General features: G+C 71.4%; 56 protein-coding genes (1 of these 56 cut by a window edge). 32 read left to right on the top strand and 24 right to left on the bottom strand.

Features of this window, described 5'->3' with window-relative positions; genetic code table 11:
* The 3 genes from ACFWRO_RS28850 to ACFWRO_RS28840 all read right to left on the bottom strand — a co-directional run.
* Positions 1-1,351: the 5' portion of a catalase gene (locus ACFWRO_RS28850; protein WP_384514962.1), read on the bottom strand. 107 nt of this gene lie to the left of the window's left edge; the window shows 1,351 of its 1,458 coding nt (coding positions 1-1,351); the start codon lies at positions 1,349-1,351; the stop codon falls past the left edge of the window.
* 188 nt (positions 1,352-1,539) lie between these two features.
* Positions 1,540-2,430, bottom strand: a complete 891-nt coding sequence (locus tag ACFWRO_RS28845) for a 2-hydroxy-3-oxopropionate reductase (protein ID WP_384514959.1) — start codon at positions 2,428-2,430, stop codon at positions 1,540-1,542.
* A 38-nt stretch (positions 2,431-2,468) separates the two neighbouring features.
* Positions 2,469-3,320: a TIM barrel protein gene (locus ACFWRO_RS28840; protein ID WP_384514956.1), complete on the bottom strand. Its 852-nt coding sequence runs from the start codon at positions 3,318-3,320 to the stop codon at positions 2,469-2,471.
* Between the two features lie 140 nt (positions 3,321-3,460).
* On the opposite strand from ACFWRO_RS28840, the gene ACFWRO_RS28835 reads away from it, so the two are divergent.
* The 9 genes from ACFWRO_RS28835 (at position 3,461) to ACFWRO_RS28795 (ending at position 11,598) form a co-directional block, all read left to right on the top strand.
* Complete coding sequence (locus tag ACFWRO_RS28835; protein WP_384515014.1) at positions 3,461-3,709, top strand: hypothetical protein; 249 nt, start codon at positions 3,461-3,463, stop codon at positions 3,707-3,709.
* A gap of 44 nt (positions 3,710-3,753) precedes the next feature.
* On the top strand, positions 3,754-4,092 hold the full coding sequence (locus tag ACFWRO_RS28830) for a helix-turn-helix domain-containing protein (protein WP_384515013.1): 339 nt from the start codon (positions 3,754-3,756) through the stop codon (positions 4,090-4,092).
* 156 nt (positions 4,093-4,248) lie between these two features.
* A complete protein-coding gene (gene uraD / locus ACFWRO_RS28825) occupies positions 4,249-4,770 on the top strand; it encodes a 2-oxo-4-hydroxy-4-carboxy-5-ureidoimidazoline decarboxylase (protein WP_384514953.1) in 522 nt (173 codons plus the stop codon).
* Positions 4,767-5,156 (top strand): hydroxyisourate hydrolase, encoded by a 390-nt coding sequence (gene uraH / locus ACFWRO_RS28820; protein ID WP_384514949.1) that lies wholly within the window; start codon positions 4,767-4,769, stop codon positions 5,154-5,156. Before uraD ends, uraH begins: the two co-directional genes overlap by 4 nt.
* A 5-nt stretch (positions 5,157-5,161) precedes the next feature.
* A complete protein-coding gene (pucL, locus tag ACFWRO_RS28815; RefSeq protein ID WP_384514946.1) occupies positions 5,162-6,085 on the top strand; it encodes a factor-independent urate hydroxylase in 924 nt (307 codons plus the stop codon).
* 70 nt (positions 6,086-6,155) lie between these two features.
* Positions 6,156-7,562 (top strand): nucleobase:cation symporter-2 family protein, encoded by a 1,407-nt coding sequence (locus ACFWRO_RS28810; protein WP_384514943.1) that lies wholly within the window; start codon positions 6,156-6,158, stop codon positions 7,560-7,562.
* 48 nt (positions 7,563-7,610) lie between these two features.
* A complete protein-coding gene (locus tag ACFWRO_RS28805) occupies positions 7,611-9,002 on the top strand; it encodes an 8-oxoguanine deaminase (RefSeq protein ID WP_384514941.1) in 1,392 nt (463 codons plus the stop codon).
* A 356-nt stretch (positions 9,003-9,358) separates the two neighbouring features.
* Positions 9,359-10,807, top strand: coding sequence for a nucleobase:cation symporter-2 family protein (locus ACFWRO_RS28800; protein WP_384514938.1), 1,449 nt, complete (start codon positions 9,359-9,361; stop codon positions 10,805-10,807).
* A gap of 68 nt (positions 10,808-10,875) precedes the next feature.
* Complete coding sequence (locus ACFWRO_RS28795) at positions 10,876-11,598, top strand: aspartate/glutamate racemase family protein (RefSeq protein ID WP_384514935.1); 723 nt, start codon at positions 10,876-10,878, stop codon at positions 11,596-11,598.
* Here ACFWRO_RS28795 and ACFWRO_RS28790 read toward each other — a convergent pair.
* Both ACFWRO_RS28790 and ACFWRO_RS28785 read right to left on the bottom strand, forming a co-directional pair.
* Positions 11,571-12,428, bottom strand: coding sequence for a chitosanase (locus ACFWRO_RS28790; RefSeq protein WP_384514932.1), 858 nt, complete (start codon positions 12,426-12,428; stop codon positions 11,571-11,573). The genes ACFWRO_RS28795 and ACFWRO_RS28790 overlap by 28 nt on opposite strands.
* Positions 12,429-12,534: 106 nt before the next feature.
* On the bottom strand, positions 12,535-13,149 hold the full coding sequence (locus ACFWRO_RS28785) for a hypothetical protein (protein ID WP_384514930.1): 615 nt from the start codon (positions 13,147-13,149) through the stop codon (positions 12,535-12,537).
* A 133-nt stretch (positions 13,150-13,282) separates the two neighbouring features.
* On the opposite strand from ACFWRO_RS28785, the gene ACFWRO_RS28780 reads away from it, so the two are divergent.
* A complete protein-coding gene (locus tag ACFWRO_RS28780; protein ID WP_384514927.1) occupies positions 13,283-14,242 on the top strand; it encodes a fibronectin type III domain-containing protein in 960 nt (319 codons plus the stop codon).
* A 51-nt stretch (positions 14,243-14,293) separates the two neighbouring features.
* Positions 14,294-16,180, top strand: coding sequence for a hypothetical protein (locus ACFWRO_RS28775; protein WP_384514924.1), 1,887 nt, complete (start codon positions 14,294-14,296; stop codon positions 16,178-16,180).
* Between the two features lie 25 nt (positions 16,181-16,205).
* Here the strand turns inward: ACFWRO_RS28775 and ACFWRO_RS28770 are convergent, their stop codons facing one another.
* From ACFWRO_RS28770 to ACFWRO_RS28760, 3 genes are all read right to left on the bottom strand, one after another.
* Positions 16,206-17,360, bottom strand: a complete 1,155-nt coding sequence (locus ACFWRO_RS28770) for a GDSL-type esterase/lipase family protein (RefSeq protein WP_384514921.1) — start codon at positions 17,358-17,360, stop codon at positions 16,206-16,208.
* Positions 17,361-17,624: 264 nt separating this feature from the next.
* Positions 17,625-19,247: a malate synthase A gene (gene aceB, locus ACFWRO_RS28765; protein WP_384514918.1), complete on the bottom strand. Its 1,623-nt coding sequence runs from the start codon at positions 19,245-19,247 to the stop codon at positions 17,625-17,627.
* Positions 19,248-19,494: 247 nt separating this feature from the next.
* Complete coding sequence (locus ACFWRO_RS28760; protein ID WP_384514915.1) at positions 19,495-20,109, bottom strand: NTP transferase domain-containing protein; 615 nt, start codon at positions 20,107-20,109, stop codon at positions 19,495-19,497.
* A 169-nt stretch (positions 20,110-20,278) separates the two neighbouring features.
* Here ACFWRO_RS28760 and ACFWRO_RS28755 point away from each other — a divergent pair, with 169 nt between their 5' ends.
* On the top strand, positions 20,279-20,593 hold the full coding sequence (locus ACFWRO_RS28755; RefSeq protein ID WP_384514912.1) for a DUF5955 family protein: 315 nt from the start codon (positions 20,279-20,281) through the stop codon (positions 20,591-20,593).
* Between the two features lie 105 nt (positions 20,594-20,698).
* Complete coding sequence (locus ACFWRO_RS28750) at positions 20,699-21,451, top strand: class I SAM-dependent DNA methyltransferase (RefSeq protein ID WP_384514909.1); 753 nt, start codon at positions 20,699-20,701, stop codon at positions 21,449-21,451.
* A 17-nt stretch (positions 21,452-21,468) separates the two neighbouring features.
* Here ACFWRO_RS28750 and ACFWRO_RS28745 read toward each other — a convergent pair whose 3' ends face one another.
* Positions 21,469-22,101: a response regulator gene (locus ACFWRO_RS28745; protein WP_384514906.1), complete on the bottom strand. Its 633-nt coding sequence runs from the start codon at positions 22,099-22,101 to the stop codon at positions 21,469-21,471.
* Positions 22,098-23,267, bottom strand: coding sequence for a sensor histidine kinase (locus tag ACFWRO_RS28740; RefSeq protein ID WP_384514903.1), 1,170 nt, complete (start codon positions 23,265-23,267; stop codon positions 22,098-22,100). Before ACFWRO_RS28740 ends, ACFWRO_RS28745 begins: the two co-directional genes overlap by 4 nt.
* 112 nt (positions 23,268-23,379) lie before the next feature.
* Between ACFWRO_RS28740 and ACFWRO_RS28735 the strand changes: the two genes are divergently transcribed.
* Both ACFWRO_RS28735 and ACFWRO_RS28730 read left to right on the top strand, forming a co-directional pair.
* Complete coding sequence (locus ACFWRO_RS28735) at positions 23,380-24,465, top strand: ABC transporter permease (protein WP_384514900.1); 1,086 nt, start codon at positions 23,380-23,382, stop codon at positions 24,463-24,465.
* Positions 24,462-25,145, top strand: coding sequence for an ABC transporter ATP-binding protein (locus ACFWRO_RS28730; protein WP_384514897.1), 684 nt, complete (start codon positions 24,462-24,464; stop codon positions 25,143-25,145). Before ACFWRO_RS28735 ends, ACFWRO_RS28730 begins: the two co-directional genes overlap by 4 nt.
* 82 nt (positions 25,146-25,227) lie before the next feature.
* Here the strand turns inward: ACFWRO_RS28730 and ACFWRO_RS28725 are convergent, their stop codons facing one another.
* Positions 25,228-26,037 (bottom strand): IclR family transcriptional regulator, encoded by an 810-nt coding sequence (locus ACFWRO_RS28725; RefSeq protein ID WP_384514894.1) that lies wholly within the window; start codon positions 26,035-26,037, stop codon positions 25,228-25,230.
* Positions 26,038-26,373: 336 nt separating this feature from the next.
* Between ACFWRO_RS28725 and allB the strand changes: the two genes are divergently transcribed.
* Together allB and alc are read left to right on the top strand one after the other, a co-directional pair.
* Positions 26,374-27,708 carry an allantoinase AllB gene (gene allB / locus ACFWRO_RS28720; protein ID WP_384514891.1) on the top strand — a complete coding sequence of 445 codons (1,335 nt, stop codon included), beginning with the start codon at positions 26,374-26,376 and terminating at the stop codon, positions 27,706-27,708.
* A 3-nt stretch (positions 27,709-27,711) separates the two neighbouring features.
* Positions 27,712-28,827 (top strand): allantoicase, encoded by a 1,116-nt coding sequence (alc, locus tag ACFWRO_RS28715; RefSeq protein ID WP_384514888.1) that lies wholly within the window; start codon positions 27,712-27,714, stop codon positions 28,825-28,827.
* A 111-nt stretch (positions 28,828-28,938) separates the two neighbouring features.
* On the opposite strand, the gene ACFWRO_RS28710 is transcribed toward alc, so the two are convergent.
* Positions 28,939-29,679, bottom strand: coding sequence for an SDR family NAD(P)-dependent oxidoreductase (locus ACFWRO_RS28710; RefSeq protein WP_384515012.1), 741 nt, complete (start codon positions 29,677-29,679; stop codon positions 28,939-28,941).
* Between the two features lie 241 nt (positions 29,680-29,920).
* Here ACFWRO_RS28710 and ACFWRO_RS28705 point away from each other — a divergent pair, with 241 nt between their 5' ends.
* The 3 genes from ACFWRO_RS28705 (at position 29,921) to ACFWRO_RS28695 (ending at position 32,004) form a co-directional block, all read left to right on the top strand.
* Positions 29,921-30,532: a dihydrofolate reductase family protein gene (locus ACFWRO_RS28705; RefSeq protein WP_384514885.1), complete on the top strand. Its 612-nt coding sequence runs from the start codon at positions 29,921-29,923 to the stop codon at positions 30,530-30,532.
* Between the two features lie 159 nt (positions 30,533-30,691).
* Entirely contained in the window at positions 30,692-31,618 is a 927-nt protein-coding gene (locus tag ACFWRO_RS28700) for a DMT family transporter (RefSeq protein ID WP_384515011.1), read from the top strand.
* Between the two features lie 11 nt (positions 31,619-31,629).
* Positions 31,630-32,004, top strand: a complete 375-nt coding sequence (locus ACFWRO_RS28695) for a hypothetical protein (RefSeq protein WP_384514883.1) — start codon at positions 31,630-31,632, stop codon at positions 32,002-32,004.
* A gap of 3 nt (positions 32,005-32,007) precedes the next feature.
* Here the strand turns inward: ACFWRO_RS28695 and ACFWRO_RS28690 are convergent, their stop codons facing one another.
* From ACFWRO_RS28690 to ACFWRO_RS28680, 3 genes are all read right to left on the bottom strand, one after another.
* Complete coding sequence (locus ACFWRO_RS28690) at positions 32,008-32,844, bottom strand: hypothetical protein (protein ID WP_384514880.1); 837 nt, start codon at positions 32,842-32,844, stop codon at positions 32,008-32,010.
* A 79-nt stretch (positions 32,845-32,923) separates the two neighbouring features.
* Positions 32,924-33,613, bottom strand: coding sequence for a hypothetical protein (locus ACFWRO_RS28685; protein ID WP_384514878.1), 690 nt, complete (start codon positions 33,611-33,613; stop codon positions 32,924-32,926).
* Positions 33,614-33,743: 130 nt separating this feature from the next.
* Positions 33,744-33,962 (bottom strand): hypothetical protein, encoded by a 219-nt coding sequence (locus tag ACFWRO_RS28680; protein WP_384514875.1) that lies wholly within the window; start codon positions 33,960-33,962, stop codon positions 33,744-33,746.
* A 146-nt stretch (positions 33,963-34,108) separates the two neighbouring features.
* On the opposite strand from ACFWRO_RS28680, the gene ACFWRO_RS28675 reads away from it, so the two are divergent.
* The 3 genes from ACFWRO_RS28675 (at position 34,109) to ACFWRO_RS28665 (ending at position 37,361) form a co-directional block, all read left to right on the top strand.
* Positions 34,109-35,326 carry a sensor histidine kinase gene (locus ACFWRO_RS28675; RefSeq protein WP_384514872.1) on the top strand — a complete coding sequence of 406 codons (1,218 nt, stop codon included), beginning with the start codon at positions 34,109-34,111 and terminating at the stop codon, positions 35,324-35,326.
* On the top strand, positions 35,323-35,991 hold the full coding sequence (locus tag ACFWRO_RS28670; RefSeq protein ID WP_384514869.1) for a response regulator: 669 nt from the start codon (positions 35,323-35,325) through the stop codon (positions 35,989-35,991). The genes ACFWRO_RS28675 and ACFWRO_RS28670 overlap by 4 nt, the downstream gene beginning before the upstream one ends.
* Positions 35,992-36,176: 185 nt before the next feature.
* The gene (locus ACFWRO_RS28665; protein ID WP_384514866.1) at positions 36,177-37,361 is read left to right on the top strand and encodes a cytochrome P450; all 1,185 of its coding nucleotides are present in this window, start codon (positions 36,177-36,179) and stop codon (positions 37,359-37,361) included.
* 59 nt (positions 37,362-37,420) lie between these two features.
* On the opposite strand, the gene ACFWRO_RS28660 is transcribed toward ACFWRO_RS28665, so the two are convergent.
* Positions 37,421-38,425, bottom strand: a complete 1,005-nt coding sequence (locus ACFWRO_RS28660) for a Gfo/Idh/MocA family oxidoreductase (RefSeq protein ID WP_384514863.1) — start codon at positions 38,423-38,425, stop codon at positions 37,421-37,423.
* A gap of 143 nt (positions 38,426-38,568) precedes the next feature.
* On the opposite strand from ACFWRO_RS28660, the gene ACFWRO_RS28655 reads away from it, so the two are divergent.
* The 6 genes from ACFWRO_RS28655 to ACFWRO_RS28630 all read left to right on the top strand — a co-directional run bounded on the left by ACFWRO_RS28655 (position 38,569) and on the right by ACFWRO_RS28630 (position 44,145).
* Positions 38,569-39,288 (top strand): GntR family transcriptional regulator, encoded by a 720-nt coding sequence (locus tag ACFWRO_RS28655; protein WP_384515009.1) that lies wholly within the window; start codon positions 38,569-38,571, stop codon positions 39,286-39,288.
* Between the two features lie 117 nt (positions 39,289-39,405).
* Positions 39,406-40,425: a sugar ABC transporter substrate-binding protein gene (locus ACFWRO_RS28650; RefSeq protein ID WP_384514861.1), complete on the top strand. Its 1,020-nt coding sequence runs from the start codon at positions 39,406-39,408 to the stop codon at positions 40,423-40,425.
* A complete protein-coding gene (locus tag ACFWRO_RS28645; protein WP_384514858.1) occupies positions 40,422-41,477 on the top strand; it encodes an ABC transporter permease in 1,056 nt (351 codons plus the stop codon). The genes ACFWRO_RS28650 and ACFWRO_RS28645 overlap by 4 nt, the downstream gene beginning before the upstream one ends.
* Entirely contained in the window at positions 41,474-42,280 is an 807-nt protein-coding gene (locus ACFWRO_RS28640; protein ID WP_384514855.1) for an ATP-binding cassette domain-containing protein, read from the top strand. The genes ACFWRO_RS28645 and ACFWRO_RS28640 overlap by 4 nt, the downstream gene beginning before the upstream one ends.
* Before the next feature lie 114 nt (positions 42,281-42,394).
* A complete protein-coding gene (locus ACFWRO_RS28635; protein WP_384514852.1) occupies positions 42,395-43,573 on the top strand; it encodes an ROK family glucokinase in 1,179 nt (392 codons plus the stop codon).
* Entirely contained in the window at positions 43,570-44,145 is a 576-nt protein-coding gene (locus ACFWRO_RS28630) for a hypothetical protein (RefSeq protein ID WP_384514849.1), read from the top strand. Before ACFWRO_RS28635 ends, ACFWRO_RS28630 begins: the two co-directional genes overlap by 4 nt.
* Before the next feature lie 22 nt (positions 44,146-44,167).
* On the opposite strand, the gene ACFWRO_RS28625 is transcribed toward ACFWRO_RS28630, so the two are convergent.
* Positions 44,168-45,715, bottom strand: coding sequence for an MFS transporter (locus ACFWRO_RS28625; RefSeq protein ID WP_384514846.1), 1,548 nt, complete (start codon positions 45,713-45,715; stop codon positions 44,168-44,170).
* 186 nt (positions 45,716-45,901) lie between these two features.
* Here ACFWRO_RS28625 and ACFWRO_RS28620 point away from each other — a divergent pair, with 186 nt between their 5' ends.
* A complete protein-coding gene (locus ACFWRO_RS28620; RefSeq protein ID WP_384514844.1) occupies positions 45,902-46,966 on the top strand; it encodes a nitrous oxide reductase family maturation protein NosD in 1,065 nt (354 codons plus the stop codon).
* Positions 46,967-47,019: 53 nt separating this feature from the next.
* Positions 47,020-48,048: a methyltransferase gene (locus tag ACFWRO_RS28615; RefSeq protein WP_384514841.1), complete on the top strand. Its 1,029-nt coding sequence runs from the start codon at positions 47,020-47,022 to the stop codon at positions 48,046-48,048.
* Positions 48,049-48,136: 88 nt separating this feature from the next.
* On the opposite strand, the gene ACFWRO_RS28610 is transcribed toward ACFWRO_RS28615, so the two are convergent.
* The 7 genes from ACFWRO_RS28610 to ACFWRO_RS28580 form a co-directional block, all read right to left on the bottom strand.
* Positions 48,137-48,469, bottom strand: a complete 333-nt coding sequence (locus tag ACFWRO_RS28610) for a TcmI family type II polyketide cyclase (RefSeq protein WP_384514838.1) — start codon at positions 48,467-48,469, stop codon at positions 48,137-48,139.
* Between the two features lie 70 nt (positions 48,470-48,539).
* Positions 48,540-49,019, bottom strand: coding sequence for an SRPBCC family protein (locus tag ACFWRO_RS28605; protein WP_384514835.1), 480 nt, complete (start codon positions 49,017-49,019; stop codon positions 48,540-48,542).
* A 2-nt stretch (positions 49,020-49,021) separates the two neighbouring features.
* Positions 49,022-49,282, bottom strand: a complete 261-nt coding sequence (locus ACFWRO_RS28600; protein ID WP_384514832.1) for an acyl carrier protein — start codon at positions 49,280-49,282, stop codon at positions 49,022-49,024.
* 24 nt (positions 49,283-49,306) lie between these two features.
* Positions 49,307-50,554: a ketosynthase chain-length factor gene (locus tag ACFWRO_RS28595; RefSeq protein WP_384514829.1), complete on the bottom strand. Its 1,248-nt coding sequence runs from the start codon at positions 50,552-50,554 to the stop codon at positions 49,307-49,309.
* Positions 50,551-51,819, bottom strand: coding sequence for a beta-ketoacyl-[acyl-carrier-protein] synthase family protein (locus ACFWRO_RS28590; protein ID WP_384514826.1), 1,269 nt, complete (start codon positions 51,817-51,819; stop codon positions 50,551-50,553). Before ACFWRO_RS28590 ends, ACFWRO_RS28595 begins: the two co-directional genes overlap by 4 nt.
* Positions 51,816-52,286, bottom strand: a complete 471-nt coding sequence (locus ACFWRO_RS28585) for a cupin domain-containing protein (protein WP_384514823.1) — start codon at positions 52,284-52,286, stop codon at positions 51,816-51,818. The genes ACFWRO_RS28590 and ACFWRO_RS28585 overlap by 4 nt, the downstream gene beginning before the upstream one ends.
* 66 nt (positions 52,287-52,352) lie before the next feature.
* Complete coding sequence (locus ACFWRO_RS28580; protein WP_384514820.1) at positions 52,353-53,474, bottom strand: SchA/CurD-like domain-containing protein; 1,122 nt, start codon at positions 53,472-53,474, stop codon at positions 52,353-52,355.
* A gap of 230 nt (positions 53,475-53,704) precedes the next feature.
* Between ACFWRO_RS28580 and ACFWRO_RS28575 the strand changes: the two genes are divergently transcribed.
* Positions 53,705-55,366: an FAD-dependent oxidoreductase gene (locus ACFWRO_RS28575; RefSeq protein ID WP_384514817.1), complete on the top strand. Its 1,662-nt coding sequence runs from the start codon at positions 53,705-53,707 to the stop codon at positions 55,364-55,366.
* Positions 55,367-55,486: the final 120 nt, after the last annotated feature.

Genomic DNA, 55,486 nt, shown 5'->3' with positions numbered 1-55,486 from the left:
CCTGGGACAGGCCACCGGCGATGTTGGCGACCAGACGCTTCTTCTCGTCCTCGGACATCAGGCGGTAGAGCTCACCGGCCTGGAAGAAGTGGTCGTCCTTGGCGTGCTCGGGCGCCGCGTGGGTGCCGGTCCAGCCGTGGATCGCCAGCGGGGCGGAGAGCGCCGCGTCGGTCTGCGCGGGACCGGAGTACGAGTTGGGCTCGTAGTTCTTGTCCGTGCGGCGGCCGTTGCGGGTGGCCATGAGGCCGTCGCGGCCGTAGTTGTCGGCCTCGGTCGCCTTGGGGGCGTTCACCGGCAGCTGGGTGTGGTTGACACCGAGGCGGTAGCGGTGGGCGTCCGCGTAGGCGAAGAGACGGCCCTGGAGCATCTTGTCCGGCGAGGGACCGATGCCCGGGACGAAGTTGTTCGGGGAGAACGCGGACTGCTCGACCTCGGCGAAGACGTTGTCCGGGTTGCGGTCGAGGACCAGCCGGCCCACGCGCTGCAGCGGGTAGTCGCTGTGCGGCCACACCTTGGTGAGGTCGAACGGGTTGAAGCGGTAGTCGACGGCCTCGGCGGCCGGCATGACCTGGACGTACAGGGTCCACGAGGGGTTCACGCCGCGCTCGATGGCCTGGAGCAGGTCCGTCTGGTGCGAGTTCGCGTCCTTGCCGACGAGCTCGGCGGCCTGGTCGGCGGAGAGGGAGCGGATGCCCTGGTTCGTCTTGAAGTGGTACTTGACGAAGAAGGCCTCGCCCGCCTCGTTGGTCCACTGGTACGTGTGCGAGCCGTAGCCGTTCATGTGACGGTACGAGGCCGGGATGCCGCGGTCGCCCATGAGCCAGGTGATCTGGTGCGTCGCCTCGGGGGCGTGCGCCCAGAAGTCCCAGACGTTGTCCGGCTCCTGCTTGCCCGTGAAGGGGTCGCGCTTCTGGGAGTGGATGAAGTCGGGGAACTTGATCGGGTCCTTGATGAAGAACACCGGGGTGTTGTTGCCGACGAGGTCGTAGTTGCCCTCTTCGGTGTAGAACTTCAGCGCGAAGCCGCGCGGGTCACGGACGGCGTCCGCGCCACCGAGCGAGTCGGCCACGGTGGAGAAGCGGATGAACGTCTCGGTCCGCTTGCCGACCTGGGAGAGGAAGTCCGCCTTGGTGAAGCCGGTGACGTCGTCGGTCACCTCGAAGTAGCCGTACGCGCCGGAGCCGCGGGCGTGGACCACGCGCTCCGGGATCCGCTCACGGTTGAAGCGCGCGAGCTTCTCCAGCAGGTGCTGGTCCTGGAGCAGGATGGGGCCACCGACGCCGGCGGTGGCGGAGTTCTGGTTGTCGGCGACGGGGGCGCCGGACTCGGTCGTAAGCACGCGCTTCGACATGGTGACCTTCCGTACGGGAGCTGCACCGCTGACTGATGCGGGTGTTCAGGAGCGTAAATTCGCTTCGAACCCAGCGTCAACAGTTTGTTGAAAGTGAAGTGTGGTGTTCCGGGCGGCGGCGGCGCCTGGGCGCGACAGGACAGGTTGTCAGCGCCGCCGCCGACCGGAAGTCATGAGGTGGACCTGCGTCAGACCTGCTGGCCGGAGAGGCGCTCGACGGCGCGCAGCAGGGCCGAGTGGTCCAGGCCGCCGTCGCCCTGCGCACGCAGGGAGGCGACCAGCTGGGCCACGACGGCGCCGACCGGGAGGGCCGCGCCGACGTTGCGGGCGGCGTCGGTGACGATGCCCATGTCCTTGTGGTGCAGGTCGATCCGGAAGCCGGGCTTGAAGTCCCGGTTCAGGAAGTTGTCCTTCTTGCGGGTCAGGACCGTGGAGCCGGCCAGACCGCCGTTGAGGACGTCCAGGGCCGCCTGGAGGTTCACGCCGGACTTCTCCAGGAAGACCACGGCCTCGGCGCACGCCTGGATGTTGACGGCGACGATGAGCTGGTTGGCGGCCTTGACCGTCTGGCCGGAGCCGTGCGGGCCACAGAGGACGATGGTCTTGCCCAGCGCCTCGAGGATCGGCAGGGCCTCGTCGAAGTCGGCCTGCTCGCCACCCACCATGATCGACAGGACGGCCTCGATGGCGCCGGCCTCGCCGCCGGAGACGGGCGCGTCGATGACGCGGATGCCCTTCTCCTTGGCGCTCGATGCCAGGTCGACCGAGGTCTGCGGGGTGATCGACGACATGTCGACGATCAGCGCGCCCTGCTTGGCGTTCTCCAGGATGCCCTCGGGGCCGTAGGAGATGGCCTCGACGTGCGGGGAGGCGGGCACCATCGTGATGATCACGTCGGCGTCCTTGACGGCCTCCGCGATCGACGCGGCGGCGGTGCCGCCGGCCGCGGCGAGGCGCTCCAGCTTGTCCTGCTCCAGCGTGAAGCCGGTGACGGAGTAGCCCGCCTTGATCAGGTTCTCGGACATGGGCGAGCCCATGATGCCGAGACCGACCCACGCGATCTTGGGGAGATTGCTCATTGGGGTGCCTCTCAAAACTGGTGGTACGGGGGAGGAGGTCAGCGGGCCGCGCGGGCCTCGGCCGGGAGCCACTCGAAGGACGCGGCGGCGTCGGCGGCCTTGTACTCCAGGCCGACCCAGCCGTCGTAACCGGCCTTCCTGAGCTCGTCGAGCAGCTGCTCCAGGGGGAGCTCGCCGGTGCCCGGCGCGCCACGGCCCGGGTTGTCGGCGATCTGGACGTGGCCGGTCTTGTCGGCGTACTCCGCGATGACCTGGCTGACGTTCTCGCCGTTCATCGACAGGTGGTAGATGTCGAGGAGGAACTTGGCGTTGCCGAGCCCGGTGGCGGCGTTGACCTTGTCGACGACCTCGATCGCCGAGGGGGCGCTCACCAGCGGGTAGAGCGGCGACTCCGGCTTGTTCAGGGTCTCGACCAGCAGGATCGCGCCGATCCGGTCGGCCGCGCGGGCCGCCAGGACCAGGTTCTCCAGGGCGAGGGCGTCCTGGATCTGCGGGTCGACGCCTTCGACGCGGTTGCCGTAGAGCGCGTTCAGCGCCTTGCAGCCGACCGAGGCGGCGAAGTCCGCCGCCACGTCGATGTTGGCGCGGAAGCGGTCCGACTCCTCACCGGGCACGGAGAGCGCGCCGCGGTCGGGGCCCGGCAGCTGCCCGGCGTAGAAGTTCAGGCCCACCAGCTGCGTGCCGGCGTCGTCAAGAGCCTTCTTGAGGGCGTCGAGCTCGCTCTGGGCGGGGGTGGCGGTGTCGATCCAGGGCCACCACAGCTCGACCGCGGTGAAGCCCGCCGCGGCGGCGGCCGCGGGGCGCTCCAGGAGCGGGAGTTCCGTGAAGAGGATCGACAGGTTCACATCGAAGCGCTGGTCCGTGACTGCGCCTTCTGAGAAGCGGGCCATGAGGGGCGGCGCTCCTTCCGTATTGCGGAAGTAACTTTCTGTCTGACGGAATGTTGCAAGGGGAGCCGCGTGCTTGTCAAGAGGGTCCGGCAGCTCAGGGCTGCCGTCGGCGGACTCCCGGCCAGTAGCGTGGGGCCATGGTGCGTTTGAGAGTGGAGTTCACGACCGAGCCCTTCGACCTGGACGAGGCGCCGGAGCACGCGGTCGTGGCCCGTGAGGTCATCCAGTCGGCCGAACTGGACGCGGTGGATGTCGGCCCCTTCGGCAATACGGCGGAAGGCGGCTCCGACGCGGTCCTCACGGCCGTCGACGCGCTGCTGCGGAAGTCCCTGGCGGCCGGCGCGACCCGTGTCTCCCTCCAGGTCAACGTGATCGGGGAGGAGTCGTGACCGAACACCCGCTGGTCACCGCCGTGAAACCGCTGGTCGACGCGATGGGCGCCGAGATACTCGGGCCCGAGCAGGCCCAGACCGACGATGTGGTGCTCGCCTGGGAGGGCGAGGACGTGCTCGCCGTACGGCTGCCGCAGCTCTCGGACTCGCTCGATCACATCCTGGCCGCGATGGAGCGGCGGCACGGGATGCCGCTCGCCGAGCTCGACCGCAAGGCCAAGCAGGAAGCGGTCCGGATACTGGAGGCCCGCGGGGCCTTCTCTGTACGCCATGGGGTGGAGACGGTGGCCGGGGCACTGGGTGTCAGCCGGTTCACCGTGTACAACTACCTGAACCGGGAGACCGCCCTGAACAGGGAAAAGGCCGCCGAGAACGGCTAGTTGATCATGTATGGACAGGAGCCGTCGTCCGGATGTCGGGACGACGGCTTTTGTGTCCCCGAGTTTTCAACAAAGTGTTGACGTGATGTCGGCAAAGGGCGTTAGCTATCCGCAGCCCGTCAGACGCACAGCGAAAAACAGCCACGGAGGCTTCCCGTGACTTCAGGTACGACACCGGGCCTCACCCGGTTCAACGCCTCGGCGGACAGCGACGCCGTCGCCGCCCTCCACGAGGTGTGCTCCAGCTCGGCGTGGGGGAGCAAGATCCTCGCCCAGCGCCCGTACGCCACCGCCGACGCCCTCTTCCTCGCCAGCGACGCCGCGATGGCCGAGCTGACCGCGGAGGACCTGGCCGAGGCGATGGCGGGCCACCCGCCGATCGGTCGTCCGAAGGCCGGGGACCCGACCTCCTCCCGCGAGCAGAGCGGGATGGCCGGCGCCTCCGAGGAGCTCAAGGCCGAGATGCTCGAACTCAACCTGGCCTACCAGGACAAGTTCGGCCATGTCTTTCTGATCTGCGCCACCGGCAGGACCGGTGAGCAGATGCGCGACGCGGTCCGCGAGCGGATCGGGAACTCGCCCGAGGCGGAGCGGGAGATCGTCCGCACCGAACTGGGCAAGATCAACCGCATCCGCCTGACCCGTCTCGTAGAGAGCACTGAGGAAGAGAGCGCATGAGCACCGACACCACCGCTTCGGTGTCCACCCACATCCTGGACACCAGCATCGGCCGCCCCGCCGAGGGCGTGGCCATCACGCTCGCGGCCCGCAGCGGCTTCGACGCGCAGTGGGTCACGCTCGGTGGCTCCGCCACCGACGCGGACGGGCGCTGCAAGGACCTGCCGGCCCTGCCGGAGGGCACCACCCACGTACGTCTCGACTTCGAGACCGAGGCGTACTTCGCAAAGAAGCAAGCCGAGGCGCAGCAGGACGCCCCCCGCGTAAGGGACAGCGGTGCGTTCTTCCCGGAGGTGGCGATCACGTTCGCCGTCAAGCCGGGCGAGCACTATCACGTACCGCTGCTGCTCAACCCGTTCGGCTACTCCGTTTACCGAGGGAGCTAGCAGACATGCCCACGATTCTCGGCCAGAACCAGTACGGCAAAGCAGAGAACCGCGTCGTCAAGATCACGCGGGACGGCGCCACCCACCACATCAAGGACCTGAACGTCTCCGTCGCCCTCTCCGGCGACCTCGACGACGTCCACCTCACGGGCTCCAACGCCCACTGCCTGCCCACCGACACGACCAAGAACACCGTGTACGCCTTCGCCAAGGAGTACGGGATCGAGTCGGCCGAGCAGTTCGGCATCCACCTCGCGCGTCACTTCGTGACCAGCCAGGAGCCGATCCAGCGGGCGCGCATCCAGATCGAGGAGTACTCGTGGGAGCGGATCGCCAGCTCCGACGCCAACTCCAAGTTCATCGGCTCGGACGAGGTGAACCACTCCTTCGCCCGCAAGGGCCAGGAGACCCGCGTCACCCAGATCACGTACGACGGTGAGAAGTGGGAGGTCATCTCCGGCCTCAAGGACCTCATCGTCATGAACTCCACCAACTCGGAGTTCTGGGGCTACATCAAGGACAAGTACACGACGCTCCAGGAGGCGTACGACCGCATCCTGGCCACGCAGGTGTCCAGCCGCTGGCGGTTCAACTGGACCGACGACGAGCAGCGGATGCCCAACTGGGAGAAGTCCTACGCCCAGACCCGCAAGCACATGCTCGAGGCCTTCTCGGAGACGTACTCGTACTCGCTGCAGCAGACGCTGTACCAGATGGCCACGCGCATCATCAACCACCGTTCGGAGATCGACGAGGTCCGCTTCTCGCTCCCGAACAAGCATCACTTCCTGGTGGACCTGGAGCCCTTCGGGCTCAAGAACGACAACGAGGTCTACTACGCCGCCGACCGCCCGTACGGCCTCATCGAGGCGACCGTGCTGCGCGACGGAGCCACGGCGCAGATCCCGGTCGACATGACCAACCTCTAAGCGGCACCCCGTGGCCGCCCCCGCCCGCCCGCAGTAGGGCGGGGGCCGCCACCACCGGAGGGACGTACCCATGGCACAGCCCGCAACGGGGCCGGCATCCGCAGAAGGCCCGTGTTCCACCCCGCCGGTGGCCTCGCACGAGGTCCACCCGGTGGACGAGAAGCTCCCCGCCTCGCGGCTCGTTCCCGCCGCGCTCCAGCACATCGCGGCGATGTACGCGGGCGTCGTCACCCCTCCGCTGATCATCGGCCAGGCGGTCGGCCTGGACGCCGCCGGAATGACCCGGCTCATCGCCGCGAGCCTGCTCATCGCCGGCTGTGCCACCATCCTCCAGACGATCGGCGCCGGCCGCTTCGCCGGAAACCGGCTCCCGTTCGTCAACGCGGCCTCGTCCGCCGGCATCGCCCCGATGCTCGCGATCGCCGAGACCAGCGCCCCCGGCCACCAACTCCCCGCCATCTACGGCGCGGTGATGGTCGCCGGAGTCTTCTGCCTCGCCGTCGGCCCCTTCTTCGGCCGGCTGCTCCGCTTCTTCCCGCCGCTCGTCACCGGTGTCGTGATCACACTGATCGGCGTCACCCTGATGCCCGTGCCCGTCAGTTGGGCCCAGGGCGGGAACAAGGAAGCCGCCGACTTCGGCGCGATGAAATACCTCGCGCTCGCCGGCTTCACCCTCGTCGTCATCCTGCTCTTCCAGCGCTTCGGCAAGGGCTTCGTCAGGCAAGTCGCCCTGCTGCTCGGCCTGTTCATCGGCACGCTCGCCGCGATCCCGTTCGGGTTGGCCGACTTCACGGCCCTGCGCGAGGCGCCCGTCGCCGCGCTGCCGAGCCCCTTCGCCTTCGGCGCCCCCGAGTTCCACCCCGCCGCGATCCTCTCCCTCTGCATCGTGATGCTGGTCCTCATGACCGAGTCGAGCGCCGGCATGCTGGCCCTCGGCGAGATCTGCGACCGCAGGAGCGACGGGAGGACCATCACCCGCGGCCTGCGCACCGACGGCGTCGCCACCCTGATCGGCCCCGTCTTCGGCGGCTTCCCCACCTCCGCGTTCGCCCAGAACGTCGGCGTGGTCTCGCTGACCCGGGTCCGCTCCCGCTACGTCGTCGCCGTCGCCGGTGGCGCCCTGCTCGTCCTCGGGGTCTTCCCGGTCCTCGGCGCGGTCGTCTCGATGGTCCCGATGCCCGTCCTCGGCGGCGCCGGAATCGTCCTCTTCGGCTCGATCGCGGTCAGCGGCATCCGTACCCTCTCGGAAGCCGGCCTCGACGACAGCTCCAACATCATCCTGGTGGCTGTCGCACTCGGCGCGGGCATCATCCCGCTCGCCGCGCCCACCTTCTACGCCGGCTTCCCGGCCTGGGCACAGACCGTGCTCGGCTCCGGCATCAGCGCGGGCGCGCTCGTCGCCGTCACGCTCAACCTGTTCTTCCACCATCTCGGCACCCGGAGCCGTCACACGGCCCCGGCACTCAAATCCTCCTAGGGTCCTGCCGTGCCCACACCACTCCCGAGGAATGAAGGAAGCACCGCCATGGCAGCACCTTCGGCAGCAGTCGAGCGCATCGTCATCGAGAACTGTGCGATCGCGACCGTGGACGCCAACGACACCGAGTACGCCTCCGGGCACCTCGTCGTCGCGGGCAACAAGATCGAGTCCATCGGCGCCGGCAAGGCGCCCGAGGGCCTGGAGAACGTGGTCCGCCGGATCGACGCCACCGGTCATCTGGTGACGCCCGGTCTGATCAACACCCACCACCACTTCTACCAGTGGATCACCCGGGGTCTGGCCACCGACCACAACCTCTTCAACTGGCTGGTCGCGCTCTACCCGACCTGGTCGCGCATCGACGAGTCGATGGTCCGCGTCGCCGCCCAGGGCTCGCTCGCGATGATGGCCCGCGGTGGTGTGACCACCGCGATGGACCACCACTACGTCTACCCGCAGGGGTCCGGCGACCTGTCCGGCGCCATCATCGGCGCCGCCCGTGACATGGGCGTCCGCTTCACCCTCGCCCGCGGCTCCATGGACCGCAGCGAGAAGGACGGCGGCCTGCCGCCGGACTTCGCCGTCGAGACGACCGAGGGTGCGCTCATCGCCACCGAGGAGACCGTCAAGAAGCACCACGACGCCTCCTTCGACGCGATGACCCAGGTCGCCGTCGCCCCCTGCTCGCCGTTCTCCATCTCCACCGACCTGCTGCGGGAGGGCGCCGCCCTCGGCCGCCGGCTCGGTGTGCGCATGCACACCCACGGCTCGGAGACCGTGGAGGAGGAGAAGTTCTGCCACGAGCTCTTCGGCATGGGCCCGACGGACTACTTCGAGTCCACCGGCTTCCTCGGCGAGGACGTGTGGATGGCGCACTGCGTCCACATGAACGACTCCGACATCGAGGCCTTCGCCCGGACGAAGACCGGTGTCGCCCACTGCCCGTCCTCCAACGCGCGGCTCGCCGCCGGCATCGCCCGCGTCCCGGACATGCTGCGCGCCGGCGTACCGGTCGGCCTCGGTGTCGACGGCACCGCCTCCAACGAGTCGGGCGAGCTCCACACCGAGCTGCGCAACGCGCTCCTCATCAACCGGCTCGGCGCCCACCGCGAGTCCGCCCTCAACGCCCGCCAGGCCCTGCGCCTCGGGACGTTCGGCGGCGCCCAGGTCCTCGGCCGCGCCGACTCGATCGGTTCGCTGGAGGCCGGCAAGCTCGCCGACTTCGTCCTGTGGAAGATCGACGGCCTCGGCCACTCCTCGATCGCCGACCCGGTCACCGCGATCGTGTTCGGCGCCGCGGCCCCGGTGACGGCCTCGTTCGTCAACGGCAAGCAGATCGTGGAGAGCAACCGCCTGCTGTTCGCGGACGAAGAGGCGATCGCGCGCGACGCGCGCGCGGAGGCCCAGCGCCTGGCCCGGATCACCGCGCAGGGCTGACCTCCCCAAGGAGTCCGACCGAGGGGGACGGCCCTCGGTCGGTCACCGCGGACCCGAGCGGGGTCCGCGGACGGCTGGACGGGGGGTGACCGTACGACAAGAGGTACGGCACCCCCCGGACGGTCGACGTGTGTCAGCCTTCCAGGCCTCCCCGGGCACACGACGCAGTTTCAAGGATCGACCCTGCCTTCAAGGATCGGCCCGGTTTCCAAGGATCCACCCAGTTTTCAAGGATGAAGAAGTACCCCCCACTTCCTCATGAGCCGCACCCGTGAGGCGCACGACCTGCACCGCTTTGCACCACCTCCAAGACACCCACGTCACCGCCGACGTGTTACCCGACCGGAGGAACCTCCGTGGCCGACAAGCCCAGGTTTCGCAATGATGCGCAAGACGCAGGCGCCGACACCGAAGACCGGAAGCATCCGGTCGACGAGACTCTGCCGCCCCTGAAAATGTTCACCAGCGGCCTCCAGCACGTGGCCGCCATGTACGCGGGGGTCGTGGCCCCGCCCCTGATCGTCGGCGCGGCCGTCGGACTCTCCGGCACCGAACTGACCTTCCTCACCGGAGCCAGCCTCTTCACCGCGGGACTCGCCACCTTCCTCCAGACGCTCGGCGTCTGGAAGATCGGCGCCCGACTGCCGTTCGTCAACGGCGTCACCTTCGCCGGCGTCGCGCCGATGCTCGCGATCGTCGACACGACGGACGACCGGGCCGACGCGCTGCCGATCATCTTCGGCGCGATCATCGTCGCCGGAGTGCTCGGCTTCATAGCCGCCCCGTACTTCTCCAAGCTCGTCCGCTTCTTCCCGCCGGTCGTCACCGGCACCGTGATCACCCTCATCGGTGTCTCGCTGCTTCCGGTCGCCTTCGGCTGGGCCCAAGGGCCCAATCCGGCGGCCAAGGACTACGGTTCGACCACCTATCTCACCCTCGCCGCGATCACGCTCGTCGTGGTGCTCGTCCTGCGCCGGTTCACCCGCGGCTTCCTGAAGCAGATCGCGGTCCTGGTCGGTCTGGTCATCGGCACGCTGATCGCGATCCCGTTCGGGGTCACGGACTTCAGCCCGGTGACGGAGGCTGACATCGTCGGCTTCCCGTCGCCGTTCCACTTCGGGGCCCCGCAGTTCGCGGTCGCCGCGATCATCTCGATGTGCGTGGTCATGCTCGTCTCGATGACCGAGTCGACCGCCGACATGCTGGCGCTCGGTGAGATCGTCGACCGGCCGGCCGACGAGAAGACCATCGCGGCCGGTCTGCGCGCCGACACCCTCGGCTCGGCGATCAGCCCGTTCTTCAACGGCTTCATGTGCAGCGCCTTCGCCCAGAACATCGGTCTGGTCGCGATGACGAAGATCCGCAGCCGGTTCGTGGTCGCCTGTGGTGGTGGCTTCCTGGTCCTGATGGGCCTCTCACCGGTCGCCGCCTCGCTGATCTCGGTCGTGCCGCGACCCGTGCTCGGCGGCGCGGGCGTGGTCCTCTTCGGCTCGGTCGCGGCGAGCGGCATCCAGACCCTGGTCAAGGCCGGTCTGGAGAAGGACAACAACGTCCTGATCGTGGCGGTCTCGCTGGCCGTCGGCATCATCCCGATCACGGCGCCGGAGTTCTACCACGCCTTCCCGGAGACCGCGAAGATCATCCTGGACTCGGGCATCTCGACCGGCTGCGTCGCGGCGGTCCTGCTGAACCTGGTCTTCAACCACCTGGGCAAGGGCCAGGACGACGACACGGTCACCGCGCCCATGGAACCGGGCGAGGAGATCTCCGAGGCCCGTGGCGCCAAGGCGGCGCACGTCCACTGAGCGCACAACCGCCGTCCGTCGAGCCGGTCCCCGCGTACGCCGCGGGGGCCGGCCGCGGGCGTTCGGTGGTGCTGATCAACCCGAACACCTCCGCCGACACGACGGCGATGATGACGGCGATCGCCCGGCGGACCCTGGGTTCCTCCGTACGCGGGGTGACGGTGGCGCGCGGCCCCCGGATGCTGACCGACCCGGCGGCGCTGAGGGCGTCGGTGCCGGAGGTGGTCGCGGCGGCGCGCGAGGCCCTTGCGGCCGGGGACTGCGCGGGTCTTGTGGTGGGGGCCTTCGGCGATCCGGGCGTGGCCGAGCTGCGGGCCTTCGCGGGCGTCCCGGTCGTGGGCCTGGCGGAGGCGGCCTGTGCGGAGGCGGCGGCCGGGGGAGTGCGGTTCGGGGTGGCGACGACGACGCCGGACCTGGCGGAGGCGATCGGCCGGCGGATCGCCGCCCTCGGGCTCGCGGACCGGTACACCGGGATCCGTCTGACGCGAAGCCAGGCCGGGCGGCTGTCACGCGAACCGGAGGCGCTGCGCGAGGAGTTGGCCGAGGCGGTACGGGCGTGTGTCGTACGGGACGGGGCGCGGGCCGTCGTGATCGGCGGCGGCCCACTGGCCGAGGCGGCGGACGCGCTCCGGGAGCGCTTCGACGTCCCGGTGGTCGCCCCCGTCCCGGCGGCTTGCCGCCGGATCGCACGCGAACTGGCGCAGCACGATCCGGCGGTGTCGGAGGGATACGGCTCCGGTCAGAGCTCTGGTCGGGGCCCCGGTCAGCCGATGTGGAAGCTGTCCCCGTAGACCTTCCAGTCCAGCGGGGTGTTGAGGTTGAGGTTCTTGTTGCGGACGAACACCCGCTGGGCCGTGTCGACCCGGCTGGTGTCGCTGTGCGCCTCCTCCTGCTTCATCGCCCAGACGCGGGCGTCGAGGAAGGCGTTGAGGTACTTGATCTCGTCCCCGCCCTGGGCCGGCGGCTTCGCCTTCGCAAGAGCCTTCTTGCGGATGTTGCGGAAGCTGGCCGAGTCGGTGCCGTCGCCGTGCATGACGATGGCGTCGTAGTAGATGAACTGGCCGAGCACGCCCACGCCGTCGCTCTTGGCCTGCTTGACGGCCGGGTTGAAGTACACCCGGTCGCGCTCGTCGTCCTGGGCCTTCTTGAAGGCCGAGTCCGAGGCGGCCTTGGCCCAGTCCCGCTCGAAGGCCGAGCCGAGGCCCGCGTGCGAGTCCGTGCCGTCTACCCTGCGGAGCGCGGGCAGGTACTTGGCGAGGACGTTGCCGGGCTTGCGCTCGGTGTAGAGCTCGACGAGGTCGAGCATGTCGCCCGTACCGGAGCAGAAGCCGATGATGCCGGCCGTGTAGCCCCGCCCGTCGCCGATGTCCTCGATGTACTTGTACTGCGCCTTCCAGTCCAGCGAGGAGTTCTCCGCGCTGGAGACCAGCTTCATGGCGATCTCCTTCTTCGCCGGGTCGTCGAGACCGACGGCCGCGGCGGCGAAGGGAGCGGCCGCGCTCGACTCGGCGCGGGCCGGGGCGGCGCCGTCCGAAGGAGCGGCGATGGCGGTCGCCGGGACGGCGAGCAGAGCGAGTCCGAGAGCGACGCGGATCGCGGTGCGCTGATGGGGGTTGGGCACCGGGGCCTCCTGAACAGAAGCGGGGGTTGGTTTGTTAGGAAGCTTTCCTATCAGCCGGCCGAGTGTCCGTACACCCCTTGCGCGCAAGGGAGTTGAGCGCGGACCCTCACCGCTCGGCGTCGGCGCGCCGCCGGCACTCCCGGGCCAGCTGCGGGTAGGCCGCGCCGATCGCCTCGTACAGCCGCGCCCGCAGCAGCCGCTCGGCCTCCGCCCGTCCCGTCGACCCGAACAGGCCGTCGAGCAGCGTCTCGTACCGCGACAGGGCGTGCCGCAGGTAGGTCACCTGCCACCGCACCAGCGCTCCTGCGGCCACGCCACTGCTGCGCCCCTGCCCGCCCGGCCCGCCTGGTCCACCCGGTCCGCGCGCCCCGAGCAGTTGCCGGTGCCGTACCGCGCGCCGCTCCAGCTCGGCCGCCGGGAGTCGGGGCACCTTGATCGGCTCCGCCCGGATCGCCGCGAGCACCGCCCGCCGTCGCCGCTCCGCCCCCGCCTCGGCCGCCGCGGAACGGCTCCCGGGGGCGGCCGCGCACCGGGCGAACTCCGGTGTTCGCTCCACCGCCTCCACCCGTGCGAGCCGGTAGAGCCGCACGGGCGCGATCGACCACCGTCGGGGATCCCGCCCCTGGATGTCGGGCTCGCCCAGCAGGTCGTGCACCATCGGGTCGGTCCAGCCGCGCTCGCGCAGCCCGGTGAGCGTCACAAAAGTCGTACGGTCCGTCACGATTCCCCCTGACTTCGATTACTCAGCGTGACGAATTCAGTGAAGCGCACACCACTGACAACCGCCCTCTTGCCGGGGTCGAGGCACCCGTGCCATACAGGTCTGGACCAAGTCGACGGACGGAGGCATTCCTGTGCAACGCCCGCTCGCCGCAGCATTGTTGACGGCCGTCGCGCTGCCACTCGCCCTGACGGCGGCCTGCTCGCCCGCCCCCGCGAAGGACACCGCGACCCCCACCGCCCCCACCGGCGTCACCGCCGCCTCCGGCAGCGCCCAGACCGTCCACGTGATGTGGAACCCGGCCACCGACGACCGCGCGGTCACCGGCTACGAGGTCTACCAGCAGGGCCGCAAGGTCAAGGACCTCCCCGCCACCACCCTGATGGTCGACATCGTGAACCTCACGCCCGCGACCCCGTACGCCTTCACCGTCCGCGCCCGCGACGCCGCCGGCAACCGCTCCCCGCACAGCGCGACCGTCCCCGCCACCACCCTCGCCGCGAGCGCCCAGGACCGCACGGCCCCGACGACCCCGCGCGCCCTCCAGGCCACCGCCGACGGCAGCCACGAGGCCACCCTGACCTGGCAGCCGGCCCGCGACGACACCAAGGTCACCGCGTACGACATCTACCAGGCCGACGCCCGCATTCACACCGTCCCCGGCACCGCCACCACCGCCCGCCTCACGGGCCTGCGCGCGGGCACCGTCTACTCCTTCACGGTCCGCGCCCGCGACGCCGCCGAGAACTCCTCCCAGGACAGCCCCACCGCCGACCTCACCACCCCCTCGGCCCCCGGCGCTCCCCCGAACACGGCCCCCAAGGACCTCACGGCCAAGGCGGTGAAGGGCGAGGTCACCCTCACTTGGACCCCACCCAGCACAGGCGCCCCCGTCACGGAACACCAGCTCTTCCTCGACGGCTCCTTCGCCACCACCATCATCTGGGGCGCCGACCCCCCACCCGGCCGCGCGACCTACACCTTCACGGTCCCCACCACGAAGCCCACCCGCCACAGCGTCAAACTCCGCGCCCGGCTCCCCGACGGCACCTGGGGTGACTTCTCGGCCCAGCGCACCGTTGTCGTGCCATGACGGCGCCGCCCCGGGCGTCGTCCGGCCCGTGCCGGAACTACCCTGGGAAAGGTGGCAGGGACCGTGCTCACCAACATCGGGCTCGACGCGTTCCTCGACGGAACCCCGGAGCTCCGTGACCCTTCGTCCGTACGGGCGGCGGACGCCGTGCTCGCGCTGCTCGCGCTGCGCGGAGCCGACCGCAGGAGCGGGCTGCCCGAACCGAGCGTGGAGCTGGTGCGGAGGCTGCTCGTCGAGGACGCGCCCGCCTTCGTCTACGCCACCCCCGAGGAGCTGGCGGCCTACCCCGCCGTGCTCGTGGCGCTCACCGCGCGCGTGCGGGAGGCCGGGCGGCTGAACGGCAAGCGGCAGGCGCGGATCGTGGCCGCGGTCGAGGACATCGTGCCCGACTTCGAACGGGCCATGAACGACCCCGCCAACTACACCTGGCAGCGCTGGTACGCCTCCCTCCTGCGCGCCGACGGCACCGACCCCGCCGACCCCGGCGGCGTACGGGCCTGGCTCGCAGGGCACGACGGGATGCGGCCCCCGGACGGGCTCAACCGGGCGGACCTGATGAACCGCAGCGACGTAGCCGACTCCCTCCTCGCCGACGCGCTCAGCGGCGCCTACGTGCGCGAGGCGGAGCGGCCCTCGCCCGCAGGGCCCCTGCTCACCGACGCGGAGGTCGCGCACGGCCTCGGCAGGCTGGGCGGCCTCCTGGTCGACCGGTGGACCGCCGAAGGGCTCTCCGGCGCGCTCACGGGACCGTACGCCCATCTCGCCCCGGGCCCCGAGGCCTTCCCGCACCTCGTCCTCGCCGACACCCTCCTCGACGAGCACCTCAACTACTACGAGGACTCCGCCGTCCCGCTGCCGCCCCCGCCCGTCGAGGCCCACGAGCCCCAGCGCTCCGTCGAGGCAGGCGCGGACCTGCTGGCGGCGGCCGTCGAGGAGATGAAGGGCGAGGACGGCGGCCTGTACGACGGCGAGGCCGCGCACCTGCTCTACGCGCTCTACCAGCGGGGCGCCTGCGCCGAGTCGGTCGCCCGCAGGGCCGCCGAGTTCGAGGACTGGCCGGTCGACCCCCGTCTGGAGGACGCCCCCGTCCTCGTACCGGTGAACGCTCCCGAGGAGTACGCCCTCCCGCCCCTCGACGAGCTGGCCCGGCTCACCGGGACCGAGGCCACCGAGGAGCAACGGGCGGCGCTCGAACCGGGCGCCCGCGCCATGGCCGACGCCGTCGACCGGCTTGCCGGCACCGGCATGGTCTTCCGTACCGGCGACGCCTTCGGCCTCACGCCCTGGGGCGTCGAGGTCCTCCACTACCTGCTGCGGGTGCGGTGGGTCGCGGCGCCCGACGGCAAGGAGGCCGCCGCCTGGGACGCCCGCACCGTGATCGCGGCCGCCGAGGGCTGGTCCGCCGCGGCGGCGACCCGCGTCCTCGCCGAGTGGCTGCACGCCCACGGCGACTCCGTCGACGCCTGGTCCGCGCTGCTCGGGGCGCTCGGCACGGTCCACGCCGGGACCTTCGAGGCAGCCGGGACCCGCGCGCTCTTCGGCTTCCTCGACCCCGAAGCCGTCCCCGTCGAGGCGCTGCGCGGCGCCCTCGACGACCCGGTGATGGGCGCGTACGCCTACGGCGTGCTGCGCGCCCGGGGCGAGCCGGCGGACGAGACACCGGTACCGCGATCCGCCCGCGCCGTCCTGATCCTGGACCGGCTCTCCCGGCACGGCGACGACCGGCGGACGGTCCTCGACACCGCCGCCGAGAACTGGCCGGGCGGCGTCGACGCCCTGGTCGCGGAGATGGCGGCGGTCGACCCGTATCTCGCGGAGCGGACCCTCGGCGCGCTCCGCATCCCGCTGCCGGAGAGGAAGCGCACGAACGGCCGGGGGAACGGGCGGACGAGCGAGCGGGCGCGGCGCCGCGGCCGGAGCGGACGCCGCACCCGCTGATCCCCGTGGGGGGTCGGTGCGACCGTCAGGAGACGGCCGTCAGATACATGCCGGAGGCGCCGGCGCCCGCGGTGTTGCGGCAGGAGAAGTTCCCGCTCGGCCGGGCCTGGATCAGCGCGAGGCAGCGGCCGAGCGCCAACTGCCCGTAGTGGTTGGGGTGGACGTTCTCCTGGATCGGCCCCTGGGTCTCGTTCGGGTCGATCCAGCGCGCCCACTCGCTCGTCGCGGCCGAGGCGGGCACCGTCGCGCTGACCAGCTTGCTGGTCTTCGCGCACACCTCACGGCCCTGGAGCATGTCGCGCAGATCCATGAACTGCACGCCCTTGGCGGCCGCGACCCCCTTGAGCCTGTTCGAGACCTGGGGGACCAGGGTGTCCCGCGCCCAGTCGGCGTCCAGGTTCCAGAACGGGCAGCCGCCCGTGTTCGTACGGCTCCAGCCGCTCTCCGGGTACCGGTTCTCGGCGCCGCGCGGGATGGGGGAGGGGTACGACTGGAGCACGATCCGGTAGTCGGACGCGGCGTATCCGGCGCCCGCCATGACGGCGCGGATCTCGTCCACGGACTTGTCCACGCCCGCCATGGCCGCGTCGATCTTCCCGTCCACCGCGGCCTGCTGGTCGTCGTGGCAGTACGAGTACCAGACGATGTAGTCGGTCGCGCAGCTCCGGATGATGTCGGCGAACCCCAGGTCGTTGCCGCCGACCGACAGCACGATCGTCCCCACGTCGTGGGAGGCCGCGACGGCCGCCAGCTGGTCGGCCTGCGGGGCCTCGCCCTTGTACGCCACGCCGCCGTTCGAGGCGCGGAAGACGTTCCGGGTCGTCGCCCCCGAGCAGGCCAGGTTGATCAGCCCCGAGGCGATCGGGCCCGCGCTCTTCACCTCCGCCGAGTCGGAGCGGTGGCAGCCGTTGGCCGCCGTCGTCCCGTACACCCGGCTCGGGTCGTACGCGCTTCCCGTCCACGCCCGGTCGGTGCCGTTCCGGTTGCCGCTCGTCGTCAGGCTGTTGCCCTGCCAGCGTCCCGCCTCGCCGGAGATGTAGCTGTCGCCCATCGACACGACGGCGGTGGGCCCCGAGCCGTTCGCGGCGACGGTGGGGGCGACCCCGGCGGTCAGGAGGGCGCCGGCGGCGAGCGCTACGGTGACGAGTCTTCGGGCCGTGCGGTGGGGGGTTCTGGGCATGGCTGTGTTCTCCTGCGTCGGTGCAGAGGAGTGGGGGACAGCCGCCGGCCGGTGGCATGCGGAATCTGGCATGCCGTGGCTTGTTACCGCTAGGTAGCGTCTGGTTTCGGTTACGTCACGTGCCCTGTGAAACGCACTGGAGCGAAAGTCCAGGGAGTGGTCGGGGACGGAAAAAGCTCCGCCCCCGGTGCTGTGCGTTCACCGGGGGCGGAGCTTGTTGTTCGGCCGCTGTGCGGGTCAGCCGAAGAAGGGGGAGAGGGGGACTCAGCCGATGAGCTGGTCGTACGCGGGGAGGGTCAGGAAGTCCGCGTAGTCGGCGTCGAGCGAGACGTGCAGGAGCAGGTCGTGGGCCTGCTGCCACTTGCCGGCCGCGAATGCCTCCTCGCCGATCTCCGCGCGGATCGCGGCCAGTTCCTCCGCCGCGACCTTGCGGGTCAGCTCGGGAGTGGCCGTCTCGCCGTTCTCGAAGACGACGCCCGCGTTGATCCACTGCCAGATCTGCGAGCGCGAGATCTCCGCCGTGGCCGCGTCCTCCATCAGGTTGAAGATGGCGACCGCGCCGAGTCCGCGGAGCCAGGCCTCGATGTAGCGGGTGCCGACCTGGACCGCGTTGCGCAGGCCGTCGTACGTCGGCTTCGCGTCGAGCGAATCGATGGCGATCAGGTCTCCGGGCGCCACCGACACGTCCTCGCGCAGCCGGTCCTTCTGGTTCGGCTTGTCGCCGAGGACCGCGTCGAAGGAGGCCATCGCGATCGGGACCAGGTCCGGGTGGGCGACCCAGGAGCCGTCGAAGCCGTCGCCGGCCTCGCGGTCCTTGTCCGCCTTGACCTTCTCGAACGCGACCTTGTTCACCTCGGCGTCCTTGCGGGACGGGATGAACGCCGCCATGCCGCCGATCGCGTGCGCACCGCGCTTGTGGCAGGTGCGGACGAGGAGTTCGGTGTACGCGCGCATGAACGGGGCCGTCATCGTGACCGCGTTGCGGTCCGGCAGGACGAACTTGGCCCCGCCGTCACGGAAGTTCTTGACGATGGAGAAGAGGTAGTCCCAGCGGCCCGCGTTGAGGCCCGCGGCGTGGTCGCGGAGCTCGTAGAGGATCTCGTCCATCTCGTACGCGGCCGTGATCGTCTCGATGAGGACGGTGGCGCGGACGGTGCCCTGCGGGATGCCGACGTAGTCCTGCGCGAAGACGAAGATGTCGTTCCAGAGGCGGGCCTCCAGGTGCGACTCCGTCTTCGGGAGGTAGAAGTACGGGCCCTTGCCGAGCTCGATCAGGCGCTTGGCGTTGTGGAAGAAGTACAGGCCGAAGTCGACCAGCGCGCCGGGGACCGGGCGGCCCTCGAACGTCAGGTGACGCTCCTCCAGGTGCCAGCCTCGCGGCCGCATGACGACCGTGGCGAGCTCGTCGGCCGGCTTGAGCGCGTAGGACTTGCCCGACTTCGGGTCCGTGAAGTCGATCTGCCGGGTGTACGCGTCGATCAGGTTGACCTGACCGAGGATCACGTTCTCCCAGGTCGGGGCCGAGGCGTCCTCGAAGTCCGCGAGCCAGACCTTGGCGCCCGAGTTCAGCGCGTTGATCGTCATCTTCCGGTCGGTCGGGCCGGTGATCTCGACGCGGCGGTCGTTCAGGGCCGCCGGGGCCGGCGCGACCCGCCAGGAGTCGTCCGCGCGGACGGCGGCGGTCTCCGGCAGGAAGTCGAGGGTCGAGGTGCGGGCGATCTCGGCGCGGCGCTCCGCCCGGCGGGCGAGAAGCTCGTCCCGGCGCGGGGTGAACCGACGGTGCAGCTCCGCCACGAAGGCGAGAGCCGCGTCGGTCAGCACCTCCTCCTGCCTCGGCAGGGGCGCGGCTTCGACGATCGCCAGGGGGGACGGCGCTGGTGCGGACATGAACTGTCACTTCCTTCAGCGGACTTCGCGGGCGGTGCTGGGCGGTGCGGGGCGGTGCCTGTGCGGCCGCCGGGCGTCACGGAACGGCACGGAGTGCCGCAGGCGCCGAGATACGGCCGCTGAGCGCCGTCAGAGGATCAGGCGCTTCTGAACAGTGGATACTAGTTTCCTCATGGTGGAAGTTCAATCGTTTGTTGATATCGAGATTCTCTGGATCGACAGAACATGGCGCTCAGTGCCACGGCCTTCACTCAAGGTGCGCCAGATCCGCCTCCGTGTCGATGTCGTAGGGCTCGGCCACATCCGAACAGTCCACCAGGGTGATCGCATCCCGGTGCGTCTTCAGGTAGTCCCGCGCACCCTGGTCGCCGACCGCCCCCGCCGCGATCCCCGCCCAGCGGTCCGCGCCGAACAGCACCGGATGGCCGCGCTTCCCGTCGTACGAAGCGGCCGCGAGCGCGTCCCGCGAGCGGTACGCCGACCGGACCCGGTCCACCGCCTCCGCGCCGATCCCCGGCTGGTCCACCAGGGACACAAGGGCCGCGTCCACCGGCAGCGTCTCGGCCGCCAGGGACGCGAGGCCGGCGCGCAGCGAGGACCCCATGCCCTCCGCCCACTCCGGGTTGTCGACCAGGACGCAGCCCGGCAGCCGCGCCCGCTCCCGTACGAGCTCGGCCGAGGCCCCGAGGACGACATGGATCACCTCGCAGCCGCCCTCGCGCAGCACGCGCACCGCGTGCTCGACCAGCGGGCGGCCGCGGTGGGTGAGCAGCGCCTTGGGGCGGCCGCCGAGGCGCCGCCCGCCGCCCGCGGCGAGGAGCAGACCGGCCACAAGAGGGGTCGAATGCCGTGTGTTCGTCATGCTGACTGCATACCCCATGACACGGACGCCTGAATTGTGTCCGCGATGTGGCGCGCCGGGCGCGCCATGGCGTTAACTGGCTCGCGACTCCGGGCGCCTGGCCATCGTTCGACCGGTCGGCTCGGAGTGGGGGAGTTCGGCGCACAGTGTCGTGCGAGGGGGAGAACTTTTGTTGCGAAGCGTTGGGCAGAGGCGTGTGACAACCGGCGGCGACGAGGACCCGAGGGTGGCGGAGCTGCGTGCCGCCGTCTCCCGGCTCCGCCGCGAACTCGCGGGCCACCGAGCCGAGTTCACCGACCGGGGGATCGCCGAGGACGAACTCGCCGCACTGGACGCGATGGCCGTCAGCGGCGTCCCGGAGGTACGGCGCCTGCGCCGCTCCCTGCTCCTGATCGCCGGCTCGATCGGCTCCGTCAGCGCCCTCGCGCACGGCCTCGCGAACGTCCGCCAGGCGGTCGAACTCTTCGGCGAACCGCCACGCTAGGTCTGACGGCGGGGCGGGTGGCTGGGGCGCTGCCGGCGGCACGGGCCGCACCGGCGCCGAAAACCACGTGCGCGGCGGCCCGCCCCCGCCCTAGCCTCCCGGGTCATGGCTGATGCTGATGACGACGGTTACTTCGGCGAGGATGTCGCCGCGCGCTACGACAGCGGTTCGGCGGACATGTTCCGCCCCGAGGCGGTCGACCCGGCCGTCGACCTGCTGACCGGGCTCGCCGACGGCGGACCCGCCCTCGAGTTCGGCATCGGCACGGGCCGTCTCGCGCTGCCGCTGGCCGGCAGAGGCGTCCGGGTGCACGGCATCGACCTCTCCCGGGCGATGGTGAAGCGGCTGCGCGCCAAGCCCGGCGGCGCGGACCTCGACGTCACGATCGGGGACTTCGCGACCACCCGCGCCACGGGCGCGGGCACCTTCACCACCGCGTACCTCGTCTTCAACACCATCAACAACCTGACCTCGCAGGACGCCCAGGTGGAGTGCTTCCGCAACGCCGCGGCCCACCTCGCACCCGGCGGCACCTTCGTCATCGAGGTCGGGGTGCCGCCGCTGCGCCTCCTGCCGCCGGGGCAGAGCGCTGTCCCGTTCCACGTCGACGCGACCTCGTGGGGCTTCGACACCCTGGATCCGGCCACCCAGGCGATGAGCTCCCACTACTTCTCGATCACGGGCGACGGCCGTGCCGAACACCGGGCCATCCCGTTCCGCTACGTGTGGCCCTCGGAGCTCGACCTGATGGCGCGGCTCGCCGGGATGCGGCTGCGCGACCGGTGGCAGGACTGGGACGGCACCCCGTTCACCGGGGAGAGCCGCCGGCATGTGTCCGTGTGGGAGAAGGCGTCCTAGTCAGGACGGGCACCTGATCAGGACGGGCGTCTGATCAGCCTTCGCGAGGTCGCCGTCGCCACCGCCGCCGTGCGGGAGTCCACGCCCAGCTTCGCGAAGACGTGCACCAGGTGGGACTTCACCGTCGCCTGGCTCAGGAACAGCGCCTTGCTGATCTGCTGGTTCGACAGACCCTCGCCCACCAGCTGGAGCACCTCCAGCTCCCGCTTCGTCAGCGCCTCCGCCGGGGTCCGCATCCGGTCCATCAGGCGGTGCGCCACCGCCGGGGCCAGCGCCGACTGGCCCGCCGCCGCCGTGCGGACCGCCGCCGCCAGCTCCTCCGGCGGGGCGTCCTTCAGGAGATAGCCCGAGGCGCCCGCCTCGACCGCCGCCAGGATGTCCGCGTCGGTGTCGTACGTGGTCAGGACCAGGACGCGCGGCCCGCCGGTACGCGCCGTGATCGCCGCCGTCGCCTCCGAGCCGTGCATCCCCGCGCCGAACTGCAGGTCCATCAGGACCACGTCCACCCCGCCCGTCTCGGCCAGCTCCACCGCCCGCTCGGCGGTGGCCGCCTCGCCGACCACGGCGAAGTCCGGTTCGGTGTCCAGGACCGCGCGGAGCCCGGCCCGTACCACCGGATGGTCGTCGGCCAGCAGAAGACGGATCGTCATGTCGACACTCCAGCGGGAAGGGGGAGGGAGACGGCGACCGCCGTGCCCTGGCCGGGGGCCGACTCCACCGTGAACGTGCCGCCCAGCGACTCCGCCCGGGCGCGCATCGCCGGCAGCCCGAAACCGCCGTCCTCCGACGAGGGCGAGAGCAGCGCCGGGTCGAAGCCCTTGCCGTCGTCGACCACGTCAAGGGTCACCGAGGCGTCCATGAACGACAGCGTGATCTCCGCGCGTGCCGCGGAGGCGTGCCGCACCGTGTTCGCGAGCGCCGACTGGGCGATCCGCAGCAGCGCCACCTCGTACGGCGTCGGCAGCTCCACCGGCGTCCCGCTCACGTGGAGGCGGGCCCGCGGGGAGGGCTCCGGGCCAGGCTCGCACAGCCGCTCCAGGGCCGCCGCGAGCGAGCCGTGCTCCAGGTCCGGCGGCGAGAGCGCCCGTACGAACCGCCGGGCCTCCGCCAGGTTGTCCTGCGCCGCCCGCCGCGCCCCCTCGATGTGCCCGGCGGCAGGCGAGCCCGCCGGCAGCGCCCGCTCGGCGGCCCGCAGCAGCAGCTGGATCGAGGAGAGCCCCTGCGCGAGCGTGTCGTGGATCTCCCGCGCCAGCCGCTCGCGCTCCGCGAGCGTGCCCGCGTGCCGCTCGGCCGCCGCCAGCTCCGCCCGGGTCGCGATCAGCTCCTCCACCATTCGTCGGCGCCGCTCGCTCTCCCGGTACAGCGCCTGATAGCCGAGGACCGTCGCCACGGCCACCGCACCGCCGAGCAGCGGCCCGATGAAGACCCCGGGGTTGAGCGTCGCGCCATGGCGTACGTACGACAGGATCGCCGCGACCGCCGTCAGGGCCACCGCGGGCAGTGCCCAGCGGATCGGCAGCAGGTGCAGCTGGAGGAAGTACAGCGGGAACGCCACCCACAGCCCGTCGGGCGTGGCCCAGAGCAGCGCCAGCCAGGACGCGCACAGCACGGCCAGCCAGAGCGCGGCGGCCCGCTGCGAGTCCCGTACGGAGGGCAGTACGGACCCGGCCGCGTACACCCCGCCCGTCACGGCGGCGAGCGCGATCCCGGCCCCCGTGTCCGCGCGGAGCGCCGCGAGGGCAAGGAGTCCCGCCATCAGCAGGTGCAGACAGAGACGCAGCGCGCGCAGGGCGGGGGTGAGGGAACGCGGATCCATGGTCCGTCCAGCGTAGGCCGGGGCAGACAATCCGGACTCAACCAAAGGATTGATTCCGGAGCCATCCGTGGCGCGATGCCAGGGGCCGTCGGGGGAGGGAAAGCTGGGCCGCATGTTCGTGGCATGGAGAGACCTGAGATTCGCCAAAGGGCGATTCACGCTGATGGGAGCCGTGATCGTGCTGATCACGCTGCTCGTAGGCCTGCTGTCCGGGCTGACCGCCGGACTCGCCCGCGAGAACATCTCCGCGATCACCGGGCTGCCGGCGGACCGGCTGGCCTTCGCCGCTCCGCCGTCCGGCCGGTCGGTCTCCTTCACCAACTCGACGGTGACGGAGGGGCAGTGGCGGCGGTGGGCCGAGCGGCCGGGTGTCGCGAGCGCGCAACCGCTCGCCATCCGCACGCTCAACGGCGCCGCCGGGGACCGTACGGTCGCCGTCTCCGTCTTCGGTACGGAACCGTCGGCGGCCCTCGCGCCCGAGAGCCGGAAGCTGGGCCCCGGGCGGGTCGTCCTCTCCGAGTCCGCGGCCGAGGAACTGGGCGTCGGCGTGGGCGGGGCCGTACGCCTCGGCCCGCTGGAGGCCCATGTCGCGGCCGTCGCCGGAGACGCCTCGTACAGCCACACGCCCGTCGTCTGGACCTCGCTCGACGACTGGCAGAAGCTCGGGCACAACGGCACCACCCCCGAGGAACAGGCCACGGTCATCGCCCTGCGCGTGACGGACGGGGCCGACCTCGCGGCGGCCGACGCCGCACTGGAGACGGAGTCGCGGACCATCGACGAGGCGCTCACCGCCATAGGGTCCTACCAGGCCGAGAACGGCTCGCTGCAGCTGATGCGGGGCTTCCTCTTCGCCATCTCCGCGCTGGTCATAGGGGCCTTCTTCACCGTCTGGACGATCCAGCGGAGCGGTGACGTGGCCGTCCTGAAGGCGCTCGGCGCCTCGACCCCGTACCTGCTGAAGGACGCGCTCGGACAGGCGGTCCTGATGCTCGGCGCCGGGACGCTGTTCGGCACCGCCCTCGCGGTCGGCGCGGGGGTGCTGATCAGCGGCGGGAACGTGCCGTTCGTCCTGGAGCCGCTGACCGTGCTCGGCCCGGCCGCCGTGATGATCGTGCTCGGTGTCCTCGGCGCCGCCCTGTCCATCCGGCGGATCACCGCCGTCGACCCCCTGACCGCGCTCGGGAGCGCCCGATGACCCTGATCCTTGACGACGTGACCCTGACCTACCCCGACGGCGACGGGCGTCTGACCGCCCTCGACGCCGTTTCCCTGGAGGTCCCCGCCGGTCACCTCACGGCGGTCGTCGGACCCTCCGGCTCGGGCAAGTCCAGCCTGCTGGCGGTGGCGGCGACGCTGGTGACCCCGGACCGGGGACGGGTCGTCGTGGCCGGTACGGACACGGGGACGCTCGACCGGGCGGGGCGGGCGGCGCTGCGGCGCGAGCGGATCGGGATCGTGTTCCAGCAGCCGAACCTGCTGCCGTCGCTTACGGCCCTGGAGCAGGTGCAGGTGATGGCGCATCTGTCGGGTGCGAGGCCTTCGGCGGTACGGGGGAGGGCCCTGGCGCTCCTGGACGCGGTCGGTCTCGTGGACCAGGCGTCACGGCGGCCGCACCAGCTGTCCGGCGGTCAGCGCCAGCGGGTCAACATCGCGCGGGCCCTGATGAACGACCCGTCCGTCCTGCTCGTCGACGAGCCCACGAGCGCCCTCGACCACGAGCGGGGCGCGGCGGTCATGGACCTGCTGGCGGGCCTGACGCGGGAGCGGGGGACGGCGACGGTGCTGGTGACCCACGACCGCACCCACGCCACGCGCGCGGACACGGTGGTCCTGGTGGAGGACGGCCGGCTCTCGGAGCGAGCGGCGGCTGCCTGACCGGACGACTACGGCTGCCTGACCGGCAAGATGCGGAAAGGCCCTCTCCCCGCGGGGAGAGGGCCTTTCCGTGCGTCAGGTACTACGCCTGGCCGTTGGCCGCCGTGTTCGCGAGGGCCGTGGACAGCTCCTGGGCCACTTCCTGGAGGATCGGGACGATCTTCTCCGTCGCCGACTCCGTCACCCGGCCCGCCGGGCCCGAGATCGAGATCGCCGCCGCAGTGGGGGAGTTGGGGACCGACACCGCGAGGCACCGGACTCCTATCTCCTGCTCGTTGTCGTCGACCGCGTACCCCGCCTCCCGCACGGCCGCCAGCGCGTCCAGGAAGCCGTCGGGCGTGGTGATCGTCTTCTCCGTCGCCGCCGGCATGCCCGTACGGGAGAGCAGTGCGCGCACCTCGTCGGCAGGGGTGTAGGCGAGCAGCGCCTTGCCCACGCCCGTGGAGTGCGGCAGCACCCGCCGGCCGACCTCGGTGAACATGCGCATCGAGTGCTTGGACGGCACCTGCGCGACGTACACGATCTCGTCGCCGTCGAGCAGCGCCATGTTCGCGGTCTCGCCGGTCTCCTCGACGAGCCGCGCGAGGTACGGGCGCGCCCAGGTGCCGAGGAGCCGGGAGGCGGACTCGCCCAGGCGGATGAGGCGGGGGCCGAGCGCGTACCGGCGGTTGGGTTGCTGGCGTACGTAGCCGCAGGCCACGAGCGTGCGCATCAGCCGGTGGATCGTGGGGAGCGGCAGCCCGCTGCTGGCGGAGAGCTCGCTCAGCCCGACCTCGCCCCCGGCGTCCGCCATCCGCTCCAGAAGGTCGAAGGCGCGCTCGAGGGACTGGACACCACCGCTCGCGGCGGCGGGCTTGGCGGCGTCGGAGGTGCTGGCGCTGGACGTCGGCACGTCAAGGTCCTTTCGGGGCAGGCGGGCAAGGCAGCAGCCTACCGGGCCGTCCGGTCGGACACACGGTCCCGGCCCCGGCGTAAAGGCCGGTCAAGGGGTGTTTGTCCGGTGTCGGCGGGCGCCCGGCGGCATCCGTCTCCGCCCCGCATGTGCGGAGCTACGTTCTACTGTACGAAATTTCTATTCCACTTCATGGAAACATCCAAGCGGCCCGCCACATCCCGGCGGGCGGCGCCGCTCGACGGGCCCATGCTGGAAGTGTGCCCTTGACGACATGTCGTCCTGAGTGAAGACTCCTTCAACAGTTCGTTGAAATTCTTGCTGGAAGGGGTACGGGTGGACGTCAACCTGGTACTGCGCTCGACTCGCGTCATCACCCCCGAGGGGACGCGGGCCGCGTCGATCGCCGTCTCCGGCGGAACGATCGCCGGTGTGCTGCCGTACGACGCCGAGGTACCGGCCGGCGCCCGGCTCGAGGACGTCGGCGACGACGTCGTGCTCCCCGGGCTCGTCGACACCCACGTACACGTGAACGACCCCGGCCGCACGGAGTGGGAGGGCTTCTGGACCGCCACCCGCGCCGCCGCCGCCGGTGGCATCACCACGCTGCTCGACATGCCGCTGAACTCGCTCCCGCCCACCACGACGGTCGAGCACCTGCGGATCAAGCAGGACGTCGCCCGTACCAAGGCGCACATCGACGTCGGCTTCTGGGGCGGCGCGCTGCCCGACAACGTCAAGGACCTGCGCCCGCTCTTCGACGCCGGTGTCTTCGGCTTCAAGTGCTTCCTGTCGCCGTCCGGCGTGGACGAGTTCCCGCAGCTCGACCAGGAGCAGCTGGCCGCCTCCCTCGCCGAGATCGCCGGCTTCGACGGCCTGATGATCGTCCACGCCGAGGACCCGCACCACCTGGCGGCGGCGCCGCAGAAGGCGGGCGAGAAGTACGCCGACTTCCTGGCCTCCCGGCCGCGCGACGCCGAGAACACCGCCATCGACAACCTGATCAACCAGGCCCGCCGCCTCAACGCGCGCGTGCACGTGCTGCACCTGTCGTCCTCGGACGCGCTGCCCCTGATCCGGGCCGCGAAGGCCGAGGGTGTCAAGATCACGGTCGAGTCGTGCCCTCACTTCCTCACGCTGACCGCGGAGGAGGTCCCGGACGGGGCTACCGAGTTCAAGTGCTGCCCGCCGATCCGCGAGGCGTCCAACCAGGACGCCCTGTGGGAGGGCCTGGCCGACGGCACGATCGACTGCATCGTCTCCGACCACTCGCCGTCCACCGCCGACCTGAAGACCCCGGACTTCGCCTCCGCCTGGGGCGGCATCTCCTCCCTCCAGCTGGGTCTTCCCGCCATCTGGACCGAGGCCCGGCGCCGCGGCCACGACCTGACCGACGTGGTCCGCTGGATGTCCGCCGCCCCCGCCGCCCTCGCCGGGCTTGAGCGCAAGGGCGCGATCGAGGCCGGCCGCGACGCCGACTTCGCCGTGCTCGACCCCGAGGCGACCTTCACCGTCGACCCGGCCGAGCTCGAGCACCGCAACCGCGTCACCGCCTACGCCGGCAAGACCCTGCACGGCGTCGTGACGTCCACCTGGCTGCGCGGCGAGCGCATCGCCGACCGCGGCACCCTCGCCGAGCCCACCGGCCGTCTCCTCGAAAGGAACAACTGACCCGTGACCGGCATACCCTCCTTCACCGGCGACGCCAGCCCCTACGGCGGCGGTGACCCGTACGCGGACTACCGCACCGCGGACTTCCCGTTCACGCAGTACGCGGACCTGGCCGACCGGCGCCTCGGCGCGGGCGTGACCGCCGCCAACGACGAGTTCTTCGCCGAGCGCGAGAACATGCTGAAGCCCGAGGCCGCCGAGTTCGACCCGGAGCACTTCGGGCACAAGGGCAAGATCATGGACGGCTGGGAGACCCGCCGCCGACGTGGTGTCTCGGCCCAGCAGCCCCACCCGACCGAGGACGACCACGACTGGGCGCTCGTCCGTCTCGGCGCCCCCGGTGTCGTACGCGGCATCGTCGTCGACACCGCGCACTTCCGCGGCAACTACCCGCAGGCCGTCTCCGTCGAGGCCGCCTCGGTGGCCGGCTCCCCGTCGCCGGAGGAACTCCTCGCGGACGACGTGAAGTGGACGACGCTCGTCCCGCGCACCGCGATCGGCGGCCACGCCGCCAACGGCTTCGCCGTCGACGTCGAGCAGCGCTTCACGCACCTGCGCGTCAACCAGCACCCGGACGGCGGCATCGCCCGCCTGCGCGTGTACGGCGAGGTCGCCCCCGACCCGCGCTGGCTTGCCGTCCTCGGCACCTTCGACCTCGCGGCACTGGAGAACGGCGGCCAGGTCGAGGACGCCTCCGACCGCTTCTACTCCCCGGCCACCAACACCATCCAACCGGGCCGCTCCCGCAAGATGGACGACGGCTGGGAGACGCGGCGCCGCCGCGACAAGGGCAACGACTGGATCCGCTACAGCCTGGCCGCCGAGTCGGAGATCCGCGCCGTCGAGATCGACACGGCGTACCTCAAGGGCAACAGCGCGGGCTGGGCGGCGCTCTCCGTCGCCGCGGAGGGCTCCGAGGACTGGACCGAGGTCCTGCCCCGGACCCGCCTCCAGCCGGACACCAACCACCGCTTCGTGCTCGACACCCCGGCGGTCGGCTCCCGAGTCCGGGTCGACATCTACCCCGACGGCGGCATCTCCCGCCTCCGCCTCTTCGGTTCGCTCACCGAGGAGGGCGCGGCGCGCCTGACGGCCCGCCACCAGGAACTGGGCGGGTAACGACACCCCGCCCGGCCCGCGAGGGCGCACCGGCCGACAGCACCGGTGCGCCCTCGCGAACCCCTTTCTCGGCGCGCCCTTCGGCCCACTCGCCGGCGCCCGTGCGTTCCCCTACGCCGCGTACCCGCCGTCCACCGCGAACTCCGCGCCCGTCACGTACTCCGCGTCCGGGCCCGCGAGGAACGCCACCATCGCGGCGACCTCCTCGGCCGTGCCGTAGCGGCCCAGGGCCGTCATCTCCGCCTGGCTCTGCGCGTACGGGCCGTCCGCCGGGTTCATGTCGGTGTCGATCGGGCCGGGGTGGACGATGTTCGCGGTGATGCCGCGACCGCCCAGCTCCCGCGCGAAGGACTTGGTCAGGCCGACCAGGGCCGACTTGCTCGTCGCGTAGAGCGTGCCCCCCGGGCTCGGGACCCGGGCCGTCATGCACGTACCGATCGTGACGATCCGCCCGCCCCGCTCCATCCGCCCCGCCGCCGCCTGGGCGGTGAGGAAAGCGGCCCGTACGTTCACCGCGAGGACCCGGTCCACGTCCGCGAGGGTCAGCGAGTCCAGCGGGGCGATCACCCCGACCCCGGCGTTGCTGACCAGCACGTCGAGCCGGCCCAGCGCGTCCGCCGCCCACTCCACCGCGCCCGCCGCGTCCCCGGCCCCCGCCGCGTCCGCCCGGAGGGGGAGCGCCTTGCGCCCGGCCGCCTCGATCCGCGCGGCCACCTCCATCGCCCGCTCCTCGCCCGTGACGTACGTGAACGCCACGTCCGCGCCCTCCCGGGCCAGCCGCAGCGCCGTCGCCGCGCCGATCCCCCGGCTGCCGCCCGTCACCAGGACCGCCTTGCCAGCCATGCTGTTCATGCCGTGCGTGCCGTTCATGCCGTGCGTGCCGTTCGTCGTGGACATCTCGACCTCCGTAAGAAGTACCCATTACTCGTTGCGGGTTCAATCAAAGTCGGCCGGGGTGCCGGACGCTGGCGGCAATCGGACAGCGAGGATCAGGCGCCGATGAGTTTCGCCGGGGGGTGGGGTCAGAGCTTGTGAGACACGATGGACCGGGGGCACGGGACCCGGCACTTCAGCACTGCGAAGGGGCACCACCATGGGCAAGCTCTCCCTCACCCAGTTCGTGACGCTTGACGGCGTCTACCAGGCGCCCGGCGGGCCCGACGAGGACCGCAGGAGCGGCTTCGAGCACGGCGGCTGGGCCTTCCCGTTCGGGGACGACGACTTCGGCGCCTTCGTCGACGAGATCTTCGGGCGGCCCGCCGCCTTCCTGCTCGGCCGCCACACGTACGAGATCTTCGCCTCGTACTGGCCCAAGCAGACCGACCCCGCCAACCTCATCGCCTCCCAGCTCAACGCTCTCCCCAAGTACGTCGCCTCCCGCACCCTGGAGACCGCCGACTGGGCCCCGACGACGATCCTCTCCGGCGACGCAGTCCAAGAGGTCGCGGCCCTGAAGGACCGCGTCGACGGCGAGATCCAGATGCACGGCAGCGGCGGGCTCGCGCGGTCCCTGATGGCCGCCGACCTCATCGACACGCTCCACCTGCTCGTCTTCCCCATCGTCCTCGGCGCCGGCTTCCGGCTCTTCGCCGAGGGCGCCAAGCCCACCGCCTTCCGCAACGTCGGGTCCAGGACCACGAGCACGGGCATCTCCATCAACACGTACGAGCTGGCGGGCCGGCCCGAGTACGGCACGTTCGAGTAGCCGAGCCTCAGCCGAGCCGCTCAGCCGAGGCCCAGCGGATCCCCTGCCGAGCCCGGCAAAAGGTGTAGCCACCACGGGCCTCTCCCGATACGGTGATCGTCCCGCGTGCGAGCCGCCGAAGTCTCCACTCCGTCCGACGTGTTGGAGCAGGCCGCCCCGATGTCCACGATCGCCGCTTCCGTAACCCTCCGCGCCCCGCGCCGCGCCTGGCTCACCGACCTCCCGGTGCTCCTCGTCGCCGTCGTCTGGGGCGCCAGCTACCTCGCCGCCAAGGGCATCACCACCACGCACACCGTCGTGGCCGTCCTCGTCCTGCGCTTCGCCGTCGTCCTGCCCGCGCTCGCGGTCGCCGGATGGCGCGGGCTGCGGGCGCTGCGGGCGGACCAGTGGCGCGGCGCGGGCCTCCTCGGCCTGATCCTCAGCGGGATCTTCCTCCTGGAGACCTATGGCGTCGTCCACACCTCCGCCACCAACGCGGGCCTGATCATCAGCCTCACCATGATCCTCACCCCGCTCGCCGAGGCCGCCGTCACCCGGACCAGGCCGCCGCGCGCGTTCCTCGGCGCCGCCGGGCTCTCGGTGGCCGGTGTGCTGCTGCTGACCCAGGGCGCCGGCTTCACCGCCCCCTCCCTCGGCGACCTCCTGATGCTGCTCGCCGCCCTCGCCCGTACCGTGCACGTCATGGCCATGGCCCGGCTCAAGGCCGTCCAGGACGCCGACTCGTTCTCCCTCACCACCGTCCAACTCGGCTCGGCCGTCGCCGTCTTCGCGCTGCTCGCCACCCTCCCCGGCACGGGCGCGTCGCCCTGGTCGGTGGCGCTCGACTTCGGGCCGCGCGAATGGGCCGGACTGCTCTTCCTCTCCGTCTTCTGCACGCTCTTCGCCTTCTTCGTGCAGATGTGGGCCGTCCGCCGCACCTCCCCGTCCCGGGTCAGTCTGCTGCTCGGTACGGAACCGCTGTGGGCCGCCGCCGCGGGCATCGCGATCGCCGGCGACCGCCCCGGCGTGCTGGGCCTCGCGGGCGCCATCCTCGTGCTCGCGGGCACGACTTGGGGCCGCCGGGCCGCCGACGAGAGCGCCCGGTAGGTTCTTGCCCCATGCGTTCACTGCCGTACGACATAGACTTCCGCGCCCGCGCACGGCGCACCCAGGGCTGGGGACTCGGGCTGCTCACGGTCGCGGGGCTGCTGTGGATCTGGTTCGTGGTCGGGATCTTCCTCCCGTACAACGCCGTCGACGGCCGCAGCGAGGACGAGTGCGAGTCGCGCTGGAGCTCGGAGTACCTGCACAGCGAGGGCGACGCGTGCGTCGCCGAACGCGACTGGCCCGAGATGGTCGCCGTCCTCGGCGGCTCGATCCCGTTCGCGGTGATCGGCGGGGTCCTCTACACCAGCGGCTCCGTCTCCCACCGGATGGCCGAGCACCTCGCCGAGGTCACCCGCCTCAACGAGGCGGGTCAGGGACGCTCGTAGGCCTCAGGGACGCTCGTAGAACTGGAGCACCCCGCCGACGGAGAAGCAGACCGCTCCGGTGAGGGTGCCCCAGTTGGCGATGTCGACGTTCACCAGACTCCCGGTCGCCGGTCGGGTGAAGGCGGCCAGTGCCGACACCATGAAGAGGACCGAACCGAGCTGGTTGACCGCGACGATCCACCAGGCGAGTTCGTGCGCGCGCACGCGGGGTCTGCCGTGGCAGACCTCGACCAGCGCGAGGTGCCCCGAGACCAGGAACAGGATGCACCCGACCATGTCGGGGGCCCAGATGAGCCGGTTCGCCTGGTGCACCGTGAGCCCCTGCAGCAGGGAGCCCACGAGGTTGATGCCGAACACGATCGTGCCGGCGAACAGCAGGAACGCGCTGAGCCAGTCGATCCGGGCGGGCTCGTACCTCCACCAGGACCAGGGCCGCGCGGCGAGCACGCCGGCCGCACCGTCCCGGAGGGGTGTGTTGACGGCCTGGAGGAGTGAGGCGTACCCGCCGGTGTTGAAGAAGAGGCCGCCGGCGAAGTAGATCCAGGCGCCCGTCACGTCACCCGGTCCGAACTGGGCCAAGCCGGCGCCGAGGGCGAAGAGCGCCCCGCCGACCGTGAACGCGCCCGCGGCGACGGCGTTGAGCCTGCGTGTCCGGCCGACGGCCACGCTGTCCGCCGTACGGGAGCGAGGCTCCGGCTCCCCGACGGCGTGGACGGTCAGCCGCGCGCGTTTGCGCGCCAGGCGCGACTCCCAGACCGCGGTGCCACCGTCCCCGAGCCGCCAGGTGAGCCGGGTCGTGAACGGTCCCGGTCCCTCGGCGTGTTCTGTGCCTCTGGCCACCCGCCGACTCTATCCCCTGGGTGACGAATCGTGCCTTTTCGGACGTACTGTAACGGGTACCGGCGTCCCCCAGCGGGTTCTAGGCGAGCACATTGACCGCGCGGGCGACCACAAGGCCGAGGATGAGCAGCGAGACGAGCGACTGGACCGCCATGGCGATCTTGGCCCAGGGGGCCAGCGGCATGACATCGGTGGGGCTGAACGCCGTGGCGTTGGTGAGTCCGAGGTACAGATAGTCGACGAAGCGGGGGCGCCAGTCGGGGGTGCTGAGCTGGGGGCTGAGCTGTTGGGGGAAGGCGAGCGAGGGGGCGGCGGGCATGTGGTGGGCGCGGGCGCCCGGGCCGCCGCTGTCGAGTTCGAAGTACAGCAGGGAGAAGGCGAGGACGGTACCGGCCCAGACGGTCCCGCCGGTCTGCAGCAGACTCGCCGCCGAGGCGGTCTCCGCCCCGTCGTGGATGATGTCGTCGACCAGCTGGACGGTCGACCAGACGGCGCCGAGCGCGAGGACGCCGACCAGGGCGACCGCCACGGTGCGCAGGGCGGAGGAGCGGCGGTCGATCCGGCCCGGGTCGCCCGCGATCAGCGCCAGCAGAAGCAGCCCCTCGACGCTGGGGAGCACCCAGGCGGGGGCAAGCCGCAGGTCGTCGGGGAGCAACAGGGTCAGCACCATGGCGGCGACGACGGCGGTGGCCATCGGCCAGCGTGCCTCGCCGACGACCCGGTCCTGCCGCTCCGGCCCGTTCGGCCCGGGGGCGTGCTGTCGGCTCACGTCGGTAGCCCCCTGTCGGTGTCGCGCGCCGTTCGCCACTCGACCCCACCCCACTACACCTCGGCGAGCCGCGCACCGCCCGGGAGCCGTCCGGGGCATCCGGTCATCGGAACGACCGACCGGCCTCCCCTCACGTACGGCGCTTGGTGTCGGCGATCATGACGATCGCGAAGCCGACGACCGCGATCGCCACGTTGGCGAGGATCTCGCGACCCTCCAGGAACCAGACGTTCTCCGTCAGTGCCCGGGTGAACCCCATGATGGGGAACCAGCCCGTCAACTCGCGCACCACCCCCGCCAGGCCGCCGAACAGCACAACCCCGCCCACGAACTCCACGAACTTCCTCATGGGCCGATCCTGGCGCTCGGGGCGCTGCCCCCGCGTCGGCCACGAGGCCACACCCGGTGCTACCGAAGTCGCCTCCCGCGCGACTTTGGTAGCTTCCGGCGGCTCCGGACCGGCTCCGCGCCCCTGACGTGCGTACTTTGGTCTGTATGACACGTACGGACCCCTACGCCTGGCTGCTGCCGTCGGCCATGGCCGACCCCGCGGCCGGCGGCGCGTCCGGCCGCAGGCCGCGGCGGACCGTACGGGACTGGGTCGTCGACACGGCGCTCTTCCTCTGCGCCGTCTTCGTCGGCCTCCTGGCCGCCGAGGCCAGCGACCAGCTCAACAGCGAGGTCGTGGCCTTCGCGGACCAGGTCGTCGGCGCCGTCGCCTGCTGCGCTCTCTGGCTCCGCCGCCGCTGGCCCGTGGGGCTCGTCGTCGTGCTCTCCCTCGTCAGCGTCGTCGCGCCGGTCGCCGGGGGAGCCTTCCTCGTGAGCCTCTTCAGCGTCGCCGTCCGGCGGCCCTTCCGGGAGATCGCCTGGATCAGCGCGCTGGCCGCCGTCTGCTCCGTCGCCCAGGTCTTCGTACGCCCCGACCCCTCCACCGGCGTGCCGCTCGGGATCGCCATCGGGCTGATCCTGATCCTGCTCATGACCGCCTGGGGCATGCTCGTACGCTCCCGGCGCCAGCTCGTCGAGGCGCTGCGGGAACGGGCCCGGCGCGCCGAGGCCGAGGCCGAGCTCCGCGCCCAGCAGGCCCAGCGGCTCGCCCGGGAGGCCATCGCCCGCGAGATGCACGACGTCCTCGCCCACCGCCTCACCCTGCTCAGCGTGCACGCGGGAGCCCTGGAGTTCCGCCCCGACGCCCCGCCCGAGCAGGTCGCCCGGGCCGCCGGCGTCATCCGCGACAGCGCCCACGAGGCGCTCCAGGACCTCCGGGAGATCATCGGGGTGCTGCGCGCGCCCGGCGAGGGCGGTGAGGGGGACCGCCCCCAGCCGACCCTGGCCACCCTCGACGAGCTCGTCGCCGAGTCCCGCGCCGCCGGGGCGAAGGTCGTCCTGGACACCACCGTCGACGACCCGGCCGCCGTCCCCACCGCCACCGGCCGCACCGTCTACCGGATCGCGCAGGAGGGCCTCACCAACGCCCGCAAGCACGCCCCGGGCACCGACGTCACCGTCACGGTGCGCGGCCGCCCGGGGGAGGGCCTGACCGTGGACATCCACAACCCCGCCCCCACGGGACCGGTCCCGCACGTCCCCGGATCCGGCCAGGGCCTCATCGGCCTCACCGAGCGCGCGACCCTCGCCGGCGGACGCCTCGACCACGGTCCCGCCCCCGACGGCGGCTTCATCCTCCACGCCTGGCTACCGTGGCCCCCATGACCATCCGGCTGCTCATCGTCGACGACGACCCCCTGGTCCGCGCGGGACTCACCCTGATGCTCGGCGGCGCCGACGACATCGACATCGTCGGGGAGGGCACCGACGGCAGGGACGTCCCCGACCTCGTCGCCCGGCTCGCCCCCGACGTCGTCCTCATGGACATCCGGATGCCGTACGTCGACGGCCTCACCGCCACCGAACGGCTCCGCGCCCGACCCGACGCGCCCCAGGTCCTCGTCCTCACCACCTTCCACGCCGACGAACACGTCCTGCGCGCCCTGCGGGCCGGGGCCGCCGGCTTCGTCCTCAAGGACACCCCGCCGACCGAGATCGTCGCCTCCGTACGCCGCGTCGCCTCCGGCGACCCCGTCCTCTCCCCGGCCGTCACCCGCCAGCTGATGACCCACGTCGTCGGCCACCAGGAGCAGCCGCGCCGCACCACCGCCACCGTCCGCCTCGCCGAACTCGCCGACCGGGAACGCGAGGTGGCGATCGCCATCGGCCGAGGCCAGTCCAACGCCGAGATCGCCGCCGCCCTGTACCTGAGCGTGCCGACGGTCAAGACCCACGTCTCACGCATTCTGGCCAAACTCGACCTCAACAACCGTGTCCAGATCGCCCTCCTGGTCCACGACGCGGGCCTCCTCGACGAGGACGGCCGATAGCCGCGATCCAGGGGGTGCCCGGCGGATCATGGCCGGGGCCGCGACGCCTGGCACGGCACCTCGCCGCGTTGCCGAAACGCCTGAATAGCTCCGCTATTGAGGCGCTTCGGCGCCTTGCGATGCACCGCACCAGACGCCGCGGCCTATCCGGCCCTGATCCGCCGGGCACCCCCTACGCTGGGACGATGTCCGTCATCGATCTGGGGGAGTACGGCGCGGACTTCACCGCGAACCCGTATCCCTACTACGCGAAGCTCCGCGAGAGCGGTCCCGTCCACCACGTCCGTATGCCCGACGGCTGGGAGTTCTGGCTCGTCGTCGGTCACGAGGAGGGGCGGGCCGCCCTCACCGACCCGCGGCTGGTCAAGTCGCCCTCGGTCATCGGCGTCACGCCGGTCGACGAGGAGGTCATCGGTCCCAACCTGCTCGCCGTCGACCCGCCGGACCACACCCGGCTGCGCAAGCTCGTCGCCCGGGAGTTCACCGCCCGACGGGTGGAGGCGCTGCGGCCGCGCGTCCAGGAGCTCGCCGACGAGCTCGTCGAAGCGATGGCCTCGGAACCGGCCGGCCGCGCCGACCTCGTGGACGCCTTCGCCTTTCCGCTGCCCATCACCGTCATCTGCGAGCTCCTCGGCGTTCCGGCGGCCGATCGCGACGCCTTCCGCCGCTGGTCGAACGAGCTGGTCGCGCCGGCGAGCGGCACGCCCGAGCGGGAGATCGTCGAGGGGTTCGGCGCGTACCTCAGCGAGTTGATCGAGGACAAGCGGGCGGCCGGGCCCGCCGACGACCTGCTGTCCGCCCTGATCGCCACCCGCGACGAGGACGGCGACCGGCTCTCCCTGCCCGAACTGCGCGCGATGGCCTACGTGTTGCTCATCGCCGGGCACGAGACGACCGTCAACCTGATCTCCAACACGATGCGCGCCCTCTTCGCCCACCCGGACCAACTCGCCGACCTGCGCGCCGACTTCGGACTCATCGACGGGGCCGTCGAGGAAGGGCTGCGCTACGACGGTCCGGTGGAGACCAGCACCTTCCGGATCGCCAAGGAGGCGACCGCGGTCGGCGGCACGGAGATCCCCGCCCACGCGCCGGTCTTCGTCTCCCTCGCGGGCGCCGACCGCGACCCGGCGCGCTTCCCCGCACCGGACCGCTTCGACATCCGCCGCGAACCGCGCGGCCACCTCGCCTTCGGGCACGGCCTGCACTACTGCCTCGGCGCACCGCTCGCCCGCCTCGAAGGCGCCATCGCGATCCGGACACTCCTGGAGCGCTTCCCCCGGCTGGAACTCGACCCCGAAGCCGCTCCCTGGGAGTGGATGCCCGGCCTCCTCATCCGCGGCGTCCGCCGCCTGCCCGTCCGGTGGTGACCCCGGCAACCCTCTAGCCCCGACAACCCTCTGGCTCGGCCACCTGGCCGCCCGGCCCCCTACGACGCGATCTCGTCCAGGCGGACCGGGCGGCCCTCGCGCCGTGAGCGTTCGCAGGCCTCCGCGATGCGGAGGGCCTCCAGGGCCTCCCGCCCGTCGCAGGGGTTCGGGGCCTCGCCCCGGACCAGGCGTACGAACGCGTCCAGTTCGGCCTCGTACGCCGGAGCGAACCGTTCCAGGAAGCCCGTCCACGGCTTGACCGGGGCCGCCGGGCCCGTCGGCTCCACCGAGGTGAGGGGGGTCCGGTCGTCCAGGCCGACCGCGATCTGGTCGTGCTCGCCCGCCAGCTCCATCCGTACGTCGTACCCGGCGCCGTTGCACCGGGTCGCCGTCGCCACCGCCAGCGTGCCGTCGTCCAGGGTGAGCACCGCCGCCGCCGTGTCCACGTCGTCCGCCTCGCGGAACATCGCGGGACCCGCGTCCGAGCCGGTCGCGTACACCGAGACGACCTCCCGCCCGGTCACCCATCGCAGTATGTCGAAGTCGTGCACCAGACAGTCCCGGAAGAGGCCCCCGGAGAGCGGCAGGTACGCGGCGGGCGGCGGGGCCGGGTCCGAGGTCGCCGCCCGTACGGTGTGCAGCCGGCCGAGCCGCCCGGACCTGACCGCCTCCCGGGCCGCCGCGTACCCGGCGTCGAAGCGGCGCATGAAGCCGAGCTGGAGCTCCGTACCCGCCGACTCGACCGCCCGCAGCGCCCCGAGCGTGCCCGGCACGTCCAGGGCGATGGGCTTCTCGCAGAAGGCGGGCAGCCCGGCGCCCGCCGCGCGGGCGATCAGCTCGGCGTGGGCGGCGGTGGCCGAGGCGATGACGACGGCGTCGAGCGCGTGGTGGTCCAGGAGGGCGTCGACGCTCGGCGCCGGCTCCGCGCCGATCGCCCCGCCCACCCGCGCCGCCCGCTCGGCATCCGCGTCCGCCACCACCAGCGACTCGACCTCCGGGTGGCGGGCGAGCGCGCCCGCGTGGAAGGCCCCGATACGACCCGTTCCGATCAGTCCGATACGCATGGCCCCAAGGTGGTGCCGGACCGGGACCCTGTCAAGGATTTGTCAGGACAATCGGACTTCACCACTTCCTGTCATCATCTCCTCGGGCTACGCTCCCGTCCGTGTCCAAGCAGCCCCCGCCCGCCGAGCCGCCACACCTCTCCGTGGACCGCACCAGCCCGGTCCCGCTCTACTACCAGCTCGCCCGGCAGCTGGAAGCGGCCATCGAGAACGGCTCCCTGGCCCCCGGCAGCCTGCTCGGCAACGAGATCGACCTCGCCACCCGCCTGGGCCTGTCCCGGCCCACCGTTCGGCAGGCCATCCAGTCCCTGGTCGACAAGGGGCTCCTGGTCCGCAGGCGCGGCGTCGGCACCCAGGTCGTGCACAGCCAGGTCCGCCGCCCGCTGGAGCTCAGCAGCCTCTACGACGACCTGGAGGCGGCCGGCCAGAGCCCCGCCACCCGGGTCCTCGTCGACCGCGTCGAACCCGCCGCCGCCCCGGTCGCGGCGGCCCTCGGCGTACCGGAGGGCAGCGACGTCCGGTACGTGGAGCGGCTCCGTACGGCGCACGACGAGCCGATGGCGTACCTGCGCAACCACCTTCCGGCCGGGCTGCTCGACCTGGACACGGGCCGACTGGAGGCGACCGGCCTCTACCGGCTGATGCGCGGCGCCGGTATCACTCTGCACAGCGCCCGCCAGAGCGTCGGCGCCCGCGCCGCCACGGCCGCCGAGGCCGAACTGCTCGCCGAGGAGGAGGGAGCACCGCTGCTCACCATGGAACGCACCACCTTCGACGACACGGGCCGCGCCGTCGAGTTCGGCTCCCACCTCTACCGGGCCTCGCGGTACTCCTTCGAGTTCCAGCTCCTGGTCCGCCCCTGACCCGCCACCGACCGCTCATGACCAGTCATGACCCAGTCATGACCCACTGAAGTCCGCGCGATCCCCATGACCGATACTGCAATGCACGCAGAAGGACACAAAGGAGGGCACGGCCTCGTGACCAGGGTTCGGACAGGAGGGGTACGCGCCGCAGTCGGCGCCGTGCTCGCGGTGGCGCTCACCGCCGCACTCGCGGGGTGCAGCAGCACCGGCGGGAAGCGCGCGGAGGACGCCCGCAAGGCGGCCGCGGCCCAGGGGAAGGCGGCCGTGAACACCCCCCGGTGGACCTTCGCCATGGTGACCCACTCGGGCGACGGCGACACCTTCTGGGACATCGTCCAGAACGGCGCCGAGCAGGCCGCCGTCAAGGACAACATCAACTTCCTCTACGCCCACAGCGACGAGGCGCAGCAGCAGGCCCAGCTCATCGACTCGTACATCGCGAAGGGCGTCGACGGCCTCATCGTCACGCTCGCCAAGCCCGACGCGATGAAGACGGCCGTCGAGAAGGCGGTCAAGGCCGGCATCCCGGTGATCACCGTGAACTCCGGCTCCGAGCAGTCCAAGGCCTTCGGGGCGCTCACCCACATCGGCCAGGACGAGACCGTCGCGGGCGAGGCGGTCGGCGACGAGCTGGACGAGCGCGGGAAGAAGAAGGCCCTGTGCATCCTGCACGAGCAGGGCAACGTCGGCCACGAGCAGCGCTGCGCCGGAGCGAAGAAGACCTTCGACGGCGAGATGGTGAACCTGTACGTCGACGGCACCAACATGCCCGACGTCCAGGCCTCCATCGAGGCCAAGCTCCAGTCGGACCCGGCCATCGACTCCGTCGTCACCCTCGGCGCGCCCTTCGCGGACGCCGCCGTCCAGGCGAAGAAGACCGCGGGATCCGCGGCCGAGATCGACACCTTCGACCTCAACGCCAAGGTCGCCACCGGGCTCTCCTCCGGCGCCCTCGGCTTCGCCGTGGACCAGCAGCCCTACCTCCAGGGCTACGAGGCCGTCGACCTGCTCTGGCTGTACAAGTACAACGCCGACGTCCTCGGCGGCGGGAAGCCGGTCCTCACCGGCCCGCAGATCATCACCAAGGAAGACGCCGCCGCGCTGAAGGGCTACACGGAGCGGGGCACCCGATGAGCGGGATCGCCCCGACGGGAGACGGCATCGACCACGTCGACGAGCGGCTGCTGCGGACCTCTCCGCTGAAGAAGCTCCTCGCCCGGCCCGAGCTCGGCTCGATCGTCGGCGCGATCGCCCTCTTCGTCTTCTTCTCGATCGTCGCCGACAGCTTCCTGAAGGCGTCCAGCCTGGGCACGGTCCTCTACGCGGCCTCCACCCTCGGCATCATGGCGGTACCCGTCGCGCTGCTGATGATCGGCGGCGAGTTCGACCTCTCGGCGGGCGTCCTGGTCACCAGCTCGGCGCTGATCTCGTCGATGGTCAGCTACCAGATGACCGCGAACGTCTGGGTCGGCGTCGGCGTCTCGCTGCTCGTCACCCTCGCCATCGGCGTCTTCAACGGCGTCATGCTGACCCGCACCAAGCTCCCGAGCTTCATCATCACCCTCGGCACCTTCCTGATGCTGACCGGTCTGAACCTCGGCTTCACCAAGCTCATCAGCGGCACGGTCTCCACGAAGTCGATCGCCGACATGGAGGGCTTCTCCTCGGCGAAGAAGCTCTTCGCCTCGCAGCTGACCATCGGCGGCGTCGATCTGAAGGTCACCATCCTGTGGTGGATCGGCCTGGTCGCGGTCGCCACCTGGATCCTGCTGCGGACCCGCTTCGGCAACTGGATCTTCGCCGTCGGCGGCGGCGCCGACGCGGCCCGCGCGGTCGGCGTCCCGGTCCACCGGACCAAGATCGGCCTCTACATGGGCGTGGCCTTCTGCGCCTGGATCTCCGGCCAGCACCTGCTCTTCTCCTTCGACGTCGTCCAGTCGGGCGAGGGCGTCGGGAACGAGCTGATCTTCATCATCGCGGCCGTCATCGGCGGCTGCCTGATCACCGGCGGCTACGGCTCCGCCATCGGCTCGGCGGTCGGCGCCTTCATCTTCGGCATGACCAGCAAGGGCATCGTGTACGCGGAGTGGAACCCGGACTGGTTCAAGTTCTTCCTGGGAGCGATGCTCCTGCTCGCGACGCTGCTGAACGCCTGGATCCGCAGGCGCGTGGAGGCAACCAAATGACCACCCCCGAGCCCACCGCCCCGGCCCCCGCGCTCGTCGAGCTCGACGACGTCAGCAAGTTCTACGGCAACATCCGCGCCCTCGAAGGGGTCTCCCTGGAGGTCCACGCGGGCGAGATCACCTGCGTCCTCGGCGACAACGGCGCCGGCAAGTCCACCCTCATCAAGATCGTCGCGGGGCTTCACCGGCACGATTCCGGCACCTTCCGCATCGAGGGCGAGGAGGTCTCCCTGGCCAACCCGCGCGAGGCGCTCGACCGCGGCATCGCCACCGTCTACCAGGACCTGGCCGTCGTCCCCCTCATGCCGGTCTGGCGGAACTTCTTCCTCGGCTCCGAGCCCACACGGGGCAAGGGCCCCTTCAAGCGCCTCGACGTCGAGCTGATGCGGGAGACGACCCGTACCGAACTGCTCCGCATGGGCATCGACCTGCGCGACGTCGACCAGCCCATCGGCACCCTCTCCGGCGGCGAGCGCCAGTGCGTGGCCATCGCCCGGGCGGTCCACTTCGGCGCCAAGGTCCTGGTCCTGGACGAGCCGACCGCCGCGCTCGGCGTCAAGCAGTCCGGAGTGGTCCTGAAGTACGTGGCCGCCGCCCGTGACCAGGGCCTCGGCGTGGTCCTCATCACCCACAACCCGCACCACGCCTATCTCGTCGGCGACCGGTTCGTCCTGCTCAAGCGCGGAGTCATGGCGGGCAGCCACACCAAGAGTTCGGTCACCCTGGACGAGTTGACCCGGCAGATGGCGGGCGGCAGCGAGCTGGACGACCTCCGGCACGAGCTGGAGCGCCCACAGGCCTAGTCGGCGAGACACCCCCTAGGTCCTGTCCGGCGGATCAGGGGCGGACAGGCCCTGGTGACCCGCCCGCTCGCTCCGTCACGGCCCTCCTACACCGCACCTGGCAGAATCGAGCCGATGAGTACCTACCGCGACCTCTCCCACCGCGGCGCCGCCCGGGCCACGGTGCTGCGGACCGTCGGCACCCGGGAACGGCGCTCCCACCTGACCGCGCCCCGGGTGCCCACCGTCGGCATCGACATCGGCGGTACGAAGGTCATGGCCGGGGTCGTCGACGCGGACGGCACGATCCTGGAGAAGGTACGGACCGAGACGCCGGACAAGTCCAAGAGCCCCAAGGTCGTCGAGGACACCATCGTCGAGCTGGTCCTGGACCTCTCCGACCGGCACGACGTGCACGCCGTCGGCATCGGCGCGGCCGGCTGGGTCGACGCCGAACGGGCCACCGTCCTCTTCGCCCCGCACCTCGCCTGGCGCAACGAGCCGCTGCGCGACTCCCTCCAGTCCCGGCTCGCCGTGCCCGTCATGGTCGACAACGACGCCAACACGGCCGCCTGGGCCGAGTGGCGCTTCGGCGCCGGGCGCGGCGAGGACCACCTCGTCATGATCACGCTCGGCACCGGCATCGGCGGCGCGATCCTGGAGGACGGCCGGGTCAAGCGCGGCAAGTACGGGGTGGCCGGCGAGTTCGGCCACATGCAGGTCGTCCCCGGTGGTCACCGCTGCCCCTGCGGCAACCGGGGCTGCTGGGAGCAGTACAGCTCCGGAAACGCTCTGGTCCGTGAGGCCAAGGAGCTGGCGCTCGCGGACTCCCCGGTCGCGTACGGCATCATCGAGCGGGTCAAGGGCAACGTCCCGGACATCACAGGACCGCTCATCACCGAGCTGGCCCGCGAGGGCGACGCCATGTGCGTCGAGCTCCTCCAGGACATCGGCCAGTGGCTGGGCGTCGGCATCGCCAACCTGGCCGCCGCCCTGGACCCCTCCTGCTTCGTCATCGGCGGGGGCGTCAGCGCCGCCGACGACCTGCTGATCGGCCCGGCCAGGGACGCCTTCCGGCGCCACCTCACCGGCCGGGGATACCGCCCCGAGGCCCGCATCACCAAGGCCCAGCTGGGCCCCGAGGCCGGTATGGTCGGCGCGGCCGACCTCGCCCGGCTCGTCGCCCGCCGCTTCCGCCGCGCCAACCGCCGCCGCGTCGAGCGCTACGAACGGTACGAGCGGTACGCCCAGGTCCTCCGGGCCGCCACCGAACCACGCACCTCTTCCCGCACCAACCAGGACCCGCCTTCATGACCGTCCCCTCCCCGACCACCTCTCCCGAACAGGGCACGAAGATGCCGGAGGACCGGCGGCACATGATCCGCCGTCGCTGGCTGACCGCGATCATCATCGTGCTGCTCGTCGGCATCCCCGCCGGGTACCTGATGATCTCCGCGGGTCAGAGCCGCGACAGCGGCCGCGACAAGGAGCGCGAGTCCTCGGCCACGGGCCTGAGCGACAACTGGCCCTCGCTGATGAAGCGCCGGGTCTTCGAGGTGCCGATCCCGCAGGGCAGCTCGAAGGTCGCCTACTTCGAGACCAGCAACTGGAAGACCAGCCGGCTGTACGTCCAGTTCACGACGACCGCGGGCCGCCTCGACGCCTTCCTGAACGGGGTCGGCTCCAGCCGCTCCGCGCTGACCTCCGGCACGGTCGCGGTGAGCGACCGCGACGCGGACATCGTGGGCTGGACCTTCCAGGCCGACCGTGTCTGGTCCTCCACCACGGTCACCCGCCCCAAGCCACGCCCCAGCCAGCACATCACCGTCGACCTCACGGACCCCGCGTCCCCCACGGTGTACGTGGTGTCCGCCACCACGCCCTGACGGGGCGCGCCCCCCCCCGCCGCTACAGGGCGGCGTCCGCTCGCGTCTCCTGGCCACCCGGGCTCGCGCCCGCGTCCGGCTTCCGCCGCTCGGCGCCGCCCGTCGGGACGCGTACCGTCGCGACGACGATCAGTGAGGCGACCGCCCCCAGCGCCGCCGCCACGACGAGCACCGCGTTCAGGCCGGACGCGAACGCCTCACGCACCAGCTGCGCCATGTGGGCGCGCTCACCTTCCGGGAAGGCGGCGATGATCGACCGGGCCTGTCCGCCGCTCAGAGCGGCGGCCGTCCCGTGCGGGTCCGGGACACCGCCGTCGGCCTTCAGCACCCGCTCGATCCGCGCCTGGAAGATCACGCCGAACACGGCGATCCCCAGGGCGAAGCCCAACTGGCGGAAGGTGTTGACCGCACCGCCCACCATGCCCGCGCGCTCCGGCGGGACCGTGGCCAGGGCCGCCGCCGACAGGCTCGGCGTCACGAGCCCGACCCCCAGACCGGCGACGACGAGCCCCGCCGCAAGGCTGCTGCCCGAAGACCCCGCGCCGAGGGTGGCCTGCATTCCGGAGCCCAGGGCGATGAGCGCGAGACCTCCGCCGATGGCCGCCCGGGGCGGCCAGGGGCCGAAGCGGCCCGCGAGCGCCGAGACGACGAACGCGGCGGCGCACATCGGCAGGATGTACAGACCCGCCTGGACGGGCTCGTATCCCAGTACGGACTGCATCCACAGCGACTCGAACAACAGATAGGCGAACGCGGCGCCCTGCAGGAACAGGGCGCTGATCATGATGCCGGTGAACGACGGCCGGCGGAACAGCGACAGATCGAGGACGGGGTGCTCGTGCCGCGTCTCGACCACGACGAAGAGGGCGAGGGCGACGGCCGCCGTCCCGAACAGGCCGAGCGTGAAGGGCGCCGCCCAGCTCTCGGAATGGGCGCGGATCAGCCCGAACGTGAGGGCCCCGCTCGCCACCGTGAAGGTGATCACGCCGAGGACGTCCGCACGCTGCCCGCCCCGGCCCTTGGCCTCGCGTACCGAGCGCAGCGTCATCACGACGGCGGCCAGGCAGACCGGCACGTTGACGAAGAAGATCCATCGCCAGTCCAGGTACTGGGTGAGGAGTCCGCCGACCATCGGCCCGGCCGCCGCGGCGACCGAGTTGGTGGCGCCCCACACGGCGAAGGCCACACCCCGGTCCCGGCCGCCGTAGTGCATGCCGAGCAGGGCGATCGTCGTACCGAACATCCCGGCGGCGCCCAGTCCCTGGACGGCCCGGGCGCCGATCAGCACCCCCGCGTTCGGGGCGAGCGCGCACACCACCGAAGCCCCGGTGAAGACGATCAGCCCGACGAGGTACACCTTCCTGCGGCCGATCCGGTCGGCGCGGGAGCCGACGCCGAGCAGCAGCGACGCCAGGGCCAGCGCGTAGACGTCGACCACCCACTCCAGATCGGAGAGCGTGGTGCCGAAGTCCGCCGCCATCGCGGGCAGCGCCACGACCACGATCGTGACGTCCAGCAGAAGCATGAAGGTGCCCAGACAGATCGCCGCCAAGGGCCACCACTTGCGCATCCGAACCTCTTCCCTGCCCGCCGCACCGAAGAGGTGCCCCCGGCGGGCCCATGATTCACGGCCGAGCGGCGATTCCCCTCAGGAACCGCGCGCCACGCCCGTCGCGTGGACCGCAGGGAGGTACGCCCAGGTCCGCCTGGAGGATCAGCGGTGGCAGGTCGGAACACTCGCTCATAACTTCGACATATGACCAAACGACAGATCGCCCTCCTGGCCTGCACCGTGGCTGTCATGGCCACGGGCCTCGGCGCAGCCGCCCCGACGGCCGACCACCGCACGGTGCACCGGGTGAAGCCCGGCGAATCGATCCAGAAGGCCGTGGACGCCGCGAAGCCGGGAGACACCATCGTCCTGTCTCGCGGCACCTACCGTGAGAGCGTCCGCATCACCACATCGAACCTGACCCTGCGGGGCTCGACCGTCTTCCCCACCGTCATCGCGCCCAGCAAGGCCGCCACCGACGACACCTGCGCCAAGGCCGGTCACGGCATCTGCGTGACCGGCAAGGACGGCAGCCCCGTCAAGGGCGTCACCGTGCGCTCCCTGACGCTCCAGGGCTTCGCCAAGAACGGCCTGTGGGCCTCGCGGACCGACCGCCTGAAGGTCCATCGGGTGACGGCCGAGAAGAACGGCAACTGGGGCATCGCCCTGGAGAGGTCCGTCCGCAGCGAGCTGACCCACAACGTCGCCCGGGACAACGCGGACGCCGGCCTGTTCGTGTCCAACACCACCGACACCGAGGCCGGGGCCGTCGACGCCGAGGGGACCCGGATCAGCCACAACCGCCTCTCCGGCAACCGGATCGGCCTCACGGTACGGCGCCTGCGGAACCTGACCGTCGACCGCAACGAGGCGACCGGGAACTGCGCCGCCGTGTTCGTGGTGGGCGACGAGTCCACGCCGCGCGCCGGGGCGATGAGCCTGCGCCGGAACTACATCCACTCCAACAACAAGCACTGCCCCAAGACGCCCCGACTGCCCTTCCTGCAGGGTTCGGGCATCGTCCTCACCGGCGCCGAGGAGACGCTGGTGGCGCAGAACCGGATCGAGGACAACGTGGGCACCTCGCCGCTGTCGGGCGGCATCGTGCTCTTCAAGAGCTTCGTCGGCGCCCTCAACGAACGCAACGAGATCCGCGACAACGTCGTCCTGCGCAACGGCTCGGCCGACCTGGCCAACCGGGACACCGGCAAGGGCAACACCTTCAGCGGCAACACCTGCGAGGTCTCGGAGCCCGCGGGCATGTGCTGAACGGTCGGATCCACTCCCTCACCCACGGCACGACTGCACAGACAAGGCGACAGATGACGACTGTTGATCCGGCTCCGCCGCCGCCCATGCGGCTGCGGGAACTCGTATTCGGGGCGGCGTGCGCCGCCGCCGTACGTGCGGCCGCCCGCCTGGGCCTGGCCGACGCCCTGGGCGACACGCCCATGACCGTGGAGGACCTGGCGGCGGCGGTCAAGACCCAGCCGCGGACCCTGCGCAGGCTGCTGCGCGCCCTGTCCTGCCAGGGCGTGTTCACCGAGCAGGCCGACGGCACCTTCGCGCACACGGAGATGTCCCGGCTGCTGCGCGAGGACGACCCGCAGAGCCTGCGGTACATCGCGCTGTGGTGCACCGAGCCGTGGACCTGGGACGTCTGGCCGAAGCTCGACGAGGCGGTGCGCTCCGGCCGCAACGTCTTCGAGGACGTGTACGAAAGGGAGTTCTTCGCGTACCTCAACGAGGACGCCCCCGAGTCCGCGTACGTCTTCAACCGGGCCATGACGACGTCGAGCCGGCAGTCGGCCCAGGACGTCGCCGACCTGCTGGATCTGCGGGGCGTGTCGTCGGTCGTGGACATCGGCGGCGGTCAGGGGCACGTCCTGGCGAGTCTGCTGGAGAAGTACCCCGACCTGCACGGCACGCTGCTCGATCTGCCGAGGGTGGTGGAGAACGCCGATCCGCGCCTGCGGGCGGACGGTCCGCTGGCCTCCCGGGTCCGTTTCGTGCCCGGCGACTGCCGTGACGACATCCCGGTCCAGGCGGATGTGTACATCATCAAGAACATCCTGGAGTGGGACGACGACAGCACCCGCAGGGCGCTCGCCAACGTCCGCGGCGCGGCGCGCCCCGGTGCCCGGGTCGTCGTGATCGAGAACCTCGTGGACGACACGCCGTCGATGAGGTTCACGACCGCCATGGACCTGCTGCTGCTGCTCAATGTCGGCGGTGCGAAGCACACCCGGCAGAGCATGGTCGAGCGGCTGACCGACGCGGGGCTCGTCATCGGCGAGATCCGCCCGGTCAACGCGTACCTGCACGCCTTCGAGTGCACCGTTCCCGCCTGAAGGAGGCGGACCCCGAAACCCGAGGCCGCCCGCTCCGCGTCGTTCGCGGGGCGGGCGGCCTCGGGTTTCGCTGCCGTGCGTCTCGGGATCAGGAACCCGCGTCGCGCTCCCAGCTGTAGAAGCACTGGGCCATGGCGTCCTTGGGGCTCCGCCACGTCTGCGGGTCGTACGCGCTGACGAACGCCGACAGTCGCTCGCTGGTGTCCCGGAACTCAGGGTGGCCGGTCAGCTTCGCGATGGCCGGCGCCGGGTCCTGGTCCGACTCGATGAGGTGCAGGTACACGTCGCCGAACTGGAACAGGCGACGCCGGGTGACGCCGACGAGGTGCGGGAGTTCGCCACGGTCGGAGGCGGCGAACACGTCGGCGATCGCCGGCGCCGAATCGGGCACCATGCGGGCGACGATCAGAGCGTGGTGCATCGAGCGTCCTTCCTGGGAGTGCGGGTGTGAGGGAGTGCGGGTGTACGCGACCGGGTGCGGCCGGGTGCGGTCAGCCGGGCAGGACCGAGGCGCTCCGGCGGTCGCGGGCGACCTGCTCGATGCGGTCCCGGATGAGGGCCATCTGCGTCTGGGAGTTGCGGTTGATGTTGTCGGTCATCCAGGCGTCGTCGACCGGGGCCTCGGGCTTCATCGCGAAGTCCTGCACCCAGCGCATGTGGACGCCGGCCGGTGTCTCCTCGTACTCCCACCGGATGTTCATGTGGTCGAACGGGCCGGTCTCGACGCGGCGGGCGCGGACGGTCCGCCCGGGGCGGTCGACGGTGCGCTCCGACACCCAGCTCCAGACCTTCCCGGACTCGTCCGGGTGCATGGTCAGGCGGAAGGTGGTGGAGTCGCCCTCGCGGGAGAGCACCTCGAGGGAGGCGTACTCGCTGAAGAGGTTGGGCCAGTTCTCGATGTCGTTGGTGATGTCCCACACGAGGTCGAGCGGGGCGTCGATGGTGATGCTGTTGTCAGTGCGACCGGACAACGTCAGACTCCCGTCTTGAGGGCGGTGTTGACCAGGGCGAGGAACTCGGCGGGCGTCTTGGAGCGCTCGGCGTCGGTGGGCAGAGCCACGCTGTACCGGTTCTCCAGCTCGCCGACGATCCCGAGCAGGCCGAGCGAGTCGACGCCGAGGGTGGCGAACGGCGCGTCCGGCGCCTTCTCCAGCTCGCGGGCGTCGACGGTGACCCCGGCCGACTGCTTCATCAGCGCGGCGAGTTCGTCGAAGGTCAGGGTGGTGGTGATCATCTGTGCTCTCCTTCCCGCCCGGTCCTACCGGGCGGAGTCGTCGCCGCGGCGCACGACCAGCGCCGCGTTGGATCCCATGAGTCCCCGGCTGAGGACGAGGGCCGTGCGCAGCTCGGCGGGGCGAGCGCGGGACATCACCAGATCGAGGTCGTGGCAGATGTCGAACACGTTGGGGGTGGGCGGAACCACGCCGTGCTCCATTGCGAAGACCGCGGCGACGGTGTCCAGGACGGGCGCCCCGCAGTAGGCACGGCCGATGCCCGTCTTGGGCGCCGTGACGGGAACGCGGGTCGCGTGTGCCCCGAGGGCGTCGGCGATCGCCAGCGCCTCGGCGCGGTCCGCCTCCGGTACGCCCAGGGCGTCGGCGAAGACGACGTCGATCTCCTCGGGGGCGCACCCGGCCTCGTCGAGCGCGACGCGAATGGCGCGGGCGAGTCCCTCCCGGGACTCCTTCCAGCGGGAGGCGCCGGTGAACGTGGCGCCGTGGCCGGCCACGACGGCCCGGACGGCCGCTCCCCGGTCGCGGGCGCGGGACTCGTCCTCCACGACGAGCATCGCGCCGCCCTCCGCGGGGACGAAGCCGCAGGCCCCTTCGGTGAAGGGCCGGTAGGCGCGCTCCGGGTCCTCGACGGTGCTGAGCTCCGGGTATCCGAGCTGGCACACCATCGAGTACGGGGCGAGGGGCGCCTCCGCCGCTCCGACGACGACCGCACCGGTCCCGCGCCGTACGGCCCGGGCGGCGTGGGCGATCCCGTCCAGGCCGCCCGCCTCGTCGCTCGCGACCACCCCGCACGGTCCCTTGAACCCGCTCCGGATGGAGATCTGGCCGGTGCTCGCGGCGTAGAACCAGGCGATGGACTGGTACGGGCCGACGAACTTGGATCCCTGGCCCCAGAGCTTCTGGAGCTCTCGCTGGCCGAACTCGCCGCCGCCCGAACCGGCCGCGGTGACGACGCCGATCGAGAAGGGCTCCTCCGGGTCGTCGAGGCCGATGCCGGCGTCGTCGAGGGCGAGCTGGGCCGCGGCCATCGCGTAGTGGCTGAAGCGGTCGGTCTGGACGAGGAAGCGCTCCTCGATCAGGGCGGATGCGTCGAAGCCCCGGACCTCGCCCGCGACCTTGAGCGGCAGGTCCTGGCAACCCTCACGGGTGATCAGGTCCAGTACGCCAAGCCCTTCCCGGACGGACTTCCAGTACGCGTCGGCCCGCAATCCGTTGGGGGCGATCACACCGATTCCGGTGACGACCGCCCGCCGTGGGCGCTCAGTGCTCATCGTGTCCTCCCGCCCGGCCCCGTCAGGAGGACCGCGGACTGGAAGCCGCCGAATCCGCTGCCCACGGAGAGCACGTTCCTGAGCTTCCGGGAGCGGGCGGTGCGCGGCACGTAGTCCAGGTCGCACTCGGGGTCGGGGGTCTCGTAGTTCGCCGTCGGAGGTACCACCTGGTGCTTCAGCGCGAGGACGCAGGCGGCCACCTCGATCGCGCCGATCGCGCCCAGCGAGTGCCCCACCATGGATTTGATGGAGCTCATGGGCGTGTCGTAGGCGTGCGCCCCCAGGGACAGCTTCACGGCGGCGGTCTCGTGCCGGTCGTTCTGCCGGGTGCCCGAGCCGTGCGCGTTGACGTAGTCGATCAGCGTGGGGTCGAGCCGGGCCTGGTCGAGGGTGGAGTCGATCGCCCGGGACATCTCGAGCCCCTCGCCGGTCAGACCGGTCATGTGGTACGCGTTGCCGAAGGTGGCGTAGCCGCCGATCTCGCAGTAGATGTGCGCACCGCGGGCCCTGGCGTGTTCGTACTCCTCCAGGACGAGCACGGCCGCGCCTTCGCCCATGACGAAACCGTTGCGGTTGTTGTCGAAGGGCCTGGAGGCGTGCTCCGGGTCGTCGTTGTCGGGCGACGTGGCCTTGATGGCGTCGAAGCAGGCCATGGTGATCGGGGATATCGGGGAGTCCGACGCGCCCGCTATGCAGACGTCCGCCCGGCCTTCCTCGATGGTGTGGAAGGCGTAGCCGACGGCGTCGAGGCCGGAGGTGCAGCCGGTGGAGACGGTCTGCACCGGGCCGCGGGCGCCGAACTGTTCTGCCACGACGGAGGCGAGCGTGCTCGGCGAGAACGCCAGGTGCAGCTTGGCGTCGGCCGCGCGGTGGTCCACGTCCCACCGTCGCCCGCCCTCGCTGACCAGGACGTAGTCGTGTTCGAGCCGGGTGGTGCCGCCGACGGCGCTGCCCAGGGAGACGGCCACGCGCCAGGGGTCCTCGGCGTCGGTGTCGAGTCCGGAGTCGCGGACGGCCTCGTCGGCGGCGACGACGGCGAACTGGATGTACCGGTCGGCGTGGAGGCTCAGCTCCGGGTCGAGGCCGTGGTCCGCCGGGTCGAATTCGCACTCGGCGGCTATGCGGGAGCGCAGCCCGGCCGGGTCGAACAGGGTGATGCCGCGGGTCGCTGTACGGCCGGCGGCGAGGAGGTCCCAGAACGCCTTCGCTCCGGTGCCGCCCGGAGCGACCACACCGATACCGGTGACGGCCACTCGCCGGGTCACTCGATGGCCCCGCTTCGCTCGGACACCTGTCCCGGGTCGCCCACGGTCAGGTGCGGGCCCGCGGCGGCGAGCTCGGCCTCGTCGGCGCCCTCCGTGTCGACGTGGCCGAGGCTCGGCCGGGGTGCGAGCGGGCCCAGGTGGAAGACCATGCGGGCCTCCACGTCGCCCACGTTGCGGAAGCGGTGCCGCATGTCGATCGGGATCAGGAGCCCGTGATCGGGCTTGAGGACGTACGTGTCGCCGTCCAGATCCACTTCCAGCGCGCCCGAGACGACGTACACGAACTCCTCGGAGTACGGGTGGTAGTGCTCGCCGATGCGCTCGCCCGGTTGAACGATGGCCAGTCCCATGAAGCCGCTGGTGGAACCCACCGTGGCCGGTGTGAGCATGGCCCGCAGGTCACCTCCGCGCCTGCGGTTGGGTTCCGTCTCGTCGAGGCTCACGATGCGTGGACGCTGCTTGAGCATGGTTGGTACCTCCGGATGTGGCAGTGACGTGCTGGGAGCGACTGCGACGGGGGCCGTGACCGGCCGTCAGGAATCCGCCGAGCGGTCGGTGACGGGCAGCATGTCGGCGTGCGACAGGAGCCGGTTGATGTTGCGCTCCGACTTCAGGGAGCCCTCGACGCCGATGGCGGCGCCGTCGAGGAGGAGTTCCAGCTCCGCGGCCTTGCGGGAGCCCTTGAGCCCGAGGGAGGCGACGGGGTCGAGGTCGAGTTCGCCCGTGATGTCGATGAGGCGCACCACGATGTCGTCGCGCTGGAACACGGTGCTGCCGTACACCGGGCTGTCCGGGTCGTCCGCGGCGGCCCGGTCCTGCTGGGCGAGCAGCCGGGCCAGCTCCATCCCGCTGCCTTCCTTGGCCGGGTAGTACAGCGCGTGCCGTCGCAGCCCGTCCGGGGCCGGCCGGCTGGACACCACGTGCTGGACGGCCGGGAGCGCGGCCCGGGTGAAGAACACCCGTGCCGACTCGGGGTCGGTCAGGTCCCGGTCCTGCTCCAGGTACGGGTTGATGGCCTCCTCGACCGCTCGTACCTCGGGTTGACGGGCGACGTGCCGCAGCGCCGCGAGGAGGTCGCCCTCCACCTCCACGGCCCGCACGACGCGATTGCCGTGCATGAAGAGGGAGGTACGGCGCAGCCGGGTGTTCTCGTCGACCTGGGCCCGGGGCGACTCGTACCCGGACAGGAGCTCCGCCACCTTCGACTCGGAGCCCGGCTTGACGGTGAAGGTGAGGGCGTGGCGTGCCACACCGTCACCCACGCGGGCGGCCACCTGCGTGCTCGCCGGCGCCGCGGCCCGCGAGGCAGACCGGCCGGGACCGGTCTCCCGGAGGATGCTGTAGCGCATCGAACGGGTGTCCCGGACGCAGCTGTGCATCGGCTTGACCGTTTGGACGTGCTCCTCGCTGTTCACCCACGCGAGGAACGGCGGAGCGCTCTCCCACTCGCTGGTGATGAGCCACTGCGAGGGGTTCTCGATGGACTGGCAGAGCTGGTCACTGATGTGACCGGGAACGGAGGCGACCTGCTTGCGCATGAGCTCGTACGCGTCAAGGAACTGCTGCTGAGCTCCTTCGTACAGGTCGAGCAGGAGGATGACTCGCAGCTTGGAGCCGTCGAAGGCCGACTGCGAGATGCGTCCCGAGGGGGCCATCCGGCACACCTCTTCTCTTTTCGGTGGGGGCGGGAACGAGTTACGTGACCGACACGCCGGAGTCGTGATGTGTCGATCGTTGACAGGAGCACCGCGAGGGCGCGAGCCCGAGAGAGCGGACGAGTGAACCGCGTGCCATCCGGGTGCCCCCGGCACGCGGACACGCCCCCGAAGGGCTTGAATCTGGATCCCATCCCCGACTCGCGTCGTAGGACGCCGGGAGACGAACAATGAACCGATTCGACGTGACCGGCGAAGCAGCAGGTCACCGCACGCCCGTACTCATCGTCGGCGGCTCGCTGGTGGGCCTGTCCACCTCGCTGTTCCTGGGGCGTCTCGGAGTGCCGCACACCCTGGTCGAGCGCCACTCGGGCACCTCGATCCACCCGCGCGGCCGCGGCAACAACGTGCGCACGATGGAGCTGTTCCGCTCGGCCGGGGTCGCGGAGTCCATCCAGGAGGCCGCGTCGGTCCTGGCGGACAACGGCGGCATCCTGCAGACGCCGAGCCTGGTGGGCGATGTCGGCGAGTGGCTGTTCAAGGAGATCGACCCCGGCGGCGGTCTCGCCCGCTTCAGCCCCGCCGGGTGGTGCCTGTGCAGCCAGAACGATCTCGAACCGGTGCTGCGCGAGCGCGCGGGGGAGCTGGGCGGGGATCTGCGGTTCTCGACGGAGCTGATGTCGTTCGAGCAGGACGCCGAAGGGGTCACCGCACAGGTCAAGAGCCGCGACACCGGCGAGCACACCACCATCCGCGCGGACTATCTCGTCGCGGCGGACGGCCCGCGCAGCCCGGTTCGCGAGCTGCTCGGCATCGGGCAGAACGGTCCGGGCGACCTGTTCCACAACGTGAGCGTCACCTTCGTCTCCCGCGGCCTCGCGGACGTCGTCGGCGACCGGCGCTTCATCGTCTGCTACCTGACGAACCCGGAGGCCGACGGGGCCCTGCTGCCGGTCGACAACCGGGAGCGCTGGGTGTTCCACGCTCCTTGGCACCCCGAACACGGCGAGACGCTCGAGGAGTTCACCGACGAGCGGTGCGCGGAACACATCCGGCGGGCCGTCGGCGTGCCGGACCTCGATGTGGAGATCACGGGCCGAGCTCCCTGGCACGCGGCCGAGCGGGTCGCCGAACGGTACGCGGACGGCCGGGTGTTCCTCGCCGGCGACTCCGCCCACGAGATGCCGCCGACCGGGGCGTTCGGCTCCAACACCGGTATCCAGGACGCGCACAACCTCGCCTGGAAGCTCGCCGCCGTACTGGGCGGCTGGGCCGGCCCCGGTCTGCTCGCGTCCTACGACGCGGAGCGCCGGCCGGTGGCCGAGGCGACGAGCGCCCGCGCCTCGTCGCGGTCGGTCGAACACAGCCACCCCGGGTACGTCCCCGGCCCCGGAGCCGACAGCCCCAAGGGAAGGAAGGGCGGCCTGCTCAACGAGGTGCTCGGTTACCGCTATCCGCAGGGCGCCGTCCTGGGCGCGGACCGGACGCTGCCGGTCGTGTCCGACGGACTGCGGCTTACGGGCGAACCCGGGAGCCGGGCACCCCACGTGTGGCTGAACCGCGCCGGTACCCGGGTCTCCACCCTCGACCTGTACGAGCGGTCCCTGGTGCTCCTGAGTGCCGAAGGCGGCGCCGGCGGCTGGCACACCGCGGCGACACGCGTCGGGCGAGAGCTGTCGGTGCCGCTCGACTCGTACCGGATCGGCGACGGGCCCGACGCGGAGCTCGCCCCCGAGAGCGAAACGGACTGGGCGGAGGCCCACGGCGTCACCAGGGACGGCGCGGTCCTCGTCCGCCCCGACGGGTTCGTCGCGTGGCGGTCCGAGGGGGCGTCGGAGGATCCCGGAGCGGCGTTGGAGCAAGCCCTCACGGCGATCCTGGGCCGGGGCTGACCGCTTTCCGGTGACAGGCCCTAGCTGTATTGACCCGCAGGGTTGTTGACGCGGCTGATGGGCGGGTGTCCGTCGAGTGCGGTGTGGCAGCGGTGGTGGTTGTAGGTGTGGAGGAAGGCT

The sequence above is a fragment of the Streptomyces sp. NPDC058579 genome (assembly GCF_042718575.1).
GTDB lineage: Bacteria > Actinomycetota > Actinomycetes > Streptomycetales > Streptomycetaceae > Streptomyces.
The sequence above is the reverse complement of the archived record's forward strand: the minus strand, read 5'-3'. Positions and strand labels throughout refer to the sequence as shown.

What these genes read in the sequence shown, in the direction of transcription:
- ACFWRO_RS28845 (WP_384514959.1), bottom strand. Translation starts at nt 2,430, where the DNA reads ATGAGCAATCTCCCCAAGATCGCGTGGGTCGGTCTCGGCATCATGGGC.
- ACFWRO_RS28840 (WP_384514956.1), bottom strand. Translation starts at nt 3,320, where the DNA reads ATGGCCCGCTTCTCAGAAGGCGCAGTCACGGACCAGCGCTTCGATGTG.
- ACFWRO_RS28830 (WP_384515013.1), top strand. Translation starts at nt 3,754, where the DNA reads ATGGGCGCCGAGATACTCGGGCCCGAGCAGGCCCAGACCGACGATGTG.
- uraH (WP_384514949.1), top strand. Translation starts at nt 4,767, where the DNA reads ATGAGCACCGACACCACCGCTTCGGTGTCCACCCACATCCTGGACACC.
- pucL (WP_384514946.1), top strand. Translation starts at nt 5,162, where the DNA reads ATGCCCACGATTCTCGGCCAGAACCAGTACGGCAAAGCAGAGAACCGC.
- ACFWRO_RS28810 (WP_384514943.1), top strand. Translation starts at nt 6,156, where the DNA reads ATGGCACAGCCCGCAACGGGGCCGGCATCCGCAGAAGGCCCGTGTTCC.
- ACFWRO_RS28805 (WP_384514941.1), top strand. Translation starts at nt 7,611, where the DNA reads ATGGCAGCACCTTCGGCAGCAGTCGAGCGCATCGTCATCGAGAACTGT.
- ACFWRO_RS28770 (WP_384514921.1), bottom strand. Translation starts at nt 17,360, where the DNA reads ATGCCCAGAACCCCCCACCGCACGGCCCGAAGACTCGTCACCGTAGCG.
- aceB (WP_384514918.1), bottom strand. Translation starts at nt 19,247, where the DNA reads ATGTCCGCACCAGCGCCGTCCCCCCTGGCGATCGTCGAAGCCGCGCCC.
- ACFWRO_RS28760 (WP_384514915.1), bottom strand. Translation starts at nt 20,109, where the DNA reads ATGACGAACACACGGCATTCGACCCCTCTTGTGGCCGGTCTGCTCCTC.
- ACFWRO_RS28750 (WP_384514909.1), top strand. Translation starts at nt 20,699, where the DNA reads ATGGCTGATGCTGATGACGACGGTTACTTCGGCGAGGATGTCGCCGCG.
- ACFWRO_RS28745 (WP_384514906.1), bottom strand. Translation starts at nt 22,101, where the DNA reads ATGACGATCCGTCTTCTGCTGGCCGACGACCATCCGGTGGTACGGGCC.
- ACFWRO_RS28740 (WP_384514903.1), bottom strand. Translation starts at nt 23,267, where the DNA reads ATGGATCCGCGTTCCCTCACCCCCGCCCTGCGCGCGCTGCGTCTCTGT.
- ACFWRO_RS28735 (WP_384514900.1), top strand. Translation starts at nt 23,380, where the DNA reads ATGTTCGTGGCATGGAGAGACCTGAGATTCGCCAAAGGGCGATTCACG.
- ACFWRO_RS28730 (WP_384514897.1), top strand. Translation starts at nt 24,462, where the DNA reads ATGACCCTGATCCTTGACGACGTGACCCTGACCTACCCCGACGGCGAC.
- ACFWRO_RS28710 (WP_384515012.1), bottom strand. Translation starts at nt 29,679, where the DNA reads ATGAACAGCATGGCTGGCAAGGCGGTCCTGGTGACGGGCGGCAGCCGG.
- ACFWRO_RS28705 (WP_384514885.1), top strand. Translation starts at nt 29,921, where the DNA reads ATGGGCAAGCTCTCCCTCACCCAGTTCGTGACGCTTGACGGCGTCTAC.
- ACFWRO_RS28700 (WP_384515011.1), top strand. Translation starts at nt 30,692, where the DNA reads ATGTCCACGATCGCCGCTTCCGTAACCCTCCGCGCCCCGCGCCGCGCC.
- ACFWRO_RS28695 (WP_384514883.1), top strand. Translation starts at nt 31,630, where the DNA reads ATGCGTTCACTGCCGTACGACATAGACTTCCGCGCCCGCGCACGGCGC.
- ACFWRO_RS28680 (WP_384514875.1), bottom strand. Translation starts at nt 33,962, where the DNA reads ATGAGGAAGTTCGTGGAGTTCGTGGGCGGGGTTGTGCTGTTCGGCGGC.
- ACFWRO_RS28675 (WP_384514872.1), top strand. Translation starts at nt 34,109, where the DNA reads ATGACACGTACGGACCCCTACGCCTGGCTGCTGCCGTCGGCCATGGCC.
- ACFWRO_RS28670 (WP_384514869.1), top strand. Translation starts at nt 35,323, where the DNA reads ATGACCATCCGGCTGCTCATCGTCGACGACGACCCCCTGGTCCGCGCG.
- ACFWRO_RS28665 (WP_384514866.1), top strand. Translation starts at nt 36,177, where the DNA reads ATGTCCGTCATCGATCTGGGGGAGTACGGCGCGGACTTCACCGCGAAC.
- ACFWRO_RS28660 (WP_384514863.1), bottom strand. Translation starts at nt 38,425, where the DNA reads ATGCGTATCGGACTGATCGGAACGGGTCGTATCGGGGCCTTCCACGCG.
- ACFWRO_RS28645 (WP_384514858.1), top strand. Translation starts at nt 40,422, where the DNA reads ATGAGCGGGATCGCCCCGACGGGAGACGGCATCGACCACGTCGACGAG.
- ACFWRO_RS28640 (WP_384514855.1), top strand. Translation starts at nt 41,474, where the DNA reads ATGACCACCCCCGAGCCCACCGCCCCGGCCCCCGCGCTCGTCGAGCTC.
- ACFWRO_RS28635 (WP_384514852.1), top strand. Translation starts at nt 42,395, where the DNA reads ATGAGTACCTACCGCGACCTCTCCCACCGCGGCGCCGCCCGGGCCACG.
- ACFWRO_RS28630 (WP_384514849.1), top strand. Translation starts at nt 43,570, where the DNA reads ATGACCGTCCCCTCCCCGACCACCTCTCCCGAACAGGGCACGAAGATG.
- ACFWRO_RS28625 (WP_384514846.1), bottom strand. Translation starts at nt 45,715, where the DNA reads ATGCGCAAGTGGTGGCCCTTGGCGGCGATCTGTCTGGGCACCTTCATG.
- ACFWRO_RS28620 (WP_384514844.1), top strand. Translation starts at nt 45,902, where the DNA reads ATGACCAAACGACAGATCGCCCTCCTGGCCTGCACCGTGGCTGTCATG.
- ACFWRO_RS28615 (WP_384514841.1), top strand. Translation starts at nt 47,020, where the DNA reads ATGACGACTGTTGATCCGGCTCCGCCGCCGCCCATGCGGCTGCGGGAA.
- ACFWRO_RS28610 (WP_384514838.1), bottom strand. Translation starts at nt 48,469, where the DNA reads ATGCACCACGCTCTGATCGTCGCCCGCATGGTGCCCGATTCGGCGCCG.
- ACFWRO_RS28600 (WP_384514832.1), bottom strand. Translation starts at nt 49,282, where the DNA reads ATGATCACCACCACCCTGACCTTCGACGAACTCGCCGCGCTGATGAAG.
- ACFWRO_RS28595 (WP_384514829.1), bottom strand. Translation starts at nt 50,554, where the DNA reads ATGAGCACTGAGCGCCCACGGCGGGCGGTCGTCACCGGAATCGGTGTG.
- ACFWRO_RS28585 (WP_384514823.1), bottom strand. Translation starts at nt 52,286, where the DNA reads ATGCTCAAGCAGCGTCCACGCATCGTGAGCCTCGACGAGACGGAACCC.
- ACFWRO_RS28580 (WP_384514820.1), bottom strand. Translation starts at nt 53,474, where the DNA reads ATGGCCCCCTCGGGACGCATCTCGCAGTCGGCCTTCGACGGCTCCAAG.
- ACFWRO_RS28575 (WP_384514817.1), top strand. Translation starts at nt 53,705, where the DNA reads ATGAACCGATTCGACGTGACCGGCGAAGCAGCAGGTCACCGCACGCCC.